Source organism: Carboxydocella sp. ULO1 (assembly GCF_002049255.1).
Taxonomy (GTDB): Bacteria; Bacillota.
On the sequence record NZ_BDLQ01000007.1, the window covers coordinates 1 to 55,085 of the forward strand.

The 55,085-nt window shown below is 50.6% G+C and carries 71 protein-coding genes and 1 pseudogene; 70 read left to right on the top strand and 2 right to left on the bottom strand.

Translation table 11 applies throughout. The features are described 5' to 3' along the window. The 65 genes and pseudogenes from tuf to ULO1_RS01010 form a co-directional block, all read left to right on the top strand. A pseudogene (tuf, locus tag ULO1_RS00690) lies at positions 1 to 138 on the top strand (elongation factor Tu); the annotation flags it as partial. 240 nt (positions 139 to 378) lie between these two features. Further along, positions 379 to 687, top strand: coding sequence for a 30S ribosomal protein S10 (gene rpsJ, locus ULO1_RS00695; protein ID WP_078666533.1), 309 nt, complete (start codon positions 379 to 381; stop codon positions 685 to 687). Between the two features lie 56 nt (positions 688 to 743). After that, complete coding sequence (rplC, locus tag ULO1_RS00700) at positions 744 to 1,370, top strand: 50S ribosomal protein L3 (protein WP_078666532.1); 627 nt, start codon at positions 744 to 746, stop codon at positions 1,368 to 1,370. Between the two features lie 30 nt (positions 1,371 to 1,400). Continuing rightward, positions 1,401 to 2,021, top strand: a complete 621-nt coding sequence (gene rplD / locus ULO1_RS00705; RefSeq protein WP_078666531.1) for a 50S ribosomal protein L4 — start codon at positions 1,401 to 1,403, stop codon at positions 2,019 to 2,021. Continuing rightward, positions 2,021 to 2,308, top strand: a complete 288-nt coding sequence (gene rplW / locus ULO1_RS00710) for a 50S ribosomal protein L23 (RefSeq protein ID WP_079906489.1) — start codon at positions 2,021 to 2,023, stop codon at positions 2,306 to 2,308. Before rplD ends, rplW begins: the two co-directional genes overlap by 1 nt. Before the next feature lie 26 nt (positions 2,309 to 2,334). Then, on the top strand, positions 2,335 to 3,162 hold the full coding sequence (rplB, locus tag ULO1_RS00715) for a 50S ribosomal protein L2 (RefSeq protein ID WP_078666529.1): 828 nt from the start codon (positions 2,335 to 2,337) through the stop codon (positions 3,160 to 3,162). A 37-nt stretch (positions 3,163 to 3,199) separates the two neighbouring features. After that, positions 3,200 to 3,478: a 30S ribosomal protein S19 gene (gene rpsS, locus ULO1_RS00720; protein WP_078666528.1), complete on the top strand. Its 279-nt coding sequence runs from the start codon at positions 3,200 to 3,202 to the stop codon at positions 3,476 to 3,478. A gap of 21 nt (positions 3,479 to 3,499) precedes the next feature. Continuing rightward, positions 3,500 to 3,841, top strand: coding sequence for a 50S ribosomal protein L22 (rplV, locus tag ULO1_RS00725; protein WP_078666527.1), 342 nt, complete (start codon positions 3,500 to 3,502; stop codon positions 3,839 to 3,841). A 2-nt stretch (positions 3,842 to 3,843) separates the two neighbouring features. Beyond that, on the top strand, positions 3,844 to 4,521 hold the full coding sequence (rpsC, locus tag ULO1_RS00730) for a 30S ribosomal protein S3 (protein WP_078666526.1): 678 nt from the start codon (positions 3,844 to 3,846) through the stop codon (positions 4,519 to 4,521). Next, on the top strand, positions 4,521 to 4,955 hold the full coding sequence (gene rplP / locus ULO1_RS00735; protein WP_078666525.1) for a 50S ribosomal protein L16: 435 nt from the start codon (positions 4,521 to 4,523) through the stop codon (positions 4,953 to 4,955). Before rpsC ends, rplP begins: the two co-directional genes overlap by 1 nt. Beyond that, positions 4,945 to 5,148, top strand: coding sequence for a 50S ribosomal protein L29 (rpmC, locus tag ULO1_RS00740; RefSeq protein ID WP_078666524.1), 204 nt, complete (start codon positions 4,945 to 4,947; stop codon positions 5,146 to 5,148). The genes rplP and rpmC overlap by 11 nt, the downstream gene beginning before the upstream one ends. 18 nt (positions 5,149 to 5,166) lie before the next feature. After that, complete coding sequence (rpsQ, locus tag ULO1_RS00745) at positions 5,167 to 5,427, top strand: 30S ribosomal protein S17 (protein ID WP_078666523.1); 261 nt, start codon at positions 5,167 to 5,169, stop codon at positions 5,425 to 5,427. A gap of 18 nt (positions 5,428 to 5,445) precedes the next feature. Beyond that, a complete protein-coding gene (gene rplN, locus ULO1_RS00750) occupies positions 5,446 to 5,814 on the top strand; it encodes a 50S ribosomal protein L14 (RefSeq protein WP_078666522.1) in 369 nt (122 codons plus the stop codon). A gap of 12 nt (positions 5,815 to 5,826) precedes the next feature. Further along, complete coding sequence (gene rplX / locus ULO1_RS00755) at positions 5,827 to 6,144, top strand: 50S ribosomal protein L24 (protein ID WP_078666521.1); 318 nt, start codon at positions 5,827 to 5,829, stop codon at positions 6,142 to 6,144. 28 nt (positions 6,145 to 6,172) lie between these two features. Then, positions 6,173 to 6,718 (top strand): 50S ribosomal protein L5, encoded by a 546-nt coding sequence (gene rplE, locus ULO1_RS00760; protein ID WP_078666520.1) that lies wholly within the window; start codon positions 6,173 to 6,175, stop codon positions 6,716 to 6,718. 12 nt (positions 6,719 to 6,730) lie between these two features. Further along, positions 6,731 to 6,916, top strand: coding sequence for a type Z 30S ribosomal protein S14 (locus ULO1_RS00765; RefSeq protein ID WP_078666519.1), 186 nt, complete (start codon positions 6,731 to 6,733; stop codon positions 6,914 to 6,916). Positions 6,917 to 6,942: 26 nt separating this feature from the next. Then, positions 6,943 to 7,341: a 30S ribosomal protein S8 gene (rpsH, locus tag ULO1_RS00770; protein WP_078666518.1), complete on the top strand. Its 399-nt coding sequence runs from the start codon at positions 6,943 to 6,945 to the stop codon at positions 7,339 to 7,341. 18 nt (positions 7,342 to 7,359) lie between these two features. Next, positions 7,360 to 7,911, top strand: coding sequence for a 50S ribosomal protein L6 (rplF, locus tag ULO1_RS00775; protein ID WP_078666517.1), 552 nt, complete (start codon positions 7,360 to 7,362; stop codon positions 7,909 to 7,911). 43 nt (positions 7,912 to 7,954) lie between these two features. Beyond that, positions 7,955 to 8,323: a 50S ribosomal protein L18 gene (gene rplR / locus ULO1_RS00780; protein ID WP_078666516.1), complete on the top strand. Its 369-nt coding sequence runs from the start codon at positions 7,955 to 7,957 to the stop codon at positions 8,321 to 8,323. 34 nt (positions 8,324 to 8,357) lie between these two features. Beyond that, positions 8,358 to 8,858 carry a 30S ribosomal protein S5 gene (gene rpsE, locus ULO1_RS00785; RefSeq protein ID WP_278307655.1) on the top strand — a complete coding sequence of 167 codons (501 nt, stop codon included), beginning with the start codon at positions 8,358 to 8,360 and terminating at the stop codon, positions 8,856 to 8,858. An 11-nt stretch (positions 8,859 to 8,869) separates the two neighbouring features. Beyond that, entirely contained in the window at positions 8,870 to 9,055 is a 186-nt protein-coding gene (gene rpmD, locus ULO1_RS00790) for a 50S ribosomal protein L30 (protein WP_078666514.1), read from the top strand. Between the two features lie 18 nt (positions 9,056 to 9,073). Further along, positions 9,074 to 9,517 (top strand): 50S ribosomal protein L15, encoded by a 444-nt coding sequence (gene rplO / locus ULO1_RS00795; RefSeq protein ID WP_079906486.1) that lies wholly within the window; start codon positions 9,074 to 9,076, stop codon positions 9,515 to 9,517. Between the two features lies 1 nt (position 9,518). Next, positions 9,519 to 10,781 (top strand): preprotein translocase subunit SecY, encoded by a 1,263-nt coding sequence (gene secY / locus ULO1_RS00800; protein WP_079906485.1) that lies wholly within the window; start codon positions 9,519 to 9,521, stop codon positions 10,779 to 10,781. 38 nt (positions 10,782 to 10,819) lie between these two features. After that, on the top strand, positions 10,820 to 11,569 hold the full coding sequence (map, locus tag ULO1_RS00805) for a type I methionyl aminopeptidase (protein ID WP_278307642.1): 750 nt from the start codon (positions 10,820 to 10,822) through the stop codon (positions 11,567 to 11,569). Positions 11,570 to 11,596: 27 nt separating this feature from the next. After that, entirely contained in the window at positions 11,597 to 11,881 is a 285-nt protein-coding gene (locus ULO1_RS00810; protein ID WP_078666511.1) for a KOW domain-containing RNA-binding protein, read from the top strand. 29 nt (positions 11,882 to 11,910) lie between these two features. After that, positions 11,911 to 12,129, top strand: a complete 219-nt coding sequence (gene infA, locus ULO1_RS00815; RefSeq protein WP_078666510.1) for a translation initiation factor IF-1 — start codon at positions 11,911 to 11,913, stop codon at positions 12,127 to 12,129. 24 nt (positions 12,130 to 12,153) lie between these two features. After that, positions 12,154 to 12,267, top strand: coding sequence for a 50S ribosomal protein L36 (gene rpmJ / locus ULO1_RS00820; protein WP_078666509.1), 114 nt, complete (start codon positions 12,154 to 12,156; stop codon positions 12,265 to 12,267). A gap of 23 nt (positions 12,268 to 12,290) precedes the next feature. Next, a complete protein-coding gene (gene rpsM / locus ULO1_RS00825) occupies positions 12,291 to 12,659 on the top strand; it encodes a 30S ribosomal protein S13 (RefSeq protein WP_078666508.1) in 369 nt (122 codons plus the stop codon). An 18-nt stretch (positions 12,660 to 12,677) separates the two neighbouring features. After that, entirely contained in the window at positions 12,678 to 13,067 is a 390-nt protein-coding gene (gene rpsK / locus ULO1_RS00830) for a 30S ribosomal protein S11 (RefSeq protein WP_078666507.1), read from the top strand. A 16-nt stretch (positions 13,068 to 13,083) separates the two neighbouring features. Continuing rightward, positions 13,084 to 13,710: a 30S ribosomal protein S4 gene (rpsD, locus tag ULO1_RS00835; RefSeq protein ID WP_078666506.1), complete on the top strand. Its 627-nt coding sequence runs from the start codon at positions 13,084 to 13,086 to the stop codon at positions 13,708 to 13,710. Positions 13,711 to 13,766: 56 nt separating this feature from the next. After that, entirely contained in the window at positions 13,767 to 14,711 is a 945-nt protein-coding gene (locus ULO1_RS00840; protein WP_078666505.1) for a DNA-directed RNA polymerase subunit alpha, read from the top strand. Positions 14,712 to 14,730: 19 nt separating this feature from the next. Further along, positions 14,731 to 15,069 (top strand): 50S ribosomal protein L17, encoded by a 339-nt coding sequence (gene rplQ, locus ULO1_RS00845; RefSeq protein ID WP_078666504.1) that lies wholly within the window; start codon positions 14,731 to 14,733, stop codon positions 15,067 to 15,069. An 85-nt stretch (positions 15,070 to 15,154) separates the two neighbouring features. Beyond that, positions 15,155 to 15,898: a tRNA pseudouridine(38-40) synthase TruA gene (gene truA / locus ULO1_RS00850; protein ID WP_079932712.1), complete on the top strand. Its 744-nt coding sequence runs from the start codon at positions 15,155 to 15,157 to the stop codon at positions 15,896 to 15,898. 114 nt (positions 15,899 to 16,012) lie between these two features. Further along, positions 16,013 to 16,447, top strand: a complete 435-nt coding sequence (rplM, locus tag ULO1_RS00855) for a 50S ribosomal protein L13 (protein ID WP_079906483.1) — start codon at positions 16,013 to 16,015, stop codon at positions 16,445 to 16,447. Between the two features lie 21 nt (positions 16,448 to 16,468). Continuing rightward, positions 16,469 to 16,867 (top strand): 30S ribosomal protein S9, encoded by a 399-nt coding sequence (rpsI, locus tag ULO1_RS00860; protein ID WP_078666706.1) that lies wholly within the window; start codon positions 16,469 to 16,471, stop codon positions 16,865 to 16,867. Between the two features lie 185 nt (positions 16,868 to 17,052). After that, positions 17,053 to 17,781: a hypothetical protein gene (locus tag ULO1_RS00865; RefSeq protein WP_079906482.1), complete on the top strand. Its 729-nt coding sequence runs from the start codon at positions 17,053 to 17,055 to the stop codon at positions 17,779 to 17,781. An 8-nt stretch (positions 17,782 to 17,789) separates the two neighbouring features. Beyond that, on the top strand, positions 17,790 to 18,104 hold the full coding sequence (locus ULO1_RS00870) for a hypothetical protein (protein ID WP_078665922.1): 315 nt from the start codon (positions 17,790 to 17,792) through the stop codon (positions 18,102 to 18,104). Continuing rightward, positions 18,088 to 18,513, top strand: a complete 426-nt coding sequence (locus tag ULO1_RS00875) for a PIN domain-containing protein (protein ID WP_079932714.1) — start codon at positions 18,088 to 18,090, stop codon at positions 18,511 to 18,513. Before ULO1_RS00870 ends, ULO1_RS00875 begins: the two co-directional genes overlap by 17 nt. A gap of 102 nt (positions 18,514 to 18,615) precedes the next feature. Then, positions 18,616 to 19,350, top strand: coding sequence for an N-acetylmuramoyl-L-alanine amidase CwlD (gene cwlD / locus ULO1_RS00880; RefSeq protein WP_079932717.1), 735 nt, complete (start codon positions 18,616 to 18,618; stop codon positions 19,348 to 19,350). Positions 19,351 to 19,356: 6 nt separating this feature from the next. Further along, positions 19,357 to 20,766 carry an AmmeMemoRadiSam system protein A gene (amrA, locus tag ULO1_RS00885; RefSeq protein ID WP_079932719.1) on the top strand — a complete coding sequence of 470 codons (1,410 nt, stop codon included), beginning with the start codon at positions 19,357 to 19,359 and terminating at the stop codon, positions 20,764 to 20,766. 14 nt (positions 20,767 to 20,780) lie between these two features. Next, positions 20,781 to 21,635: an AmmeMemoRadiSam system radical SAM enzyme gene (amrS, locus tag ULO1_RS00890; RefSeq protein WP_079932721.1), complete on the top strand. Its 855-nt coding sequence runs from the start codon at positions 20,781 to 20,783 to the stop codon at positions 21,633 to 21,635. A gap of 65 nt (positions 21,636 to 21,700) precedes the next feature. Then, complete coding sequence (locus ULO1_RS00895; RefSeq protein ID WP_079932724.1) at positions 21,701 to 22,174, top strand: chemotaxis protein CheX; 474 nt, start codon at positions 21,701 to 21,703, stop codon at positions 22,172 to 22,174. Then, positions 22,168 to 23,349 (top strand): M20 family metallopeptidase, encoded by a 1,182-nt coding sequence (locus ULO1_RS00900; protein WP_200803493.1) that lies wholly within the window; start codon positions 22,168 to 22,170, stop codon positions 23,347 to 23,349. Before ULO1_RS00895 ends, ULO1_RS00900 begins: the two co-directional genes overlap by 7 nt. A 35-nt stretch (positions 23,350 to 23,384) precedes the next feature. After that, complete coding sequence (locus ULO1_RS00905; RefSeq protein ID WP_079907134.1) at positions 23,385 to 23,687, top strand: alpha/beta-type small acid-soluble spore protein; 303 nt, start codon at positions 23,385 to 23,387, stop codon at positions 23,685 to 23,687. A 37-nt stretch (positions 23,688 to 23,724) separates the two neighbouring features. Beyond that, the gene (locus ULO1_RS00910; protein WP_078665930.1) at positions 23,725 to 24,558 is read left to right on the top strand and encodes a hypothetical protein; all 834 of its coding nucleotides are present in this window, start codon (positions 23,725 to 23,727) and stop codon (positions 24,556 to 24,558) included. 88 nt (positions 24,559 to 24,646) lie between these two features. Then, positions 24,647 to 25,393, top strand: a complete 747-nt coding sequence (locus ULO1_RS00915; RefSeq protein WP_078665931.1) for a polysaccharide deacetylase family protein — start codon at positions 24,647 to 24,649, stop codon at positions 25,391 to 25,393. Next, a complete protein-coding gene (locus ULO1_RS00920; RefSeq protein ID WP_079932727.1) occupies positions 25,384 to 26,247 on the top strand; it encodes a DMT family transporter in 864 nt (287 codons plus the stop codon). Before ULO1_RS00915 ends, ULO1_RS00920 begins: the two co-directional genes overlap by 10 nt. Before the next feature lie 103 nt (positions 26,248 to 26,350). Beyond that, positions 26,351 to 27,388 carry an N-acetyl-gamma-glutamyl-phosphate reductase gene (argC, locus tag ULO1_RS00925; RefSeq protein WP_079932730.1) on the top strand — a complete coding sequence of 346 codons (1,038 nt, stop codon included), beginning with the start codon at positions 26,351 to 26,353 and terminating at the stop codon, positions 27,386 to 27,388. 15 nt (positions 27,389 to 27,403) lie between these two features. Next, positions 27,404 to 28,633 (top strand): bifunctional glutamate N-acetyltransferase/amino-acid acetyltransferase ArgJ, encoded by a 1,230-nt coding sequence (argJ, locus tag ULO1_RS00930; RefSeq protein ID WP_079907137.1) that lies wholly within the window; start codon positions 27,404 to 27,406, stop codon positions 28,631 to 28,633. A gap of 12 nt (positions 28,634 to 28,645) precedes the next feature. After that, positions 28,646 to 29,509 carry an acetylglutamate kinase gene (argB, locus tag ULO1_RS00935; RefSeq protein ID WP_078665935.1) on the top strand — a complete coding sequence of 288 codons (864 nt, stop codon included), beginning with the start codon at positions 28,646 to 28,648 and terminating at the stop codon, positions 29,507 to 29,509. A gap of 12 nt (positions 29,510 to 29,521) precedes the next feature. Then, a complete protein-coding gene (locus ULO1_RS00940) occupies positions 29,522 to 30,688 on the top strand; it encodes an acetylornithine transaminase (RefSeq protein WP_079907139.1) in 1,167 nt (388 codons plus the stop codon). Positions 30,689 to 30,930: 242 nt separating this feature from the next. Further along, positions 30,931 to 31,704 (top strand): LamB/YcsF family protein, encoded by a 774-nt coding sequence (locus tag ULO1_RS00945; RefSeq protein ID WP_078665937.1) that lies wholly within the window; start codon positions 30,931 to 30,933, stop codon positions 31,702 to 31,704. A gap of 25 nt (positions 31,705 to 31,729) precedes the next feature. Next, positions 31,730 to 32,950: an NRAMP family divalent metal transporter gene (locus ULO1_RS00950; RefSeq protein ID WP_078665938.1), complete on the top strand. Its 1,221-nt coding sequence runs from the start codon at positions 31,730 to 31,732 to the stop codon at positions 32,948 to 32,950. A 58-nt stretch (positions 32,951 to 33,008) separates the two neighbouring features. Beyond that, positions 33,009 to 33,749 (top strand): 5-oxoprolinase subunit PxpB, encoded by a 741-nt coding sequence (gene pxpB, locus ULO1_RS00955; protein WP_079907141.1) that lies wholly within the window; start codon positions 33,009 to 33,011, stop codon positions 33,747 to 33,749. Position 33,750: 1 nt separating this feature from the next. Next, positions 33,751 to 34,800: a biotin-dependent carboxyltransferase family protein gene (locus tag ULO1_RS00960; RefSeq protein ID WP_079907143.1), complete on the top strand. Its 1,050-nt coding sequence runs from the start codon at positions 33,751 to 33,753 to the stop codon at positions 34,798 to 34,800. Between the two features lie 16 nt (positions 34,801 to 34,816). Further along, a complete protein-coding gene (locus ULO1_RS00965; protein ID WP_375804199.1) occupies positions 34,817 to 35,602 on the top strand; it encodes a putative hydro-lyase in 786 nt (261 codons plus the stop codon). 166 nt (positions 35,603 to 35,768) lie between these two features. Further along, the gene (carA, locus tag ULO1_RS00970) at positions 35,769 to 36,833 is read left to right on the top strand and encodes a glutamine-hydrolyzing carbamoyl-phosphate synthase small subunit (RefSeq protein ID WP_079932733.1); all 1,065 of its coding nucleotides are present in this window, start codon (positions 35,769 to 35,771) and stop codon (positions 36,831 to 36,833) included. A gap of 24 nt (positions 36,834 to 36,857) precedes the next feature. Next, positions 36,858 to 40,049, top strand: coding sequence for a carbamoyl-phosphate synthase large subunit (carB, locus tag ULO1_RS00975; protein ID WP_078665943.1), 3,192 nt, complete (start codon positions 36,858 to 36,860; stop codon positions 40,047 to 40,049). Between the two features lie 13 nt (positions 40,050 to 40,062). Next, entirely contained in the window at positions 40,063 to 41,016 is a 954-nt protein-coding gene (gene argF, locus ULO1_RS00980) for an ornithine carbamoyltransferase (RefSeq protein ID WP_079907147.1), read from the top strand. Between the two features lie 55 nt (positions 41,017 to 41,071). After that, entirely contained in the window at positions 41,072 to 41,872 is an 801-nt protein-coding gene (locus tag ULO1_RS00985) for a hypothetical protein (RefSeq protein ID WP_079932735.1), read from the top strand. A gap of 55 nt (positions 41,873 to 41,927) precedes the next feature. After that, positions 41,928 to 43,130 carry an argininosuccinate synthase gene (locus tag ULO1_RS00990; protein ID WP_079907150.1) on the top strand — a complete coding sequence of 401 codons (1,203 nt, stop codon included), beginning with the start codon at positions 41,928 to 41,930 and terminating at the stop codon, positions 43,128 to 43,130. Positions 43,131 to 43,211: 81 nt separating this feature from the next. Continuing rightward, positions 43,212 to 44,597 (top strand): argininosuccinate lyase, encoded by a 1,386-nt coding sequence (argH, locus tag ULO1_RS00995; protein WP_079932737.1) that lies wholly within the window; start codon positions 43,212 to 43,214, stop codon positions 44,595 to 44,597. 21 nt (positions 44,598 to 44,618) lie between these two features. Beyond that, positions 44,619 to 45,815 carry an aspartate kinase gene (gene dapG, locus ULO1_RS01000; RefSeq protein ID WP_079907151.1) on the top strand — a complete coding sequence of 399 codons (1,197 nt, stop codon included), beginning with the start codon at positions 44,619 to 44,621 and terminating at the stop codon, positions 45,813 to 45,815. Between the two features lie 109 nt (positions 45,816 to 45,924). Next, positions 45,925 to 47,424 carry a threonine synthase gene (gene thrC / locus ULO1_RS01005; RefSeq protein ID WP_079907153.1) on the top strand — a complete coding sequence of 500 codons (1,500 nt, stop codon included), beginning with the start codon at positions 45,925 to 45,927 and terminating at the stop codon, positions 47,422 to 47,424. A 15-nt stretch (positions 47,425 to 47,439) separates the two neighbouring features. After that, a complete protein-coding gene (locus ULO1_RS01010; protein WP_078665950.1) occupies positions 47,440 to 48,162 on the top strand; it encodes a demethylmenaquinone methyltransferase in 723 nt (240 codons plus the stop codon). Between the two features lie 40 nt (positions 48,163 to 48,202). Here ULO1_RS01010 and ULO1_RS01015 read toward each other — a convergent pair whose 3' ends face one another. Both ULO1_RS01015 and ULO1_RS01020 read right to left on the bottom strand, forming a co-directional pair. Beyond that, on the bottom strand, positions 48,203 to 48,928 hold the full coding sequence (locus tag ULO1_RS01015; RefSeq protein ID WP_078665951.1) for an SDR family oxidoreductase: 726 nt from the start codon (positions 48,926 to 48,928) through the stop codon (positions 48,203 to 48,205). 2 nt (positions 48,929 to 48,930) lie between these two features. Then, on the bottom strand, positions 48,931 to 49,584 hold the full coding sequence (locus ULO1_RS01020; RefSeq protein WP_079932740.1) for a YkgJ family cysteine cluster protein: 654 nt from the start codon (positions 49,582 to 49,584) through the stop codon (positions 48,931 to 48,933). A gap of 99 nt (positions 49,585 to 49,683) precedes the next feature. On the opposite strand from ULO1_RS01020, the gene gatC reads away from it, so the two are divergent. The 5 genes from gatC to ULO1_RS01045 all read left to right on the top strand — a co-directional run. Then, positions 49,684 to 49,965 carry an Asp-tRNA(Asn)/Glu-tRNA(Gln) amidotransferase subunit GatC gene (gene gatC, locus ULO1_RS01025; RefSeq protein ID WP_078665953.1) on the top strand — a complete coding sequence of 94 codons (282 nt, stop codon included), beginning with the start codon at positions 49,684 to 49,686 and terminating at the stop codon, positions 49,963 to 49,965. A 13-nt stretch (positions 49,966 to 49,978) separates the two neighbouring features. Further along, a complete protein-coding gene (gatA, locus tag ULO1_RS01030; RefSeq protein ID WP_079932742.1) occupies positions 49,979 to 51,436 on the top strand; it encodes an Asp-tRNA(Asn)/Glu-tRNA(Gln) amidotransferase subunit GatA in 1,458 nt (485 codons plus the stop codon). Positions 51,437 to 51,453: 17 nt separating this feature from the next. Next, entirely contained in the window at positions 51,454 to 52,908 is a 1,455-nt protein-coding gene (gatB, locus tag ULO1_RS01035; protein WP_078665955.1) for an Asp-tRNA(Asn)/Glu-tRNA(Gln) amidotransferase subunit GatB, read from the top strand. 137 nt (positions 52,909 to 53,045) lie between these two features. Then, positions 53,046 to 53,741 carry a copper amine oxidase N-terminal domain-containing protein gene (locus tag ULO1_RS01040; protein ID WP_079907159.1) on the top strand — a complete coding sequence of 232 codons (696 nt, stop codon included), beginning with the start codon at positions 53,046 to 53,048 and terminating at the stop codon, positions 53,739 to 53,741. An 89-nt stretch (positions 53,742 to 53,830) separates the two neighbouring features. Next, positions 53,831 to 55,085, top strand: a 1,255-nt coding sequence (locus tag ULO1_RS01045; protein WP_200806914.1) for a PQQ-binding-like beta-propeller repeat protein, incomplete at its 3' end; no start/stop codon positions are given.

Sequence of the window (55,085 nt, forward strand, 5' to 3'; positions counted from 1 at the left end):
ATGGTTATGCCTGGTGACAACGTTAAGATCGAAGTAGAACTGATCACCCCCATCGCTATTGAAGAAGGTCTGCGCTTCGCTATCCGCGAAGGTGGCCGGACTGTAGGCGCTGGCGTGGTATCAGCTATCAACGAATAATCTTAAAGCTATACTTTTGGGGACAGGTACTGCAGGCAAAAAAGTCTGCAGTATCTGTTTCTCTATAGAAATTTTCGCAAACCCCTTGTATTTCTGGGGTAAAATCAATATAATATATAATTGTTGGCAAATCGACAGGCGATGAGGTGAAAGGTTGCCTTGTCGGGCCACCTACCCGTCAAGGGGAATTTTCACTGAGAATGTCCGCAACGATCGGGCGAAAAAAGGAGGGGTAAATCAATGAGCAAACAGAAAATCAGAATCCGTTTGAAGGCCTATGACCACAAGATTTTGGACCAGTCTGCGGCTAAAATCGTGGAAACAGCCAAACGGACAGGGGCCAAGGTAGCTGGGCCGATTCCGTTGCCTACGGAAAAAGCCATCTACACCATCTTGCGGTCTCCGCATGTCAACAAGGACAGTCGGGAGCAATTTGAAATGCGGACCCACAAGCGGCTGATTGATATCGTAGAACCCGGTCCCAAAACAGTCGATGCTTTGATGCGACTGGATCTGCCTGCGGGCGTTGATATTGAAATTAAACTGTAAACACATTACGGCACGCCTGGGGGCGTGTTCAGAGAAATGCATAGGAGGTGGCAAAAATGGCGAAAGGTATCTTGGGTAGAAAAGTGGGGATGACTCAGCTTTTCACTGAAGATGGCAAATTGATCCCCGTAACTGTGATTGAGGCTGGCCCGTGCGTCGTAGTACAAAAGAAAACCGTAGAAACCGATGGTTACAATGCCATCCAGGTTGCTTTTGGTGATGTGAAGGAGACCCGGGTGAACAAGCCTCTGAAAGGGCATTTTGCCAAGGCGGGGGTTCAGCCCAAGCGCTACGTTCGCGAATTCCGCGTAGATAATGTCGATGAATATCAGGTAGGTCAGGAAATTTTCGCTGATATTTTTGCTGAAGGAGAAGCAGTGGATGTAACCGGTATTTCCAAGGGTAAAGGTTTTGCCGGTGCCATCAAACGGCACGGTTTTGCCCGCGGCCCAATGGCTCACGGTTCTAAGTACCACCGTCGCGTCGGTTCTCTGGGTGCTAAAGGCCCGGCTCGGGTATTTAAAGGCCGTCCTCTGCCGGGGCGTATGGGTGGAGAAAGGGTTACCGTACAAAACCTGCAAGTGGTAAAAGTTGACCGGGAACGCAACCTGCTGGTTATTAAAGGCAGTGTACCCGGCAACAAAAACAGCCTGCTGATCATCAAACCTAGCGTCAAAGCTTAAAGATAAACGGCAGGAAAGGAGGAAAAAGTGATGCCTAAAGTGGCACTGTACAATATCAACGGTGAACAGGTGGGCGAAATTGAGCTGAAAGATGAGATCTTCGGCATTGAGCCCAACAAGCATGTGCTGCATCAAGCAGTGGTGGCTCAGCTGGCCGCTGAACGGGCTGGCACCCATTCCACTAAGACCAGGGCTGAGGTCGCTGGCGGTGGCAAGAAGCCCTGGCGGCAAAAAGGTACCGGTCGGGCTCGTCACGGGAGCATTCGTTCTCCTATCTGGCGTGGGGGCGGTATCGTGTTTGGTCCCAAGCCGCGCAAGTATGGCTTTAAGTTGCCCAAGAAGGTAAGAAGACTGGCACTGAAGTCTGCGCTTTCCGCCAAGGTTCTGGCTAATGAGATTTTTGTACTGGACAATCTGAGCTTTGAGGCTCCTAAGACCAAGGAAATGGTGAAAGTCCTGAACAACCTGAAAGCCCAAAATGCTCTGGTGGTAACTGCTCAGCTGGATGAGAACGTCTTCAAATCTGCTCGCAACATTCCTGGGGTAAAACCGGTAACTGCCTCTGGCATTAATGTATATGACCTGCTCAAACACGGCAGTCTGGTTATCACCAAAGATGCAGTGGCTCGGGTCGAGGAGGTGCTAGCCTAATGCGGAGCTATCAAGATGTGCTGATTCGCCCCGTAGTATCGGAAAAGTCCATGGCTTTGCTGGCCGAAAATAAATATACTTTTCTGGTCAATCCTGCAGCTAACAAAATCGAAATCAAGCATGCTGTGGAAAAAGCCTTTGGTGTAAAAGTTGTAGATGTTTGGACCATGAACATCAAGGGTAAAACCAAGCGGGTAGGCCGTACTGTTGGCAAGACCCCTGACAAGAAAAAGGCGATAGTTAAACTGGCTGAAGGCCACAAGATCGAATTGTTCGAAGGTGTGTAAGACGCAAGGAAAGGGAGGGAACCATAATGGCGATCAAGTCCTTTAAACCCACCTCTCCGGGCCGCCGCTTTGTAACTGTCTCCACTTTTGAGGAGATTACTACTGATAAGCCGGAAAAATCCCTGCTGGAGCCTCTCAAGAAAAAGGCTGGCCGCAACAATCAGGGTCGGTTGACTGTGCGCCATCAAGGTGGCGGACATAAGCGGATGTACCGGATCATTGATTTCAAACGCAACAAAGATGGCATTCCTGGCCGCGTTGCTACTATCGAGTACGATCCGAACCGGAGTGCTCGCATTGCCCTGATCAACTATGCTGACGGGGAAAAACGCTATATCATCGCCCCTGTTGGTCTGAAAGTTGGCGATGTCATTTACTCCGGGCCGGAAGCGGATATTAAAGTGGGCAATGCTCTGCCGTTGCGCAATATTCCGGTAGGTACCACTGTCCACAATATCGAGCTCAAGCCGGGCCGTGGTGGCCAGCTGGCACGTTCTGCTGGTTCCTATGCTCAGCTGATGGCCAAGGAAGGCAAGTATGCCTTGCTGCGCATGCCTTCCGGTGAATTGCGGAAAGTACTGGCCGAGTGCCGGGCTACCATCGGTCAGGTAGGCAACCTGGATCATGAAAACATTACTATCGGTAAAGCTGGTCGGGCTCGCTGGCTGGGTATCAGACCTACCGTCCGCGGTGTGGTAATGAACCCTGTCGATCACCCGCATGGTGGTGGTGAAGGTCGTTCACCTATCGGGCGTAACCCGGTTACACCCTGGGGTAAACCGGCTCTGGGTGCTAAAACCCGGAAGAAGAACCATCCTACTGATAAGTTTATTGTGCGCCGTCGCAATAAATAACCTGCGAAAGACAGCGTGAAGGGAGGCAGATGCGAAGATGGGCAGAAGCCTGAAAAAAGGACCGTTTTGTGATGAGCACCTGCTGAAAAAAGTGCGGGCTTTAAATGAAAAAGGGGAAAAGCGGGTCATTAAGACCTGGTCCCGTCGTTCCACCATTTTCCCGGAAATGGTTGGGCATACTATTGCTGTGCATGATGGCAGAAAGCACGTGCCTGTGTATATTACTGAAGAAATGGTCGGACACAAGCTGGGTGAGTTTGCTCCTACCCGGACCTTCAAAGGGCACGCCGGGGAAAAGACAACTTCCAGGAAATAACGGACGAGAGGGGGTAATTCCATGGAAGCCAAAGCCGTGGCGAAGTATGTACGCATTTCGCCCCGTAAAGTTCGGCAGGTTATTAATGTTGTGCGGGGCAAGGATGTGCAAGAAGCTTTTGCTATCTTGCGATTCATGCCCAAAGCTGCTGCACGGGAAGTGCTAAAGGTATTGAAATCTGCTGTGGCTAATGCTGAACACAACTATGAAATGGACACTCAATCCCTTTATATAAGCAAAATCTTCGTTGACCAGGGACCAACCTTGAAACGGTATAATCCGCGGGCTATGGGTCGGGCCGATCTGATTCGGAAGCGTACTAGCCATATAACCGTGGTGGTCAGCGAGAAGAAGGAGGGATAACGGTGGGTCAGAAGGTACATCCCAAAGGACTGCGGATCGGGATCATTAAAGACTGGGATGCCAAGTGGTTTGCAACCCGGGATTTCGATAAACTGCTGGTGGAAGATGTTAAACTGCGTCGTTATGTAAAGAATCGGCTCTATGGTGCTGGTGTCTCCAAGGTCGAAATTGAGCGCAGTGCCAACAGGGTCAAGGTTACCATTCACACAGCCAAGCCGGGAATTGTTATCGGTCGTGGCGGTGCTGAAATTGAAAACCTGCGCAAGGACCTGGAAAAAATGACTGGTAAGCGGGTCAATGTAAATGTGCAGGAAATCAAAGTGCCGGAGCTGGATGCACAACTGGTTGCAGAAAATGTTGCCGCTCAGCTGGAAAAGCGGGTTGCTTTCCGTCGGGCAATGAAACAAGCTGTAAGCCGGGCGCTGCGTCTGGGTGCTGGCGGTATTAAAATCGCTTGCTCTGGTCGTCTGGCAGGTGCTGAAATTGCCCGGACTGAATGGTATAACGAAGGGAAAGTTCCCTTGCATACTCTCCGGGCTGACATCGATTATGGCTTTGCAGAAGCCAACACCACTTATGGCAAAATCGGTGTCAAAGTTTGGATTTACAAAGGCGAAGTTCTGCCTGAAGCCAAGCCGGCAGTAGCTGTTGCTGAGGCTGCTGAAGGAGGGGAGCAGTAATGCTGGTACCAAAAAGAGTAAAATGGAGAAGAGTACACCGGGGCCGGATGAAAGGCCGTGCTAAAGGCGGTACCGAGCTGGCATATGGTCAGTATGGGTTACAGGCTTTAGAGCCCGCCTGGATCACCAGCCGGCAAATTGAAGCGGCCCGGGTTGCTATGACTCGTTATATCCGCCGGGGCGGTAAAGTATGGATCAAAGTTTTCCCTGACAAGCCCATAACCGCCAAGCCTGCTGAAACTCGGATGGGTAGCGGTAAGGGTTCACCGGAGTACTGGGTAGCAGTCGTAAAACCCGGTCGCATCCTGTTTGAGCTCTCTGGCGTTCCTGAGGAAACTGCCCGGGAGGCCATGCGTTTGGCTGCCCACAAGCTTCCCATCAAAACCAAGTTCATAAAACGCGAAGAAATGGGTGGTGAAGCAAATGAAAGCTAACGAAATCCGTAACCTGAGCAATGAAGAGTTGACCCAGAAACTGGGCGACCTGAAAGATGAACTCTTTAAGCTGCGCTTTCAATTGGCCACAGGCCAGCTGGACAATCCCATGCGTATCCGGGAAGTCCGCAAAACCATCGCCCGTGTTAAGACCATTCTTCGCGAGCGGGAACTGAAAGCTACCCAGGCTTAAGGAAAGGAGGTTTCGCCTGTGGAAAGAAACAGCAGAAAGGTTCGGATCGGGACTGTTGTCAGTGACAAAATGGATAAAACCGTAGTAGTAGCTGTTGAATCCATGTTCCGTCATCCGTTGTACGGTAAGACTGTTAAGCAGACCAAGAAATTCAAGGCCCATGATGAAGAAAACGCCTGCCGCATTGGCGACAGAGTCAAAATAATGGAAACCCGGCCGCTGAGCAAGGATAAGCGCTGGCGGGTTGTCGAGATCCTGGAGCGGAAGGAACAACTGTAGGAAAGGAGGTCACCAGATATGATTCAGGTGCAGACAATCCTGAATGTGGCTGACAATACTGGGGCCAAGAAACTGATGTGCATCCGGGTAATGGGTGGTTCCAACCGCCGTTATGCCTCGGTTGGTGATATCATCATCTGTTCTGTTAAAGAAGCAACACCTGGCGGCGTGGTCAAGAAAGGTGATGTGGTCAAGGCCGTTGTGGTGCGGACCAATAAAGAAGTACGTCGTCCTGATGGTTCCTACATTAAGTTTGATGACAATGCCGCTGTAATCATCAAGGAAGACAAAAGCCCCCGGGGAACCCGGATTTTTGGACCTGTAGCTCGGGAGTTGCGGGATCGGGACTTTATGAAAATCATCTCCCTGGCTCCGGAAGTTCTCTAAGGAGGTGGCAGAATGTCCAGGGTACATGTAAAAAAAGGCGACACTGTAGTAGTTATTACCGGGAAGGATGCCGGTAAAAAAGGGAAAGTGCTGCAGGTAATCACCGACAAAAACCGCGTTGTTGTTGAAGGTGTGAATATTGTAAAACGCCACACCAAGCCCAATCAAGCAAATCCCCAGGGTGGGATTATCAGCAAGGAAGCTCCCATCCATGCTTCCAATGTCATGCTCTGGTGTGACAAATGTGGTAAAGGCGTTCGTTATGGCAAACTGATTAAAGACGGAGTAAAAGTTCGGGTTTGCAAAAAGTGTGGCACTAACCTCGAATAGAACTTGACCGGGAAAGGAGGTAGTAACCTTGGCACGACTCAGAGAGAAATACCAAGCCGAAGTAGCTCCTGCATTGATGCAGAAGTTTGGCTATAAAAACGTTATGCAAATTCCTAAACTGGAAAAAGTGGTAATCAATATCGGTCTGGGAGAAGCCATTCAAAATCCCAAGGCCATTGAGGCTGCTGTTAATGACCTGACCATGATTACCGGTCAAAAGCCCATCGTCACCCGGGCCAAAAAATCCATCGCCGGCTTTAAGCTGCGGGAAAACATGCCCATCGGTGTGAAAGTTACTCTGCGGGGCGACCGGATGTATCATTTCCTGGACAAACTGTTCCATGTAGCCCTGCCCCGGGTAAGGGACTTCCGCGGGGTATCTCCTACAGGTTTCGACGGCCGGGGCAATTATAACCTGGGCCTGAAGGAACAGCTGATCTTCCCTGAAATCGAGTATGACAAGGTCGATAAACTGCGTGGAATGAACGTAACCATCGTTACTAGCGCCAAAACTGATGAAGAAGCCCGTGAACTGCTCCGTTTGTTGGGCATGCCCTTCCGGGCCAGCAAGTAAGGAGGGAAGAACGTGGCTAAGAAATCGATGATTGCCAAACAACAGCGGAAGCCCAAATTTAAAGTCCAGGGTTATAACCGCTGCAAACTGTGTGGCCGTCCCCGGGCCTACATGCGGAAATTCGGCATTTGCCGGATCTGCTTCCGGGAGCTGGCATATCGAGGCGAAATTCCCGGCGTGAAAAAAGCCAGCTGGTAGGATAAACGGAAGGAGGTAGCTCAACCATGGTAATGACCGACCCCATTGCGGATTTTCTGACCCGGATCAGAAACGCGAATATGGTCTACCACGAAAAAGTGGAAGTACCTGCATCCAAGATGAAGACCTCTCTGGCCGAGATTCTGAAAAACGAAGGCTTCATCAAGGATTATGAATATATTGAAGATGGCAAGCAAGGGGTTTTGCGCATCTATCTGAAGTATGGTGCCAACAAGGAGAAAGTCATCTCCGGCCTCAAGCGAATTAGCAAACCCGGCCTTCGGGTTTATGCCAAGAAAGATGAAATTCCCCGGGTTCTCGGTGGACTCGGAATTGCCGTTATCTCCACTTCCAAAGGCTTGATGACCGATAAGCAAGCTCGCAAAGAAGGACTGGGCGGCGAAGTAATCTGCTACGTATGGTAAGAAGTAGGAGGTGTCATCATGTCCAGAATCGGTAAACAGCCGGTGGCTGTTCCCAATGGGGTGGAAGTCAAAATCGACGGCAATGTCGTAACTGTCAAAGGCCCCAAAGGGCAGCTGACCAAAACCTTTCACCAGGACATGAAAATCAGCCTGGTGGATAATCAAATTATCGTCGAGAGACCTTCTGATGAAAAACAACATCGTTCCCTGCATGGCCTGACCAGAACCCTGATCGCCAATATGGTTGAAGGGGTTACCAAAGGTTTCAGCAAAAACCTGGAGCTGGTAGGGGTTGGTTACCGGGCTCAGAAGCAGGGGCGTAAGCTGGTGCTGAGCCTTGGCTTTAGTCATCCGGTTGAAATCGAACCCGAACCAGGGATTGAGATAGAAGTGCCGGCAGCTACCAAGATTTCTGTAGTCGGTATCGATAAGGAAAAAGTCGGACAGCTGGCTGCTGTAATTCGCTCCATCCGTGAGCCTGAGCCGTATAAGGGCAAGGGTGTTAAGTATGAAGGGGAAGTTATCCGCCGCAAAGTCGGTAAAACCGGTGGTAAAGGTAAGAAGAAGTAAGCAGGTGGCCTAAACACCTGAACTGAAAGGAGTGAACTTACCTGTGTATAAGCGCATAGATCGGCGTGAGATTCGGCGCAAAAAACATCTGCGGGTTCGGAAAAAAGTAGTTGGGACTGCCGAAAGACCTCGTCTGGCAGTTTACCGCAGTTTGAATCATATCTATGCTCAAATCATCAATGATGAGACCGGTACAACTCTGGTAGCCGCGTCTACCGTTGAGCCGGCAATTCGCAGCCAGGTAAAATATGGCGGTAATGTAGAAGCCGCCAGGGTAGTAGGTAAGGCTGTGGCTGAGAAGGCCAGAGCAGCAGGTATCACCAAGGTTGTTTTCGACCGCGGTGGCTATCTATATCATGGCAGGGTAAAGGCCCTGGCTGATGCAGCTCGCGAAGCCGGACTGGAATTCTAAAGTACCTGCGTAAGGAGGGAAAGTAATGGCCAAGATCGAGAAAATCGATCCCAACAGCTTGGAACTGACCGAAAAGGTTGTGGCAATAAATCGGGTAGCCAAGGTTGTTAAAGGCGGTCGGCGTTTCAGCTTTAGCGCCCTGGTAGTCGTTGGTGACGGCAATGGCCATGTCGGTGCTGGTCTCGGCAAAGCCGGGGAAGTACCTGATGCCATTCGCAAAGGAATTGAAGATGCCAAGAAAAACATGATTCGCGTGCCACTTAAAGGCACCACCATTCCCCATGAAGTTGTCGGGAAGTTTGGCGCTGGCAAAGTCCTGCTCAAGCCCGCTTCCGAAGGTACCGGTGTTATTGCCGGAGGTGCTGTACGCGCTATTCTGGAACTGGCCGGTGTACATGACATCCTGGCCAAGTCTCTGGGCACTTCCAACCCCAACAACGTGGTACGGGCTACCATGGAAGGACTGAAAGCCCTCAAGACCGTTGAGGAAGTAGCCAGACTGCGGGGCAAAAATCCGGACGAAATTCTCGGTTAGGAGGGAGTACAGTGGCTCAACTGAAAATCACTCTGGTGAAGAGCCCAATTGGCTATGCTGAAGACCAGAAGGTCACTGTGCGGACCCTGGGACTCAGAAAGCTGCAACAGACTGTTATTCATAATGATACCCCTCAGATTCGGGGTATGGTGAAAAAAGTACAACACCTGCTCAAGGTTGAAGAAATTAGCGAATAGGACAGGGAGGTGTAAGTGATGAAGCTTCATGAGCTGCAACCGGCTCCTGGCTCTAAGTTCGAACCTGTCCGCAAAGGCCGGGGGATCGGATCGGGATTAGGTAAGACTGCCGGCCGCGGCCACAAAGGGCAAAAGGCCCGGAGTGGGGGTGGCGTGCGTCCTGGTTTCGAAGGCGGTCAAATGCCGCTGCAACAGCGCATACCCAAGCGTGGTTTCAACAATGCCCGCTTCCGCAAGGAAATCGTGGCCATCAATGTATCAGCTCTGAATATCTTCGAAAACGGAACGGAAGTTACCCCCGAACTGCTGGTCAAAGCCGGGGTCATCAAGTCCGTAAAGGATGGCGTCAAAATTCTAGGTAACGGGGAGTTGGAAAAGGCTTTGACAGTTAAGGTCAACGGCTTTAGCAAGTCTGCTGTGGAAAAGATTCAGGCAGCAGGCGGAAAAGCTGAGGTGATCTAAGATGCTGTCAACCCTGTCCAATGCCCTGCGGATTGGTGAGCTGCGGAAAAAGCTGCTTTATACCTTAATGATGCTGTTTGTTTTTCGGCTGGGTGTACACGTGCCTGTGCCAGGTATCGATGTAGCAGCTATTAGAAAATTGCTGGAAAGCCAGGCCTTTGTAGCCTTTTTCGATGTGATTTCCGGGGGTGCTTTTAAAAACTTCTCCATCTTTGCTATGAGTATCACCCCCTATATTAACGCCTCCATTATCATGCAATTGCTGACAGTGGTTATTCCCACTCTGGAGCAATGGGCTAAAGAAGGTATTGAGGGGCGGAAGCGCATAGTTGAATTCACCCGCTATCTGACGGTTGTGCTGGCTTTTATCCAGGCAACTGGTATCTATTTCGGGCTGGGTGCAGCTATTCCCAATAAAGGGATTGTAACCTATATCGTCTTTGTTACCAGTCTGACAGCCGGTACAGCCTTTTTGATGTGGCTGGGTGAACAGATCACGGAAAAGGGCATTGGCAATGGTATTTCCCTGCTTATTTTCGCAGGGATTGTTTCCCGCATTCCTTCTGCTCTTGCCAATATTCAAAAATTGCTGGCAGCAGGCAGTATCAATGTTTTGAATGTGCTGCTTCTAGTCGTAATCGGTGCACTGGTAATCGCCGGGATTGTATTCATTCAAGAAGGACAGCGGCGGGTCCCGGTACAGTATGCCAAACGGGTGGTTGGCCGGAAAGTTTATGGTGGGCAGAGTACCCATATTCCCATTAAGGTTAATCAGGCTGGCGTTATTCCGGTGATTTTCGCCTCTTCTTTGCTGATGTTTCCGGTTCAGATTGCACAGTACTTCCCCACCAACAGTTTTGCTCAATGGTTCATCAGGTGGTTTGGCTGGGGCACCTTCTTGAATACCATCTTTTTTGCTCTACTGATCATCGCATTTACGTTTTTCTATACGGCCATTACCTTTAACCCGGTAGATGTAGCGGACAACATGAAGAAGTATGGCGGCTTTATACCGGGAATTCGACCAGGCCGTCCCACCGCAGAGTTTCTCAATCGGATTATGATGAGACTGGCATTAGCAGGTGGGGTATTCCTGGCCTTGATTTCCATCCTGCCTAACTTCATGATGGCAATAACCAAAATCCAGAACGTCTATTTCGGAGGTACGGCCCTGCTTATCGTGATCGGGGTAGCCCTTGATACTATGAAGCAAATGGAAGCGCAGATGCTGATGCGCCATTACCAGGGATTCATGCGGGGGTAATGGCCGGTGGGCTGTCGTCCTGAACAGGAGGGAACGGGTTGGCCATTCACTTTAAAACCGAGAAGGAACTACAATTGATGCGGGAAGTCGGTCGGGTGGTGGCTATAACTCTGGCAGAGCTGGAACAGGCAGTTCGCCCGGGCATAACCACAGCGGAATTGGACCGGATAGCTGAAAATGTGATCCGAAAGCTGGGGGCAGTGCCCGCTTTCAAAGGTTATCATGGCTATCCGGCCACCATCTGCGCTTCAGTCAATGAAGAAGTTGTCCACGGCATTCCCGGTTTAAGAAAACTGGAAAATGGTGATATTATTAGTATTGATGTGGGTGCGGTACTTAATGGATTTTATGGTGACAGTGCCAGGACTTTTCCGGTAGGTGACATTTCTGCTGATGCCAGGCGGCTGCTGGCAGTTACTGAAGAATCCCTCTACCAGGGCATCAGTCAGGCGAAAGTCGGCAACCGGATTTCAGATATTTCCCACGCAGTACAAAAATATGTAGAAAGCCACGGATTTTCCGTGGTTCGGGACTATGTTGGCCATGGCATAGGTACTGCAATGCATGAAGAACCCCAGGTGCCCAATTTCGGTCCGCCAGGGCGAGGCCACAGGTTGCTGCCAGGGATGACTCTCGCGATTGAGCCGATGGTCAATATGGGTGAGTATCATGTCAAGACACTGGCGGATGGGTGGACAGTGGTGACCCTGGATGGTTCGCTGTCGGCTCATTTCGAACACACCATCGCCATCACAGCCGATGGCCCGGAAATATTGACTAAGGTTTAGGTGCCTTGTGGCATGGAGGTGCAATCCATGGCTGAGAAGGAATTGCAAATCGGTCAGCTGGTTTACTCCAGGGCTGGCCGGGATCAAGGCCGCCCCTTCCTGGTATGGGATTATCTGTCTGATACCATGGTGGCGGTGGTAGATGGGGATCTGCGCAAAGTGGAATCTCCAAAGAAAAAGAATATTAAACACTTGAAAGCCATGCCTGCTATTGCCGAGGAGATTGCCAGAAAAAAGCTGGCCGGCGTGCGCATCTTCAACCATGAAGTCCGCAAGGCTTTGAAGGACCTGGGAGCAATACCTGAGCAATGATTTGTGGGACACAAGGAGGGTAAAGACCTATGGCCAAATCAGATGTCATCGAGGTAGAGGGCACTGTAATTGAGCCCCTACCTAATGCCATGTTTACCGTGGAACTGGATAATGGACACCGGGTGCTGGCCCATGTGTCCGGCAAAATCCGTATGAATTTCATCCGGATCCTGCCCGGGGACCGGGTCACTGTGGAATTATCTCCTTATGACCTGACCAGAGGCCGGATTGTATATCGGTATAAGTAACCCGGGACAAAAGGAGGAATTGCCGTGAAGGTTAGACCATCTGTAAAACCTATCTGCGAAAAATGTAAAATTATCAAGCGCAAGGGCGCTGTTATGGTGATATGCGAAAATCCCAAACACAAACAGAAGCAAGGTTAAGGACATAGGAGGTGTAGCGAACTATGGCCCGTATTGCTGGTGTAGACCTGCCCCGGGAAAAGCGGGTAGAAGTGGCTCTGACCTATATTTTTGGTATTGGTCTTCCCACTTCCAAGAAGATTCTGGCCGAAACCGGAATTAACCCCGACACAAGGGTGCGGGATCTGACTGAAGATGAAGTTGCTCGTCTGCGGGAAGTTATTGATAAGAACTATAAAGTTGAGGGTGATCTGCGGCGGGAAATCGCTCTTAACATCAAGCGTCTGATTGAAATTGGCTGCTATCGGGGCATTCGTCATCGTCGTGGGCTGCCTGTCCGTGGTCAGCGGACTAAGACCAATGCCCGGACCCGCAAAGGTCCGCGGAAGACGGTAGCCGGCAAGAAGAAGTAATAAGGGGGGAATTTAAGCATGGCTCGGAGACCGCAAAGAACCAAGAAGCGGGAACGGAAAAATGTAGACAAGGGCGTAGCCCACATCCAGTCTACCTTCAATAACACCATCGTTACCATTACAGACCGGCAAGGTAACACTATTTCCTGGGCTTCTGCCGGAACCAGTGGCTTTAAGGGCTCCCGCAAGAGCACACCCTTTGCCGCTCAGCTGGCTGCGGAAAATGCCGCCCGGGAAGCGATCGAACATGGCATGAAGGAAATCGAAGTTTATGTTAAAGGACCGGGAGCCGGTCGGGAAGCAGCGATTCGGGCACTGCAAGCTGCTGGTCTGGAAGTTAGCCTGATTAAGGATGTAACTCCCATTCCCCACAACGGTTGCCGCCCGCCCAAGCGGCGTCGTGTTTAGGAGGTGCTGTTGAAACATGGCAAGATATACTGGTCCCAGCTGTCGTCTGTGCCGTCGGGAAGGTATCAAGCTCTACCTGAAAGGCGAACGATGCTATACTGGTAAGTGTGCAATTGACCGCCGGAGCTATGCCCCTGGTCAGCATGGTCAGGCTCGGAAAAAGTTGTCTGAATACGGTGTGCAGTTGCGGGAAAAGCAGCGGGCCAAGCGGATTTATGGTTTGCTGGAAACCCAGTTCCGCAACTATTTCGAAAAGGCAGACCGGATGCCTGGCATTACCGGTGAAAACCTGCTGCGGCTGCTGGAGCGGCGCCTGGACAACGTAGTCTATCGTCTGGGTTTTGCTTCCTCCCGGAACGAAGCCCGGCAGTTGGTACGGCATGGACATTTCACTGTTAACGGTCGTCGGGTAAACATCCCCTCCTTCCAGGTAAAAGTCGGGGATGTGATTGCCATCAATGAAAAGAGTACAGAGTCCCCGCGGTTCAAGGAATTAATCGAGCTGGCTCCTAACCGGGGTGTACCGGCATGGCTGGAGCGGGATCTCAATACTTTAAGCGGTAAAGTGGTTGCTCTTCCTGCTCGAGAAGACATCGACGTACCTGTTCAAGAGCACCTGATCGTCGAGTTGTACTCCAGATAATGGTTGGTTCTAACCCTCTGGTGGTCTGAATTCTCGAGAAGGAGGGTACAAATAGGATGCTGGAAATCGAAAAACCCACCATTGAATGTGTGGAACTGGCTGAGGACAACACCTATGGCAAATTCGTTGTCGAGCCGCTGGAGCGGGGTTATGGCGTAACCCTGGGCAACTCCCTGCGGCGGGTGCTGTTGTCTTCCTTACCGGGGGCGGCGGTAACCTCGGTCCGGATTGAAGGGGTACTGCACGAGTTTTCAACTATTCCCGGTGTAGTTGAGGATGTTACTGATATCATCCTCAACTTAAAAGGCCTCAGTTTAAAAATGCATACCGATGAGGAAAAGGTTCTGATCCTTGAAGCTGAAGGAGAGGGCGAAGTCAAGGCCGGAGACATCAAAGCTGATGCAGATGTGGAGATTTTGAATCCCGATCTGCATATAGCTACCTTAGATCACGGTCGTATCTATATGGAAATCACTGTGGCTAAAGGCCGCGGTTATGTTTCTGCAGACCGCAACAAAAAGCCGGACCATGAAATTGGGGTTATTCCCGTTGACTCAGCCTTTACTCCCGTACGGCGGGTGAAATATGCGATTGAAAACACCCGGGTCGGACAGATTACTGACTATGATAAGCTGACCATGGAAATTTGGACTGATGGCAGTATTCGTCCCGATGCTGCCCTCAGCTGGGCCGCTAAAATTCTGTCCGAGCATCTTTCCCTTTTCGTTGGTCTGACAGATGCCATTGGTGATGTCAAGATCATGGTCGAGAAGGAAGAAGAAGCCAAGGATCGGATTCTGGAAATGACTATCGAGGAACTGGACCTTTCGGTGCGTTCCTATAACTGTCTGAAGCGGGCCGGTATCAATACCGTTGAAGAACTGGTAAACCGGACCGAAGAAGATATGATGAAGGTACGCAACCTGGGCAAAAAGTCCCTGGAAGAGGTCATTAACAAGTTGCAAGAACTGGGCCTGTCCTTGAAGAAATCCGAAGAGTAGACTGAGGAGGGAAACTTAAATGGCATACAGAAAGCTGGGTCGGAACAGTGGCCACCGGCGTGCTCTGTTACGAAACATGGTAACCTCCTTGTTTAAGGAAGAGCGCATCGAGACTACTGCTCCTAAGGCCAAGGAAGTACGGAGCATTGCCGAAAAAATGGTTACCCTGGCCAAGCGGGGAGACCTGGCAGCCCGCCGTCAGGCTTTGGCATATATCCTGGATGAAACCGTAGTTAAAAAGCTGTTTGATGAAATTGGACCCAAATATGCCGAGCGCCAGGGCGGCTATACCCGCATTGTAAAAGTTGGCAATCGCCGCGGTGATGCTGCTGAGGTTGTAATACTCGAGCTGGTCTAAGTATGTTAGCAAGGGTCAGGATGGGTAACAGCCGCTGGCAGCTGCTCTCCTGACTTCTTGTTTTGATGAATTGAGGGGCTAAATTATGCGCAACCTCAAATTGATCCTGGAATATGATGGCACTAATTATCATGGCTTTCAAAGTCAGGCAACAGCGGGGCTACCTACTATTCAGGGTGAGCTGGAAAGAGTATTACAGCGCTGGACTGGTGAAGCCATCACGGTAATTGGCGCCAGCCGAACTGATGCCGGTGTCCATGCCCGGGGCCAGGTGGTTAACTTCCATACCAGCTGGCCGATACCAGTGGATAAAGTGCCTCTGGCTCTTAATTCTGGCGGGTTGCCGCCTGATATTGTTATCAAGCAGGCAGAGGAAGTGGAACCGGCTTTTCATGCCCAGTTCTGGGCCAAAAACAAAACCTACCGTTATACCATCTATAATAGTCGGATACCTTCAGCTTTCTGGCATCGTTATAGCTGGTATGTTCCTGTTTTGCTGGATAGCCAGGCGATGGCTGAGGCAGCCCGCTTTTTGCTCGGCACCCATGATTTTGCCGCTTTTCGGGCAGCAGGAGCTACCAGCAAGACAACGATTAGGACGATTAATCAAGTAGCAGTGGCTCAGGATGGTCCTTTACTCACTATCACCATTAACGGCAATGGTTTTCTGTACAATATGGTACGCATCATTGCTGGCACTCTGGTGGAAATTGGCAAAGGAAAACTAAACCCGGAGGTTATTACCCAAATCATTGCCAGCCGGGACCGTAACCAGGCCGGGCCCACGGCGCCCCCCCAGGGGCTGTGTTTACTGGAAGTTAACTATTGACATGACAACTTCTGCATATTACAATGATTTTATGACATGGTATGGAATACCCCTGCCCCGGAGGGTTTTTATACCACGATTTGCAGTTCTGTCAGGATGCAAGGAGGGAAAAACATGACCACCTATATGGCCAAACCCCAAGAGGTGCAGCGCAAGTGGTACATCTTGGATGCGACAGGAAAACCCCTGGGCCGCCTGGCTTCTGAAGCTGCCAGGTTGCTGCGGGGCAAGCATAAACCCATTTACACTCCCCATGTGGATACCGGTGACCATGTGATCATCATCAATGCCGAAAAGGTAGTCCTGACCGGGAAAAAACTGGATCAGAAAAAATGGCAGCGTCACTCCGGTTACCCGGGCGGATTTAAGTCCACTGACTACCGGACTCTGTTACAGACCAGACCGGAACTGGCTGTGCAGCTGGCTGTCAAAGGCATGCTGCCCCATAACCGGCTGGGTGACAAAATGTTGAAAAAGCTCCGCGTCTATCGGGGCAGTCAACATCCCCACCAGGCTCAACAGCCTGAGCTGTGGGTAGGTCAAGAGTAACAGAGGAAGGAGGTAGTAATAGTGGCTCAAGTAGTTCAATACTGGGGTACCGGAAGACGGAAAAATGCAGTTGCTCGTGTACGTCTGATTCCCGGTGGCACTGGCAGGATTCTGGTTAATAACCGGGAACTGGGTGAATATTTCGGGAAAAAGACTCTGGAAATGATCGTAAAGCAGCCTCTGGAAATCACCAATACTCTGGGCAAATTTGATGTCCTGGTTAAAGTTCATGGTGGTGGGATTTCCGGCCAGGCTGGCGCTGTGCGTCATGGCATCGCTCGTGCTCTGACTAAAGCAGATGAAGAATTGCGGCCTGCTCTGAAGCGGGCTGGTTTCCTCACTCGTGACCCGCGCATGAAGGAGCGCCGCAAGTATGGCTTGAAAAAGGCCCGCAAAGCTCCTCAATACTCCAAGCGTTAATTTCATATTGTCTGAATCTAATCCCTGCGACTACCTGTTTTTCCGGGTTAGGCGCAGGGATTTTTTAGAAAGTACATAAGTTTACGTAGGATATTGCATTGCAATAAAAGATTGTACATAATACTTGTAAGAGTATAATGCAAATGTGTGTCATGAGGAAAATAATATTTTTGGGGGTCCGTGAAGTGAAAAATAAATTGATTAATACGAGTTTTAGTGTTGTATTTCCCCGTCAGGCCCACATTCGTAGAAAAGCGTACGAATTAGAGGATAGACTAAAAAATTTATATTTGCAACCTGAGATCTTACCAGTTCCTGATGAAATTGACCCGGAAATGCCACGAATAATATTCAGCTCGCATCATGGTTATAGCCAATTGATTGTTTCGCAGGTAAACATTCAACTGACTGCATTCTATTCCCCGGACTGGCAAGAAAATATGGAATTAGGTAAAAAATATTTTATGGAACGCAGTTCTTTAATTTTTAACTTACTTGACTTAATTGGAGATATTAAACCTTATTTTTGCGGTATTACGAATAGAGCCCAAATTAACATAGACACTATAAGTGATAAGGTTGTTTTAAAACAGATAGCAAATACTTTTTTGAAAGAGTTATCTGATAATACAAGCGATATAGAAGTTAAAAATACCAAAATAGTAGATAATCGCTTTTATAGTAACATAATTGTACGTAATTTTCGCACATGGGAACACAATGACCATCAGGAAGTTATACGCCTTTCGAATAAAGGTGCGCTGAAGCGTGGTATTGAAGTAATTTGTGATTTTAATGACAGGTATGCATTCAATGAAATTGAAAATTATTTTTCCGATAAATCAATACTTAATGAAATTATCGAACGAGGTTTCACAGAGCTAAATAGTGTTCTTGCGCAATTTAGGGAGTGAGAAAGAGTATGTCTAATGCGTTTGTGTGTGGGGCGGCCGCAATTGCTACGTCAATTATTTTGACAACTAGCCATTCTAGCATTGAATATAATAAATTTAATTGTGTTCATAAGTTTGTAAAAGATGGTATAATAAAAAAAACATCTGCATCACGATCGGTGCAACTTCCTTATGAAGTTCAAACATGGAGAGAACTTCGCTGTGCAAAGATAAAAGCAATTCAAGGAAAATATGCTTTTGTACCGACTAGTAGCGAGGAATTTATCAGAAGTAAGTGGGAGGAAATAGAAAAAGAAGGGGATACGGATGGCGGTTGTTTTTGATGCTTGTGCCATTATTGCCTGGCTACGTGACGAACCTGGTGCAGACATGATTAGTGAGATTATTAAAAATGAAGATTGCTGCTATTTACATGCGATTAATGCTTATGAAGTATATCACGACTTTCTACGAGTTACAGGTAAAGAAGAAATTGCAAGTAATGCAATTGAGGATATTAAATCTGTAGTAGAGGTTATCGAAAATATGGAAACGCAACTATGGAAGACTGCTGCGGATGTAAAAATAAATATAAAAAAAATCTCTATTCCTGATTGCTTCGCAATTGCGTTAGCAAAACGCATAAATGCTCCTGTGGTAACGGCAGATCATAAAGAGTTTATTCCAGTAAAAGAGAAAAAAATATGTGAAGTTATTTTTTTTCGGGATCCTGGTGTGCACTTAAAAAAATAATTTAAGCAATAATAGTTTAAAAGTACTTCGCTCAGCTCAGCCAGCTGAGCGGTTTTATTTTTTCTTCCACGGGCATAATGTTTGAGGGGGAGGTGGGAACAAATGCGGATAATCTATTTTCGCTGGCGTTCACTGGTGAGTGTACTGGCACTTCTGTTGATAGCCACTGGTATGGGGCTGTATCTAGGGGAGAAAAATAGGCAAGAGGAAATACTGGTTATGGCGCCATTACTGGCTGGAAAAATGATAATACTGGACCCGGGCCATGGCGGGTATGACCCCGGAGCCAAAGGGAAAAATGGCGGGGTTGAAAAGGAGATAACCCTGGCGGTGAGTCAGCGACTGGCACTGGCGCTGGCTCAGTCCGGGGCAGGAGTCCTGATGACCAGAAACGGTGATTATGACCTGGCCCCTGAGGATGTGGATTCTCTCAGCTTGAGAAAACAGCTGGATTTAAAGAAAAGGGTCGAAATTGCTGAATCCGCAAAAGCAGATCTGCTCCTCAGTATTCATGTTAATGCCTTTCCTTCAGAAAAATGGTATGGGGCCCAGACCTTCTATCAAGGGGGGGATGCCAGGAGCAAACAGCTGGCAGAAGCAATTCAGAGTGAACTGCAACGAATAACCGGTACCCGACGGGTGGCAAAAACTGCTGATATTTTTACCAACCGGGTGTCATCAATGCCATCAGTTACCGTGGAAATTGGCTTTATATCCAATCCGCAAGAGGAAAAACTAATGATGGACCCGGATTACCAGAATAAAGTAGCCTGGGCTATTTACTGTGGCATTTTGCAATATTATACTAAAATTAACCAGACTGAGGTACAGAGGTGAATAAAGTTGAACAATATTGTTTATGTTGGGCTCAGCCCTCATCCCCCTATTATCATTCCGGCCATAGGTAAGGAAGAGCTGACTAAAGTAGAGGCTACCGTAACAGGTATGAAAAAATGGGCTGATGAGGTGCGTAGGGCTGAACCGGATGCGATTGTACTCATTTCCCCCCATGGGACAGTTTTCAGTGATGCTATTACTATTCGCAAGGGGGAAAGAGTACAGGGAAATCTGGCGGATTTTGGTGCTCCGCAAGTCAAGGCAGACTGGCCGGTAGATTTGAATTTACTGGAGGCTATTGGCCTGATGGCATACCGGGAGCAGGTGAATGTCGTTTCTCTGGACCGGGAGGAAATGCAGCGGCTAGGTGCTAAATGGGAACTGGACCACGGTGCAATCGTTCCTCTGTGGTACTTGCAGGAAGCGGGGCTGGACTGCGCTCTGGTTTCAGTTAACATGGGTCTACTGGCGGTAGAGGAACTGTACGCCTTTGGGCTGGCGGTGCAACGGGCGGCAGGATTGCTGGGCCGCAGGGTTGCGGTAATTGCCAGTGGGGATTTATCCCATCGACTGACACCAGATGCTCCTTCTGGCTTTGCCCCTGAGGGCAAAGAATTTGACCGGCGCATTAAAGAGAATCTGGAGTTATTACAAATTGAGGAAATTCTGCGTTTGCCTGAAGAGCTGGTGGAAAAGGCAGGGGAGTGTGGCTTGCGGCCCTTAATTATGGCTTTGGGAGCGCTGGATGGCCTGGATGCTCAGTGTGAGATTTTCAGCTATGAAGGCCCCTTTGGAGTAGGATATCTAGTCTGTGGTTTTAAGCCTCAGGGACCCAATCCGGAGCGGGAACTGCTGGAAAAATTGATTGACCGCAGGGAAGAGGAAATTGCTGCCCGTCGGGCCCGGGAAAGCTATCCGGTAAAGCTGGCTCGCCGTTCTCTGGAATACTATCTGAGAAATGGAGAGATTCTGGACAAACCCAAAGATTTGCCTCCAGAACTGGAAAAGGCTGCTGGTGTGTTTGTTTCCATAAAGAAACATGGACAGCTGCGTGGCTGCATTGGCACAACCGAGCCTACCCAGCCTACTATTGCCGAGGAGATTATTCATAATGCCATTGCGGCAGGAACCAGGGACCCCCGGTTCTGGCCGGTAGAGGAAGAGGAATTGAGTCAATTGCTATATTCCGTAGATATTCTTAACCCGGCAGAACGGGTTAATTCCCTGGCCGATCTGGATCCCCGCCAGTATGGTGTGATAGTCCGCAAAGGCCGAAGTAGCGGCCTGCTTTTGCCTGATTTGCCAGGGGTGGACACAGTAGAAGAACAGCTGCGGATTGCCAAGCAAAAAGCAGGCATTAACCCGATGGATCAGGATGTAGAGATCTGGCGCTTTACTGTAACCCGCTACCTGTAGTGGAGGGATATAGTATGAAAGAGGCTCAGTACTGGCAGAGGGAAGGGGAAAAAATCCGCTGCCAGTTATGTCCTCATTACTGTCTTGTGGCAGATGGACAAAAAGGTAGATGCGGAGTGAGAGAGAACAGAGGGAACAAGCTTTATGCCCTCAATTATGGACAAATTGGGGCCCTGGCCCTGGACCCTGTCGAGAAAAAACCCCTTTTTCGCTTTAAACCGGGTAGCATGATTTTGTCAGTAGGAACAACGGGCTGTAACCTGGATTGCGCCTTTTGCCAGAACTGGGAACTGGTAAGCGGCAGGGGAGGCAGGGAGGAAATCAGTCCGGAAGAACTGGTGGCCCTGGCAGAAAACTACCGGCCAGTCGGGAATATTGGTCTGGCTTATACCTATTCCGAGCCCTTGATGTGGTTTGAGTTTGTCCTGGCTACGGCCAAATTGGCCCGGGGGAAAGGATTGGCAAATGTGCTGGTCAGCAATGGCTATATCAATGAAGCTCCCTGGCGGGAGCTGTTGCCCTGGCTGGATGCAGCTAACATTGATATTAAAGGAGAGAAAGAGTTCTACCGTAAGCTGTGTAAAGCCCGCCCGGAACCGGTGTGGCGTGCAGTAGAACTGGCGGTAGAGGCGGGGGTTCATGTGGAAATAACCTGTCTTTTGGTTACTGATGAAAACGACAGCCCGGAGCAGATCGAGGCGCTGGCAAGAAAGCTGGCAGATCTATCTTCTAAAATCCCACTTCATCTATCCCGCTATTTTCCCCGGCGCAGTTTAACAGCACCACCCACTCCGTTGGAGAGAATGTATGAGGCGCAAGCTATCGCCTCGCGCTATTTAAAATATGTTTATTTAGGTAACTTGCCCTGAGCAGCAGGAAAGAGGGGCGGCAGTGTCGAAATAGCCAGTAGTTTGCCTGAAAGGACGGGAGAGACTTGCAAGCGGAGTTGATTAATCCTTTTATTATAGCTGCCAGAGAGGTTTTGCAACAGGAAATAGGCAGTGATGTACAGATAGGCCAGCTTAGTCTGGACAATCATCTCTTAACAAGCAGGGAAGTTAAGGTCAATATTGCCATGACCGGAGATGTAGAAGGCCTGATTTTTTATGGTCTGGACCAGCATCAGGCTTGCCAGCTGGCCAGCCTGATGCTGGGGGAGCCTATAGGTGAATTTAATAAAATAGTGTATAGTGCGGTGGCAGAAATGGGAAATGTGATTTCCGGCATAGCCACCCGGGAACTGGAAAGGGCAGGTTATACTACTGATATCAGTACCCCTGTCGTGCTGGTAGGAGAACAGGCCAAAATCAATTTGGTGGGCTTAACCTATCTGGTGGTGCAGCTAACTACTGCCGTTGGGCCCTTAACTTTGTTAGTAGCTTTGCGAGGAGTGAAAAATAATTGCTAAAGGATACCGGGGAAAGAATTTGTACATGGTTGCAGGAAAATCTTAGTACCTGGCAGGACTTAAGCCTGGCTATTCACCGCCATCCAGAACTGGGCTACCAGGAGTACTTTGCCTGTAAATTGTTAACTGAGGCATTGGCTGCTGGTGGCTTTACCGTACAAAAAGGCATAGGTGAGATGGAAACCGCCTTTTGGGCCGAATGCCAGGGCAAGGGGACCGGGCCAACCCTGGCTTTGCTGGCGGAATATGATGCTTTGCCGGAACTGGGCCATGCCTGTGGCCATAATATAATCGGGGTAGCAGCAGTAGCAGCAGGTCTTGCTCTGGCCCGCTTTCGGTCAGAGTGGTCGGGACGGATCGCAGTAATAGGCACGCCGGCGGAAGAAACCGGGGGCGGAAAGGTGATTCTGGTACAGAAGGGTTATTTTCAGGCCGTGGATTTTGCTATGATGATTCATCCGGCTGACCATTTTTGTGCCCAGGTTACATCAACGGCGATGGATGCGATTGAATATGTTTTTTACGGCAAACCAGCCCATGCTGCGGCCAGTCCCCAGGAAGGAATCAGTGCCCTGGAAGGGGTTATTCAACTATTCAATAATATTAATGCACTGCGTCCCTATTTACCCGATGGGGTAAGGATCAATGGCATTATCACAGAAGGGGGTATAGCTCCCAATATTGTTCCGGAACGGGCAGTGGCGCGGTTTTATATTCGAGCCAAACAGAGAAACTACCTCAATACCCTGGTGGAGAAGGTACATAACTGCGCCCGGGGAGCAGCCCTGGCTACTGGCTGCAAGGTGGAATGGCATAATTTTGAATTATCCTATGACGAGATGTGTACTAACCAGACCATGGCCCGTATTTTTGAGCAAAAGTTACGCTATCTGGGAGTGGAACAGATACGTTCTGGACGGGAAGGCATGGGTTCCCTGGATATGGGCAATGTCAGTCAGGTAGTACCGGCTATTCATCCCTATGTAGCCATAGGGTCACTGGGGCTAACAGCTCATACCCAGGAATTTGCTCAGGCGGCGGGTGGACCGGGGGGCTTAAATGGATTGCTGCTGGGCGCACAGGCAATGGCTTTAACAGCACTGGAAATCTTAAACAAGCCTGCCTTGCAAAAACAGATTCGTAGTGAGTTTGAAAACCGGGGTTCCTGCTCATAATAAAATTGACCAAGTTCCGAAAGGAGGCTGGTTAAATGGCACGCCGAAAACGCAAGGACCCGGTTACCGAAGCGGCCCTCAAACAATTGAAGTTTGAAGTGGCTCAGGAGTTGGGAATTCCTCTGAATGAGGAGGATAACGGGGACCTGACTACCAGACAGGTAGGGAAAATCGGCGGTACCATGGTTAAACGGCTGATTGAACTTGGTCAGCGGGCGCTGGTGGCAGAATATGAGGCGCGGCAGCGGCGGTCGCAAATGCGGCTGGTTCATGCCCAGCGGCGGCCTCAACTGGCTGCACAGGCCCTGGGGGTGCAGCGGCTCCGGGCGATTCGCTAGGGGTGCGCTCCCCTTTCTACTGCAGAGGAGGGAAAAGATGGCTACTATCCTTAATTTGCTCTGGCTGGTTTTTATGATTATGGCACTGGTGCCCATGTTCAATCAGCGGCGCCTGGAGTTGCAGCGTGTGCGTTTAATGCGGGAAATTGAGTTAAAAAGGGGTTCTCGTTTGATCACCCTTATTCATCGTCAGGAATCCATTAACCTGCTGGGCATACCGATTTCACGTTTTATCAATATTGAGGACTCAGAGCAAGTTTTGCGGGCGATCCGGCTTACACCCGAAGATATGCCCATTGACCTGGTTCTGCACACACCAGGGGGCTTAGTACTGGCCTCAGAGCAAATTGCTTCTGCTTTAAGCAGGCACAAAGCCAAAGTAACAGTATTTATTCCCCATTATGCCATGTCAGGGGGGACGATGCTGGCATTATCGGCAGACGAAATCGTGATGGATGAAAATGCGGTCCTGGGCCCGGTGGATCCCCAGATCGGTCAGTACCCGGCTGCCTCTGTTATTAAAGTAGTAGAGGAAAAAGGGAAGGAACATTGTAAAGACGAGACCCTAATTCTGGCCGATATTGCCAGAAAGGCAATGAATCAGGTGGAGACCAAGCTCAAGGAAATTCTGGCCGATAAGTTTCAGCCTGAGCGGGCAGCGGAACTAGCGAAAATTTTCAGTGAAGGTCGCTGGACTCATGATTATCCTATTTCTTATGAACAGTTACGGGAACTGGGGTTACCAGTCTCCACGGCCATGCCCCGGGAAATTTATGAACTGATGGAGTACTATCCTCAACCGCCTCAGCGTCGTCCTTCTGTACAGTACATTCCCCTGCCATACTTTGAAGACACCCGTAAAACCAGGTAATTCGACATTCCAGCAAAAAACAATGGCCAGCCAGTACTAGCAAGGCTATAATTAACATAGACGGATAACCAGAAGGGCGGAGATAGCCATGAAAAGACGCTACTGGATGGTTTTAACTTTTTTGCTGGTTTACCTGGTCTGGCGGGTCTTGCAACCCCAGCTGATGCAGGCTATGGCCAGTGCCCATCTGCTGGGAAGGATAGTGATTTCTGCCCATACCCAGGGGGAGAAGCTGGTTGCTCTGACCTTTGATGATGGCCCTGATCCCCGTTTTACTCCGCAAATACTGGACATCCTTCAGCAATATCGCGTTCCTGCTACTTTTTTTGTCATTGGTCAGGCGGCACAGGATCACCGGGACCTGCTGGAACGGGAAATAGCTGAAGGACATGAGATTGCCAACCATACTTTTAGCCATCAGGATATGGTGGCGATGAATGAGCAACAAATTGCTCTGGAAATAGATATGACCAATTCTCTGCTGGAGCGTATCACCGGTAAAGTGCCGGACTACTTTCGGCCGCCCCGGGGACGGTTTGACTGGCGGCTGATCGAAGCCTGTGAGCTCAGAGGACTGAGGATTGTTCTCTGGACAGTGGGCATTGAAAATCACACGACCAGAACACCTGAGGCAATGGCAGACCGGGTAGTGGCTAAAGTTTATCCCGGGGCGATTATCCTGGGGCATGATGGCCGTCTGAACCGAATCAAAACGGTGCAGGCTTTGCCGCTCATTATCACCAGACTGCGGGCCCAGGGCTATCGCTTTGTTACTTTGAGTCAGTTGCTAGATACTGAGAAAGAGATAAGAAATGGGGAGGAGTTATGGCGTTAGCAGGTTTGATTATCGCTACTCTGGCTATATCGTCAGCCGGGCTCTGGGCTAAACTGGCAACGGCCCATGGCCTGGTTATCGCTTTTTATCGGGTCTTTTTTGCTGTAATACTTTACCTGCCGCTGATGGTAAAGCACTGGCGGGAGCATAACGGAGAGATAAAGCCAAAGTTTTGGTTTTGGCCGGTACTGGCCGGAATTTTTTTAGCCCTGCACTGGAGTACCTGGTTGCAATCATTTAAATATACCTCGGTGGCAATGGCTACGGTACTGGTGGCTACCCATCCGATTTTTGTTCTCCTGGGGGGCCGACTCTGGCTGGGGGAGAGATTACCGTCCGGGAGCTGGTCTGGCATCTTTTTGGCTATTCTGGCTACTGCCGGTTTGAGCTGGCAGCAGATGCAAGGAACTGGCGGGGATTTACGGGGGGAAATGCTGGCTTTGTTTTCAGCGGTTATGGTATCAGCTTATTTTTTGATCGGGAGGAAATGTCGCCAGTACCTGACAGCACTGAATTACAGCTTTTTAGTTTATAGTGCCTGTGCCCTGTTTCTGGCTCTGGCCATTCTCTTTTCCCCTTATTCCTTTACCGGCTATTCCCGGCAGGACTGGCTGGCGTTCCTGGCGCTGGCTCTTTTTCCTACCCTGCTAGGACATAGCCTTTTGATGTGGGCGCTAAAATTTTTGCCAGCAGGACTGGTTTCCCTTACCGCCCTGAGTGAACCGGTGGGAGCTACTCTGTTAGCGGCTCTGTTTTTACATGAGGTTCCTTCCCTTGAACAGGGGATATGGCTGGGCTTGTTATTGCTGGGGATTGCCTGGACAGTGTTTGCCAGCAGGCAAAAGATGGTATAGCATTATTGCGGAAATGGCTCCGGCAATAACCGGAGTCCTTTTTTCTTGCATTATTATGCAGAAATGATGTATAATTATAACATGTTATACAGGGGGGATCGGTGTGGTAAAAGTTGGTATTGTTGGTGCCACCGGTTATACTGGCGCAGAACTGATCAGAATCCTTCAGGGTCACCCGGAGGTAAAAATAGAGGTTTTAACCAGTCAAAGTTATGCAGGTCAGGAAATTGCCCAGGTGTTTCCTCAGCTTTCACCCTTAGAGCTACCGGTACTGATCGAGCAGGAACAGGACAAACTAACTGAGGTGGACGTGGCTTTTTTGGCCCTGCCCCATGGGGTTTCCATGCCCATTGCCGCCCGTTTGCTGTCAGCCGGGGTGAAGGTGATTGATTTAGGTGCAGACTTTCGCTTAAAAGATGCCGTGGCCTATCAAACCTGGTATGGGCTGGAACATTCATACCCGCAGTTGCTGGCTGAAGCAGTCTATGGCTTGCCGGAACTGAAACGGGAGCAGATAGCGGCTGCCCGGCTGGTGGCCAATCCCGGCTGTTATCCCACCAGCATTTTGCTGGCCCTGGCACCGGCACTGAAACATGGTCTGCTCCATCTCGATACCATAATCGCCGATAGCAAGTCCGGCGTATCCGGGGCTGGCCGGGGTGTGAGCCTGGGAGTGCACTTCAGTGAAGTTAACGAAAACTTTAAAGCCTATAATGTCGGGCAGCACCGGCATACGGCGGAAATCGAGCAGGAACTGGCGGTCCTGGCGGGAAAACCCCTGACCATCACTTTTACCCCCCATCTAGTACCCATGACACGGGGGATTTTGAGCACTGTCTATGCTAAGTTACGACAGAATCTGGAGGAAGAAGAGATCAGGACTATCTACCGGGACTTTTACCGGGGAGAACCTTTTGTTAAGGTACTGGAGGCAGGTCAGTATCCCCAGACCAAGTGGTGTGCGGGAAGCAATCGGATCTTTATTGGTTTGAAAAAGGATGCCCGCACCGGTCGTTTAATTCTGGTCTCTGCCATTGACAATCTGGTCAAAGGGGCCAGCGGGCAGGCAGTACAAAATATGAATATCCTGTTTGGTTTGCCGGAAACCATGGGCTTAGAAGAAACAGGGTTGTGGCCATAGAAAGGGGAAAGGAAAATGCGGGATTGTCCAGGAGGAGTATGCGCACCCCGGGGCTATCAGGCGGCCGGGGTAGCGGCAGGGATAAAAAAGCGGGATAGTGACAAAAAAGATGTGGCAGTGATCATCAGTCAGGCACCGGCTATAGTAGCCGGGGTGTTCACCACCAATAAAGTGCAGGCGGCACCTGTCCTGTGGTCAAAGGAAGTGGTTAACCGTGGCCAGGCGCGGGTCATTGTCGCCAACAGCGGTAATGCCAATGCCTGTACCGGGGAACAGGGGCTAGCGGATGCTAGAGCGATGGCAACTCAGGTAGCGGCTCTGAGTGGTGGGGAAATAACTGCTGAAGAGGTGATTGTAGCCTCTACTGGAGTAATCGGGGTGCCTTTACCCATGGATGTAGTTGAAAGCGGGATCACCCGGGCCTGGGCTCAACTCAACCCGGAGGGCAGTGGTGACGCTGCTGCAGCTATTATGACCACTGATACCTTTGCCAAGGAAACGGCAGTGGAAATAGAAATTGCCGGTCAACCGGTGCGTGTAGGGGGGATTGCCAAAGGGTCGGGGATGATTCATCCCAATATGGCAACCATGCTGGCCTTTATCACCACTGATGCCCGGGTGGATGGGGCAGCCTGGCAAGCTTTGCTCAAGGAAGCGGTGGACCAGACCTTCAATATGGTTACCGTCGATGGCGATACCAGTACCAATGACATGGTAGTTGCCCTGGCCAATGGCCTGGCCGGGCCTGAGTCGGCCCTGGCCCCGGGGCAGCCGGGCTGGGAAGAGCTGACTCTGGCAGTAACGGAAGTTTGTCGCCGCCTGGCCATCGCTATTGCCCGCGATGGGGAAGGGGCTACCAGATTGCTGACTGTTGAGGTAACAGGGGCAATTTCCCTGGCGGCAGCCCGGCTGGCGGCCAGAACGATTGCCGGTTCCAGTCTGGTGAAAAGCGCTATCTTCGGCGCTGATGCCAACTGGGGACGGATTATGGCCGCTCTGGGTTATTCCGGTGCGGAATTTGACCCCCAGGCAGTTTCCATTAGTTTCCGGGCCGGGGAAAAGAGTTTACTGGTATTCCAGGAAGGTGCACCGGTGCCTTTTGCGGAAGAGGAAGCCCGGGCTCTGCTGGCAGAAAAAGAAGTGACCATCGAAGTAGATCTGGCGCAGGGGAGAGAAAGGGCCACCGCCTGGGGCTGTGACTTAACCTATGATTATGTCAGGATCAATGCTGATTATCGGACCTAAGGGGGGAGCGGGATGTTCAATATTATCGATAAAGCAGCTGTGCTGGTGGAAGCCTTGCCTTATATCCAGAAGTTCCATGGCAAAATCCTGGTTATCAAATACGGAGGCCATGCCATGGTTAACCAGGAGCTGAAAGAGGCGCTGATCAAGGATATTATTTTGATGAAACTGGTGGGCATGCATCCCGTCCTGGTTCACGGGGGCGGACCGGATATAACCACCATGTTGCAAAGGCTGGGAGTTGAATCCCGGTTTGTGGGAGGGCAACGGGTTACTGATGATCAGACCATGGAAGTAGTGGAAATGGTGCTGGGTGGCAAGCTGAACAAGGAACTGGTGGCCCTGATCAATAAAAACGGGGGCAAAGCTGTGGGCCTAACGGGCCAGGATGCTAACCTGTTGCGGGCTGTACCCAGAAAAGGGCCTCAGGGCGAAGATCTGGGCCGGGTGGGAGAAGTGGTCCAGGTGCAGCCAGAACTGGTGCTGAATTTGATCAGCCAGGGCTATATTCCGGTAATCGCCCCTATTGCTGTGGATAGTGATGGCAAAAGCTATAACGTCAATGCCGACTATGTGGCCGGGCAGCTGGCCGGGGCCCTGCGGGCAGATAAGTTTATTTTGCTCACCGATGTGCCCGGCATATTGCGGAATGTCAATGACCGTTCCAGTTTGCTGTCAGAAGTAACCCTGAGCCAGGTGGAGGAACTGCAAGCAGAAGGGATTATCAAGGGTGGCATGCTGCCCAAGGTGGAATGCTGCGCCGCTGCCATCCGGGCCGGAGTGGAACGGGCCCATATTATCGATGGACGCATCCCGCACGGCATATTACTGGAAATCTTCACAGATGGAGGAATCGGCACGATGGTGTCGGCTTGAGGGGGGAGAGAGATGAACAAAACCGACGAGCTGATAGCTTTAGGCAAACAATATGTGATGAACACCTATGGAAGGCTCAATCTGGTACTGGCCCAGGGGCAGGGAGCCAGGGTTTGGGATCTAGAGGGCAAGGAATACCTGGACTTTCTAGCGGGAATTGCCGTTAATGCCCTGGGGCACAGTCACCCGGCAGTAGTGGAGGCCATCAAGAAACAGGCAGAAAAGCTGATCCACTGCTCCAATCTTTACTGGATTGAGCCCCAGATTCGGCTGGCCCAGCTCCTGGTGGAAAACTCCTGCGGGGATAAGGTCTTTTTCTGCAATTCCGGGGCCGAAGCCAATGAAGGGGCGATCAAGCTGGCCCGTAAATATGCCAAACTGCATTATGGGCCGGAAAAATATGAAATCATCACAGCTATTAATTCTTTCCACGGCCGGACCCTGGCGGCGATAACAGCCACCGGCCAGCCCAAATACCAGAAGGGTTTTGAGCCGCTAGTGCCTGGTTTCAAGCATGTTCCTTATAATGACCTGCAGGCACTGGCAGAGGCTATTGGCCCGCAAACCTGTGCCATCATGCTGGAGCCCATTCAAGGGGAAGGAGGCGTAGTAACTCCTGATCCCGCTTATTTGTCCGGGGTAGCGCAACTTTGCCGGGAACATGGTCTGCTGCTGATTCTGGATGAGGTACAAACCGGCATTGGACGCACCGGTAAACTTTTTGCCTATGAGCATTTCGGCATCGAGCCAGATATTTTTACATTAGCCAAAGGGCTGGGGGGCGGGGTGCCCATCGGGGCCATTGTGGCCAAAGAAGAAGTGGCAGCGGCTTTTCAGCCCGGGGATCATGCTTCTACCTTTGGCGGCAACCCCCTGGTCTGCGCTGCGGCCTTGGCGACCTTGAACATCATCCTGGAGGAAGGTTTTTTGGCCCAGGTTCAGGTCAAAGGAGAGTATCTGCGCTCCTTGCTGGCTGAGATGGGCCCGGTACGGGGCAAAGGGCTGATGCTGGGTCTGGAGTTGCCGGGACCGGGGGCGGAAGTAGTGGCTCGATGCCAGGAACGGGGGCTGTTGATAAACTGTACTGCCGGGAATGTGCTCCGGTTTGTACCGCCGTTGATTGTCAACGAAGCGGAAATACAGGAAGCTGTCCGCATTTTGAGGGATTGTATGAAGTAAATAAGCTATACCCCCAGGCCAGATCACTGATGTTGGCCTGCTTTTTTTCTGTAGCCCGAACCAGTCCGGAGGCGGCACCGGCTTGCAGTAAATATTCGGCAAGGGATTGGGCAAAGGGAGCAAACTCCTGATCGCCAAACTGTTTCTGGGGAAAGGAATTTAATAATTCAACATAGAATATATTTTTTTCAAAATGGACTAGTGGTCTAATCACAAGGCCAAAGTCTTTAGGGGGAGGGTAAATGAAGTACAGGGTAGATTTAAACAGTGATCTGGGAGAAAGTTTTGGTGTGTATAAACTGGGTATGGATAAGGAGTTGCTGGAAATCATTACTTCTGCCAACATAGCCTGCGGTATGCACGCCGGAGATCCCCGGGTTATGTCCGCTACTGTAAAAATGGCTGTCCAGAACGGGACTGCTATTGGAGCGCATCCCGGATATCCTGATTTACAGGGGTTTGGCAGGCGCAACCTTGCCATGAGTCCGGAGGAAGTGAAAGACTATGTTATTTATCAGATAGGGGCTCTGGAAGCTTTTGCCCGGACTATGGGTACGACCCTGCAGCATGTTAAGGTCCATGGCGCTTTGTATAATATGGCTGCCAGGGATTACAAGCTGGCTTTAGCCATAGCCGAAGCTGTGAAAGCTGTAAACCCGGATCTAATTTTACTGGCACTGGCTAATTCGGAGATGGTTAGAGCAGCTAAAGACATAGGCTTGAAAGTAGCTGAAGAAGTTTTTGCTGACCGGGCTTATAACCCCGATGGCACTTTAGTAGCCAGAGGTACGCCTGGAGCCATGATTCACGAAAAAGCCGTGGCTATTCCCAGGGTGGTTCGGATGGTCACGGAAGGCAAAGTCACAGCTATCAATGGCGAAGATATTGACATCAAAGCTGACAGCATTTGTGTTCACGGGGATAATCCGGAAGCCCTTGCTTTCGTGAAAGAAATTCGGACAGCACTGGAAGAAGCCGGTGTTTCCGTTGAACCCTTGGCTAATTTCATAATCTAATAAAGACAAGAAGGGGGAAAGTTTGATGGCAGATTTCGAAATCAAGACTAAAACAGGAACAGCAGGGAAGGCTAGTTTAGGGGCGCTCCTGGGGGCGGCCTTCCTGATGGCTACTTCAGCCATCGGACCTGGGTTTGTGACTCAGACGGCCGTTTTTACCCAGCAGTACATGGCTAATTTTGCTTTCATTATCTTAGCTTCAGTTATTCTGGATATTGGAGCCCAGATGAATGTTTGGCGCGTTATCGCTATATCGGGTATGCGCGGCCAGGATGTAGCCAATAAGGTACTGCCGGGTTTGGGTTATTTTGTTGCTTTCCTGGTGGCTTTAGGTGGGTTGGCTTTCAATATCGGTAATATTGCAGGTGCCGGTATGGGGATGAATGTAATGTTTGGCATTACTCCTGCTATGGGGGCCATTATTTCCGCAATGATCGCTATTTTTATCTTTTTATCCAAAGAAATGGGCAAGGCCATGGATGCATTTGCCAAGGTTTTAGGCGGTCTAATGATTCTTTTAACCTTATATGTAGCCATTATAACCAGGCCACCTGTAGGTGAAGCCTTGCTTCGTACTTTTGTTCCAACTGAAGTGCCTCTCTTACCCATTATCACCTTATTGGGTGGCACAGTGGGTGGATACATTACTTTTGCCGGTGGTCATCGCCTTATTGATGCAGGTATTACCGGTATTGAAAATTTGCGTGAAGTTACCAGGGGTTCTGTGACAGGTATCATTATTGCATCTGTCATGCGGGTGGTTCTTTTCCTTGCTGTTTTGGGGGTAGTTGCTGCAGGGCACAAGCTGGATCCGGCCAATCCGCCTGCATCAGCTTTCCAGTTAGCTGCAGGAAATATCGGCTATAAGCTGTTTGGTGTTGTTTTCTGGTCGGCAGCTATTACCTCTGTGGTGGGGGCAGCTTATACTTCCGTATCTTTCCTTCGCTCGCTGGCTAGCACCTTTGAGAATAATTACAAGTGGTGGATTATCGCCTTTATTGTAGCTTCTACGGTAATTTTTGTAACTATTGGTAAGCCAGTCAAGCTCTTGATTCTGGCCGGTGCTTTAAACGGTCTCATTCTTCCCATTACTTTGGGAACCATGCTCATCGCTTCCAAACGGAAAGATATTGTAGGGGAATACAAACAGCCTACCTGGTTGATGCTCTTCGGAATTCTTGTTGTTATTGTAGCTATATATGCAGGAGTTCTTTCTCTAAAAGGCATCACAGATTTATTTAAATAAAAGCTGAAAAGGGAGGCTTTGCCTCCCCTTCTTAATCACCATTAGCGGGGGTGATTTCATGTATGATAAGGCCAGGTTTCTTCCTGCTGGGGATAAAGGGGTGGTGGTAGAGTTTGGCAATTCTATCAGTAAGGAAATCAACAAAAAAATTCGTAGCTTGATGTTAGCTATAGAACAGGCTGAATTACCGGGCATAATGGAACTCATACCTACCTACCGCTCTTTACTGGTGCTTTATGAACCCTTGGCCTGGAAATATGGTGATTTAATCCTTCAACTTGAAAAAATCGAAGCCAATCTAGGTTCATTAAAACTTCCCGAGCCCCAGGTTATTTTATTGCCTGTGGTATATGGCGGGGAATATGGACCTGATTTAAACTTTGTCTCTGAACATGCGAAATTGACTCCGGAAGAGGTTATTAAAATTCACACGGGGACAGATTATTTAATTTATATGCTTGGATTTACTCCCGGATTTCCATACCTGGGTGGCATGGATGAACGCATAGCTACACCGCGGCTTCAGACACCTCGCACAAAAATTCCTGCTGGTTCTGTAGGTATCGCAGGAAGCCAAACAGGGGTTTATCCTATCGAAAGTCCAGGCGGCTGGCAAATAATTGGCCGTACTCCTGTCAAACTTTTCGACCCTGCCAGGGAAAAACCCGTTCTCTTACAAGCAGGAAATTATGTGCGTTTTTATCAAATAACTCCCGAAGAATACCAGGAAATAGCCCAACTGGTTGAGAAGGGCCAGTACATTGTTAAATCCGAGAATTATAGTGAGAAGGAGGTTTGACATGAGTTTTATCAGGGTTATAAAACCAGGCCTCCTGACAACGATACAGGACCGTGGACGGTTCGGTTATCAACAGTGGGGTATTCCTGTGGCCGGAGCCATGGATGAATACGCTTTGCGTATAGCCAATCTTTTGGTAGGTAATCCGGAAGGTGAGGCATGTTTGGAAATTACTCTCCTGGGACCCACCCTGGAATTCCAGGCTGAAGGCGTAATTGCCCTGACAGGGGCTGATCTGGGAGCCAGGTTAAATGGCCAGGATCTTCCTCTCTGGCAGGCTTTACAAGTCCAAAAAGGCGACAAACTGGAATTTACGGGTGTGAAGGCAGGATGTCGTGCCTATTTAGCGGTAGCCGGAGGGTTTGAAGTTCCGGTAGTGATGGGCAGTAAGTCTACATATGTACGTGGACAGATAGGCGGTTTTGCAGGGAGGAGTTTACGTAAGGGAGATGAAATTGGCATAAGGGTTCCTCGGGTAGATTTAAGGAGATTGATCAATCGAACGGTACCCAGGGAGTACCGGTATGAATTTACCAATCCCATCCTGGTACGGGTTGTGCTGGGTCCCCAGGATGATGCCTTTACCGAGGACGGAATTAGAACCTTTTTGGAAGGGCAATACCAGGTAACTAACGAAGCTGACCGTATGGGGTATCGCCTGGATGGTCCCAAAATCCAGCATAAGACAAGTCCGGATATTATCTCTGATGGTATTGTCATGGGTTCTATCCAGGTCCCCGGGCATGGTTTGCCTATTATTATGATGGCTGACCGACAAACTACCGGGGGTTACACGAAAATCGCCACCGTTATTACCGCAGATTTAAACAAAATAGCCCAGGCTAAGCCGGGAGATGCAATCAGGTTTCAGGCTGTTTCTATTGAGGAAGCCCATGAGATTTACCGGGCCTATGAAGAAAAAATTCGCAACGTCAAGGATAAATTTATTTTTGCTCAAAAAGAGCCCTTCACAAGTAAGAAAGGGTTAAAGAGAACTATGCGTATATGGGTAAATGGTACGGAATATATAGTCGAAATAGAAAGATTATGAGAGGAGGAGAAAAATGCTGGAATTATTTCATGCTAAACCTGAGGAGGTCAGGGGAGCCATCCGCAAAGGGGAAATAAACAGACCGACAGCGGGGATGTGTGCAGGGTACGCTCAAGCTAACCTTGCTGTTTTACCGAAAGATTTAGCCTTTGAATTTTTGCTCTTTTGTCAAAGAAATCCTAAACCCTGTCCGGTCCTGGATGTTACAGAGGTGGGCTCTTTTGAGCCTGTTTTAACAGCCCCGGGTGCTGATTTGCGCACGGATATACCCAAATACCGTATTTATAAGTATGGCCAACTAGTTGATGAGACTAGTGATATTTTAAATTATTGGCGAGAAGATCTTGTTGCTTTTCTTTTAGGTTGCAGTTTTACCTTTGAGAGTGGATTGCTTCAAGGGGGGATTCCGGTCCGTCATATTGAAGAAGGCAGGAATGTACCCATGTATATTACCAATATACCCTGCAAACCTGCAGGAAGGTTCAGTGGCCCCATGGTAGTAAGTATGCGTCCTATACCTTATCAACAGGTAGTAAAGGCAGTACAAATAACAAGTCGTTATCCAGCTGTTCATGGTGCACCTGTTCATATCGGAGACCCTGTTCTGATCGGAATAAAAGATTTAGATAAACCGGATTTTGGAGACCCTGTCACCATTAAACCAGGGGAAGTACCGGTATTCTGGGCTTGTGGTGTTACCCCACAAGCTGTGGCTATGCAGTCGAAACCACCTTTCATGATTACCCATGCTCCCGGGCACATGTTTATAACTGATGTGCTCAATGAGGACCTGACTGTATAGAGAGATGCCTCATAACAAGACACGTGAAACCATCACGTGTCTTGTTTTACTTTGAAGCGGGGTATTTGAGGGATGAAATCAGACAAAAATCCCCTATTAACCATTGCATTATTATGCAGAAATATTGTATAATTATAAACGAATTAGCTGGTGAGGGGGATTAGCAGTGAAAGGATATTTAGTCCTGGCCGATGGTACAGTCTACGAAGGCACCGCCTTTGGTGCCGTAGGGGAGGCTATCGGCGAGGTGGTTTTCAATACAGGCATGACGGGTTATCAGGAGATATTGACTGACCCGTCCTATTGCGGGCAGATAGTGACCATGACCTATCCATTGATCGGTAACTATGGCATCAATCAGGATGACTTCGAGGCCTCCCGCAGTTATGTCCGGGGGTTTATCGTGCGGGAAACCTGCACCTACCCCAGCAACTGGCGGGCTAAGGAGACGCTGGATGCCTATCTGTATCGCCATCGTATTATTGGTCTGGCAGGCATAGATACCAGGGCGCTGACCAAAAAATTGCGGCAGCATGGGGTGATGCAGGGGCTGATCACCACTTTGCCGGGGACAGTGGCAGAGATGGTGGCCAAAATCAAGCAGGCGCCGCCGGTGTTTGGGCCCCAGCTGGTGCAGACGGTGACTACACCCGAGCCTTATACCATCCCCGGGCCCGGCCCCAGGGTAGTGGTCATGGATTTTGGCGCCAAAGCCAATATTCTGCGCAGCCTGAATAAACTGGGGCTGGAACTGGTAGTGGTCCCGGCGCATGCCACGGCCGATGAAATTATGGCTTACCGGCCGGCCGGGTTGATGCTGTCCAACGGACCGGGGGATCCAACGGATGTGCCCCTGGCCATCAATACAGTGCGCCAACTCCTGGGCGAACTGCCCATTTTCGGGATTTGTCTCGGCCATCAGATCATCGGCCTGGCTTTAGGCGGCAGCACTTATAAGCTAAAATTCGGACACCGGGGCGCCAACCATCCCGTGCAGGATTTACACAGCGGGCGAGTATATATCACCTCCCAGAATCACGGGTTTGCCCTGGCAGCCAATTCACTGCAGCAGCTGCCGGTGGAAATCACCCATCTCAACCTCAATGATGGTACAGTGGAAGGGTTAAGGCATAAGGAATTGCCGGTTTTCTCGGTGCAATACCATCCGGAAGCTGCACCGGGACCGGAAGATAATGAATATCTGTTCCAGCAGTTTTTGCAGTTACTTTAAACCAGGAAACAAAGGGGGAGGAGCATGCCCAAAAGACAGGATATTAAAAAAGTGCTGGTAATCGGTTCCGGGCCCATTATCATCGGCCAGGCGGCGGAATTCGATTATGCCGGTACCCAGGCTTGCAAGGCTTTGAAAGAAGAAGGGCTGGAGGTAGTGCTGGTCAATTCCAACCCGGCGACCATTATGACCGATGCCAATATGGCGGATAAAATTTATATCGAGCCATTACAGTGGCAGACGGTGGCTCAAATCATAGAAAAAGAACGGCCTGATGGACTGTTACCTACCCTGGGTGGACAGACTGGCCTGAATATAGCTGTTGAACTGGCGGAGAAAGGGATTTTGCAGCAATATGGTGTCGCCCTGCTGGGAACTCCCCTGGAGGCGATCAAGCGGGCTGAGGATAGGGAATTATTCCGGGCCTTAATGCTGGAGATCGGTGAACCTATTCCTCCCAGTACCATCGTAGAAACAGTAGATGCTGCCCTGGCCTTTGCCGAGGAGATTGGCTATCCGGTGATCGTCCGTCCCGCTTATACCCTGGGAGGATCCGGGGGCGGAATTGCCCATAATGCCAGGGAACTGGCGCAAATCGCTGATAAGGGCTTGAAGTACAGTGCTATCGGGCAGATTCTGCTGGAAAAAAGCGTGGCCGGCTGGAAGGAAATCGAGTATGAGGTAATGCGGGATAGTGCCGATAACTGCATTACCATTTGTAATATGGAAAACATCGACCCGGTGGGAATTCATACCGGGGATTCCATTGTTATCGCGCCTTCCCAGACTTTAAGTGACCGCGAGTATCAGATGCTACGCACTGCCGCACTGAAGATAATCAGGGCCTTAAAAATTGAGGGTGGATGTAATGTCCAATTCGCCTTAAATCCTCACAGTTTTGAATATATAGTAATCGAGGTTAATCCCCGGGTGAGCCGCAGCTCGGCCCTGGCGTCAAAAGCGACTGGTTATCCCATTGCCAAGATGGCGGCCAAAATTGCCATTGGCCTGACCCTGGCTGAGTTGACTAACCCGGTTACTGGTAAAACCAGTGCCTGCTTTGAACCGGCCCTGGACTACTGTGTAGTCAAGATTCCCCGCTGGCCGTTCGATAAATTTCCCACGGCTGACCGGCGACTGGGAACTCAGATGAAGGCTACCGGGGAAGTGATGGCCATTGAACGCAGCTTTGAGGCCGCTTTACAAAAGGCAATCCGCAGTCTGGAAATCGGTTTGGACAGTTTGCAATTGCCCAAACTGGGTGCTCTTTCCGATATGGCCATCGAACACCGGCTGCAAGAAGCCGATGATGAAAGGCTGTTTGTGGTGGCAGAGGCTTTTCGCCGCCATTTTACCGTGAAAGAGGTTTATCAGCTTACGAAAATCGATCCCTGGTTCCTGGAAAAGATTCGCGGTCTGGTGGAACTGGAAAGGCAAATCAAAAAAACGCCCTGGGGTCAGGTAACTTCGGAATTTTTACAGTTGGTCAAAAGCAAAGGTTTCAGTGATCGGGCCCTGGCTCGCTGGTGGGGAGTAGAAGAACGTGAAGTGCGGGATCGGCGGGCAGAGTGGGGCATTCGCCCGGTTTATAAGCTGGTGGATACCTGTGCTGCTGAGTTTGAAGCAGCTACTCCCTACTATTATTCTTCTTATGAGCAGGAGGATGAAGTAGAAGTCAGTACCAGACCGAAAGTGGTGGTGCTGGGCTCGGGGCCGATCCGCATCGGTCAGGGGATTGAGTTTGATTATTGTTCAGTCCATTCTGTCTGGGGTTTGCAGGAACTGGGTTATGAAACCATTATTATCAATAATAACCCCGAAACAGTGAGTACGGATTTTGATACGGCGGATAAATTATATTTTGAACCTCTGACAGTGGAAGATGTTCTGCATGTAATTGAAAAAGAACAGCCTCTGGGAGTGATTGTACAATTCGGCGGCCAAACTGCCATTAATCTGGCAGCCAAACTGGAGGCGGCCGGAGTGAAAATCCTGGGTACGTCCGTGCAGTCCATTGACCTGGCAGAAGACCGGGAAAAATTCGCTGCCCTGTTAGCTAAACTGGGAATTCCCCAGACGGAAGGCAAGGCGGTCTTCTCGGTTACAGAAGGGGTGGAATGGGCCCGGCAGCTGGGTTATCCCCTGGTAGTGCGTCCTTCCTATGTTCTGGGCGGCCGCAATATGGAGATTGTCCAAAAAGAAGAGGAGCTGGTCCACTATTTAACCACAGCAGTGGAAATCACCCCCGAACATCCGGTGCTGATTGACCGCTATCTGCTGGGGCGGGAAGTCGAGGTAGATGCCATCGGTGATGGTAAGGATATATTTATTCCTGGCATTATGGCCCATGTGGAGAGGGCGGGGGTGCATTCCGGGGACTCCATGGCGGTTTATCCGGCTCAGGGTTTAAGCCGGGAAGAGGAAGAACTGCTGGTGGATTATACCTTGCGGATCGGTCGGGCCTTGCAGGTATGTGGTCTTATCAATATTCAGTATGTGATCAGCAACGGTCAGGTTTATGTGCTGGAAGTCAACCCACGGGCGTCCCGGACGGTGCCGGTGTTGAGTAAAGTGACGGCAGTGCCCATGGTGGCGGTAGCTACCAAAGCCATGCTGGGAGAGAGCCTGACCAAACAGGGGTATTATCATGGCCTCAAGCCCCCCTCTCCCTGGATTACTGTCAAAGCCCCTGTTTTTTCCTTCGAGAAACTGGGCGGGGTGGAAATCTCCCTGGGCCCGGAAATGAAGTCCACCGGTGAGGTAATGGGCACAGCGGCGGAGTATCCTGCTGCCTTGCTGAAAGCCATGCAGGCCGCCAATATCAAGTTGCCTGCGGGCGGAACGGTGTTCTGGTCGGTAGCGGATTGGGACAAGGAGGAAGCGGCCCGGCTGGCTGCTCGCTTTGCTGCTTATGGCTTCCAGCTGGCAGCTGCAGGAGATACCTGGCGCTATTTCGCGGAACGGGGATTACAGGTAACGGAACTTGAAGAAGACCTGACAGCGATCAGAACTGGTCGCATTCAGCTGGTAATCAATACACCTACCCAGGGGAAAAATCCGGGGCGGCGGGGCTTCCAGCTGCGCCGCACGGCAGCAGAATATAGAATTCCGTGCTTAACTTCTCTGGATACGGCCAATGCGGTATTGCAGGTGCTGGAGTACCTGGCTGCCGGCGGCACGGCTGAACCCCTGGAACTGGCGGTATATACAGGTTAAGGAGGCATAAACAATGGCATTAGCATTAAATGAAATTCAAAAAGCCATGCAGGGGCGGGATTTTCTCTGCATGTCTGACTATACCAGAGAAGAGTTGAAGGAAATGATTGCTCTGGCTCTGCACCTGAAAAAAGAACAGAAAATGGGGGTATCCCACCCCATTTTACAGGGCAAAACCCTGGCCATGATTTTCCGCAAATCTTCGACCCGGACCAGGGTGTCCTTTGAAGTGGGCATGTATCAGTTAGGAGGCTATCCCCTCTTTTTGAGCAGCAATGATATTCAGCTGGGACGGGGGGAACCGATTGCTGATACTGCGCGGGTGCTGTCCCGCATGGTGGATGGCATCATGATCCGTACCTTTGCCCAGGCCGAGGTGGAGGAGCTGGCTCAGTTTGCCGATGTGCCGGTAATCAACGGCTTGACCGATCTGCTGCATCCCTGCCAGGTGCTGGCTGACCTGATGACCATCCAGGAATACAAAGGCAAGCTGGTTGGACTGAAGCTGGCCTATGTGGGGGATGGCAACAATATGGCCCATTCCCTGCTGATTGGTGGGGCCAAGATGGGGATGAAGGTAGCGGTGGCCAGCCCGGAAGGCTATCTGCCTCAGGCGGAAATTGTGGCTAAAGCTCAGGCCTTTGCCGCTGAAAGCGGTGGGGAAATTCTGGTTACTACTGATCCGGTGGAAGCAGTAACGGATGCCGATGTGGTCTATACTGATGTCTGGGCTTCCATGGGGCAGGAAGCAGAAGCCGAGGAGCGGGCCCGGATCTTCCAACCCTATCAGGTCAATGAGGAACTGGTAGCCAAAGCCAGGGCAGATTATCTCTTCCTGCACTGTCTGCCGGCCCACCGCGGGGAGGAAGTAACCGCCGGGGTAATCGATGGTCCCAATTCAGTGGTGTTTGATGAGGCAGAAAACCGGCTGCATGCCCAAAAGGCTCTGCTGGCCCTGTTGTTGTAGAACAGGCTTCCTCTCGCCCTGTCCAAATGATATAATGGGGACAAGGGGGGGGAGGATGGTGAAAAATAGAAATCCTAAACTGATCTGGTGGAACAGGATAGTTAACGCAGCTTTACTGGTAGTTATGCTGATTTCAGCCTATAGTTTATTCTTTCCGACAAGGGATCCCAATTATTTTAGTGGATCTGCCTTGCTGAAACAGGTGGAGCAATATGCCCGATCAGGCTTGGATAAAAAGGCACTGGAACAGGCCAATACCCTGGATTATACCAATATCTATACCATCGGCTTTGGCCAGGCTAACCTGCTTTCCCTGTGGCCACCCGGGACTGAGACCGTCAGGATGCTGGCCAAAGAACTACTACAACTTGAACCCGCGGATGATGCAGATTTCCGGCCCGAGTTTGCTGTACGCATCGGTTATGTGGAAGAAAAAGGTGATAATACGCGGCTTACCGGCTTTTATTATGACCGCCGCGGCCTGGTCAAAAGCGGTAATCAGGTTTACCGCCTGTCAGCGGCCGGACAGCAGTTGCTTAACCAGGAGCTAGATGGCTGGGTGGCATTAACGGAGGTTAGAAATGGGTTTTATTTAGCTGCTTGCCGGCGAAACTGGTCTGCTCTAGAGCGTTTTGCCGCACCGGCGGTAATAGAGGCAGTCCGGAAAGGTAAAATTCCCGCTGGGGAACCGGTGGAAATTGGATATAAGTTTAATGAGGTACAACATTCAGGAAAGAACCAATTTGTAGAGGCAAATATAGAGGATACTATAACTTTAAAAAACGGGCGTAAATTTGCTGCCAGGTTGACTTATAAGATAATTAACGGGCGCTGGCAAATTACCGGGTTGAATTAAAATACAGAAAAGGGTATAATATTTCCTGAGTTTTTATAAAAAGGAGACGGTTGGCGTGAAAAAAGTGGTGCTGGCATATTCGGGGGGATTGGATACTTCCATCATTATCCCCTGGTTAAAAGAAAATTACGGTTATGAAGTAATTGCCATGGTTGCCGATTTGGGGCAAGGGGAGGAACTGGCTCCCCTGGAGGAAAAGGCCATTAAATCCGGGGCCAGCAAGATTTATATTGAAGACTTGAAAAAGGAATTTGTTGAAGATTTCATCTGGCCTACTCTGAAAGCAGGGGCCGTTTATGAAGGCAAATATTTGCTGGGTACTTCCTTTGCCCGCCCCTTGATTGCCAAGCGGCTGGTGGAAATTGCTCGCCAGGAAGGGGCGGAAGCGGTGGCTCACGGAGCTACCGGCAAAGGCAATGACCAGGTACGGTTTGAACTGACCGTAAAAGCCCTGGCCCCTGATTTGAAGATCATTGCTCCCTGGCGCCTGTGGGATATCCGCTCCCGGGAAGATGCCATTGATTATGCCCAGGCCCGGGGTATTCCCGTACCGGTGACCAAGGCCCGGCCCTATTCCATGGACCGTAACCTCTGGCATTTGAGCCATGAAGGGGCTGATCTGGAGGATCCCTGGAATGAACCGCAAAAGGATGTATTGATGCTGATTACCCCGCCGGAAGAAGCTCCGGACCAGCCGACCTATGTGGAGCTGGAATTTGAACAGGGCATTCCGGTGAAGCTGAACGGTGAAGCTCTGGATGGGGTCAGCCTGATTGAGAAACTGAATGAAATCGCCGGTGCCAATGGTGTGGGTGTGGTAGACATGGTGGAAAATCGCCTGGTGGGGATGAAATCCCGGGGAGTTTATGAGACTCCGGCCGGCACTGTCCTCTATGCTGCCCACCGGGAATTAGAACTGCTCTGCCTGGACCGGGCCACTTTGCATTATAAGGACCTGGTAGCCCAGCGCTATGCTGAACTGGTATACGATGGGGTCTGGTATCATCCCCTGCGGGAAGCCATTGATGCTTTTGTCAATGTGACTCAGAAGACGGTGACCGGTACCGTACGGTTAAAGCTGTACAAAGGCAGTTGCACACCGGCAGGAGCCAGGTCGCCCTATTCCCTCTATCACCAGGAGCTGTCCACCTTTGGTCGGGACGAAATCTACAACCAGAAGGATGCGGAAGGCTTTATCAATCTCTTCGGCCTACCCCTGCTGGTACGGGCGATGATGGAGGAAAAAAATCGCAAATAGCGCAAGCAGCCGCCAGGCTCTGGCCATCGGGCCAGGCCTGGCTTCGTACTATCCAGCTAATTAACGAAGGAGGAGACAGAGGTGGGTAAACTCTGGGGTGGCCGCTTTGCCAAAACCACAGATAAACTGGTGGAGGATTTTCACTCTTCCATTCATTTTGATCAGCGCCTCTATCGCCAGGATATCCTGGGCAGTATTGCTCATGCCACCATGCTGGGCGAACAGGGGATTATCACTCCGGCTGAGGCGGACCAGATTATAGCTGGCCTGAAAGAGCTGCTGGCGGAGATTGAGGCCGGGAAAGTCCAATTTGATGTAGCTGCGGAAGATATCCATATGAATATAGAAAAGCTGCTGACTGAAAAAATCGGAGCAGTGGGGAAAAAGCTCCACACCGCCCGCAGCCGCAATGACCAGGTGGCCCTGGATATTCGCCTGTATCTGCGGGAGGAGATCGGACAAGTCAAACACCTGTTGCTGGAATTGATTGAAACCTTGCTGGAACTGGCCCAGCAACATACGGAGACGGTGATGCCCGGCTATACCCATTTACAACGGGCTCAGCCTATTACCCTGGCCCATCACTTGCTGGCCTATATTGCCATGTTCCAGCGGGATGTGGAAAGGCTGCAGGATGTCCTGAAGCGGGTAAATGTCTGTCCCCTGGGATCGGGGGCGCTGGCCGGCACCACTTTTCCCCTGAACCGGGAAAGGGTAGCTGAGTTACTGGATTTTCCGGCCATTACCATGAACTCTCTGGATGCCGTCAGTGACCGGGATTTTGCCATTGAATTCTGTGCTGCTGCTTCCCTGCTGATGATGCATCTCAGCCGTTTCAGTGAGGAAATCATCCTCTGGTCCAGCAGTGAGTTTGCTTTTATTGAACTGGATGATGCTTTCAGTACCGGCAGTTCCATTATGCCGCAAAAGAAAAATCCTGATGTAGCAGAACTGGTGCGGGGCAAGACCGGTCGGGTTTATGGTGACTTGATGGCCTTGCTGACAGTGATGAAGGGGTTGCCTCTGGCCTATAACAAGGATATGCAAGAGGATGAGGAAGCGCTCTTTGATGCCATCGATACGGTTAAGGGTTGTTTGCTGGTCTTTACTCCCATGCTGGCAACAATGAAGGTACGGGAAGATAATATGCGCAAGGCTGCTCAGGGTGGCTTCACCAATGCCACCGATCTGGCAGATTATCTGGCCAAAAAAGGGGTGCCTTTCCGGGAAGCCCATGAAATTGTGGGTAAAGCAGTGCTTTATTGTGTAGAGCAGGGCAAGGCCCTGGAGGAAGTAACACTGGAAGAATACCGGCAAATGTCACCGGTGTTTGCAGAAGACCTTTATGAGGCTATCAGTATTGATTACTGTGTCCAGGCCCGGCAGGTACCGGGAGGACCGGCGCCGGCAGCTGTCCGGATCGCATTGCAGCAAGTGGAAAAATGGCTGGCGGCCAGTAGACAATAGAGCTTGTGGGGAGGGAGTATGGTGAAAATCATTGTGCAGAAATTCGGCGGTACATCGGTAGCAGATGGGGAAGGCAGGGCCCGGGCTATTGAGCGCATTCTGGCCGCCAAAGCAGAAGGCTATCAGCCGGTGGTAGTGGTTTCAGCTATGGGGCGCAAGGGGGCTCCCTATGCTACTGACACCTTGATTAGCCTGGTGAAAGAAATTAATCCAGAGGTTAATCCCCGGGAGCTGGATTTGCTCATTTCCTGCGGAGAGATTATCTCTACAGTAGTTATGGCTCATACCCTCAATAGCATGGGCCACCCGGCCATTGCTTTAACTGGCGGCCAGGCCGGGATCAAGACTGATGCCAATTTTGGCAATGCCCAGATTTTAGAGGTTGACCCCATGCCCATCCTGCGCCAGGTAATGGATGATAAAATTGTGGTGGTTGCGGGCTTTCAGGGGATAGCTCCTGATGGCAGCATAACAACCCTGGGCCGGGGCGGCAGTGACACTACCGCTACCGCACTGGGGGCAGCCTTACAGGCTGAAGTGGTGGAAATCTATACCGACGTGGATGGGGTAATGACCGTTGATCCCCGGGTGGAGCCGGAAGCCAAGATTCTGGATGAAATTTCCTATCGGGAAGTGTGCGAAATGGCCTATCAGGGGGCGAAAGTTATTCATCCGCGGGCCGTTGAAGTGGCCATGAGCCGCCAGGTACCCATTCGCATTAAAAATACCTTTTCTGATGCCAAAGGTACCCTCATTTCCCAGTCTGCTGCTGAACGGGTCATTACCGGGATTGCCCACCTTACCGGGCTCAGCCAGGTCCGGGTTCTTTCCAGCCGGGATGGTCAGCAAAACTGGCAGCTGGTGCGAGTCAAGCTGTTCCGGGTGCTGGCGGAAAAGGGCATCAGTGTGGATGTAATCTCTGTTCTGCCCGATGGGGTATACTTTACGGTGTCTCAGGCCGATGGTTTTAAAGCCTGTCAATACCTGCATGAAGCAGGATTCGCCTGTGAACTGGTGGAAAACTGTGCCAAGGTATCGGTTATCGGTGCCGGGATGCAAGGGGTTCCAGGGGTAATGGCGGAAATCATGGAAACCCTCTATAGTGCCGGAATAGATATCCTGCAAACTTCGGACTCGGATATCACTATTTCCTTCCTGGTACCGGAAAGTCAATTGAAAGAAGCGGTTCATGTTTTGCACCGCAAGTTAGGCTGGTAAGAGAGCAGGGTTCGCCCTGCTTTTTTCCTCATCAGGCAGGAAAACTGATGATGAGGGCGAATAGTATAAGATTATGCCGTTAAGGTAAAGTAGGGAAAGGGGAAGGTTTATGCAGTATATCAGCACCAGGAATAATTTCCGGCCGGTCAGCGCTGCAGAAGCCATCAATCTGGGCATGGTGCCTGCTGGAGGCTTGTTTGTGCCGGAAAGTTTTCCGCAATTCAGCAGGGAAGAGTTGACGGAACTGGTGGAAAGTTCGTACCAGGAGCTGGGAGCAGCCATCCTGGAGCGCTATCTGACCGATTATAGTCGGGAAGAAATTCGCACTTGTTTACAACGGGCCTATAATGCCAGCAGTTTCGCTCATCCGGAAATGGCCCCGGTGGTTTCACTGGCGGAAGACATCCACATCCTGGAACTCTGGCATGGGCCCACGGCAGCCTTCAAGGATATGGCCCTGCAGCTGCTGCCCCATTTGCTGGTGACAGCCAGACACAAACTGGGAGCGTCCAGGGAACTGGTAATTCTGGTGGCCACTTCCGGAGATACCGGCAAAGCCGCTCTGGAAGGGTTCAAGGATGTTCCCGGTATTCGCATTATGGTCTTCTATCCTCAGGGGGGAGTAAGTCAGGTCCAGGAACGGCAGATGCTCACCACCGGTGGACAGAATACCCGCGTAGTTGCTGTAACTGGCAATTTTGATGATTGCCAGAATGGGGTCAAGGCCATTTTTGCTGACGCAAGTTTGCGGAACTATCTGGCTGACAGGGGCTTTGAGCTTTCATCAGCCAATTCCATCAACTGGGGGCGCCTGGTACCGCAGATTATCTATTATTTCAGTGCCTACTTGCAGCTGGTGCGACGGGGCCGAATTGTGCTGGGCGACGAGGTCAATGTGGTGGTACCCACCGGAAACTTCGGCAATATCCTGGCGGCCTGGTATGCCAGAAGGATGGGGCTGCCGCTGGGCAAGCTGATCTGCGCCTCCAATGAAAATAATGTACTGACTGATTTTTTCCGAAACGGTACCTATGACCGGCGCCGCCAGTTCAAACTGACCAACAGCCCTTCGATGGATATCCTTATTTCCAGTAACCTGGAACGTTTTCTCTATGACTTAACTGGAGGGGATGGGGAGAAAATCACCCTCTGGTTTAATCAGCTGGCAGAAACGGGGCATTATACGGTGGATGAGCAGACCCGCCAGGCCATAGCGGAAGTACTCTGGGCCGGCTGGTGTGACCAGGAAGATACACTGAAGACCATTGCTGAAGTGTTTGACCGTTATCACTATACCCTGGATACCCATACGGCCGTTGCCTACAAAGTTTACCAGGATTTTCTTCAGGCCAGTGGTGATAAGCGGCCTGCGGTAATTGCCGCTACTGCCAGTCCCTTTAAATTTGTCAGCAGTGTGCTGTCCGCTCTGGTCAGCGCCGGGGACAGAGAGGGGCTGGATGAATTTGAACAGCTGAATATGCTCAGCCGCATTAGCGGCCTGCCCCTCCATCCCGGTTTGGCTGGCCTTAAGGAAAAAGAGGTGCGCCATAACTGGCAGGCTGGCAAGATGGAGCTGAAATCCCAGCTGCTTTGCTGGCTGGGTTTATAGGAGGAAAAGAAAACGATGTCTTTACCCAGTAAGGAACAGAAAGAAAGCTATGTACGGGAAATGTTCAATGCTATTGCCCGCCGCTATGATTTGATGAATACCCTGATGACCTTTGGGCTGGACCGGCGCTGGCGCCGCTTTGCCGTAGCCCGTTCCGGTATGGGACCTGGAAAACAGGCTCTGGATATTTGCTGTGGTACCGGCATGCTGGCCATGGCCCTGGCAGAAGCCGGTGGTCCTACAGGCAGGGTGGTTGGTCTGGATTTTTCGGAAAATATGCTGGCTGTAGCCCGGGAAAACCTGCGCCATTTTCCCCTGCAGGAGAATATCACCTTGATTCAGGGCAATGCCATGGCCCTGCCCTTTGCCGACAATAGCTTTGATTGTGTAACTGTGGGCTGGGGCCTGAGGAATGTACCTGACCTGGACCAGGTCTTGCGGGAAATGACCCGGGTGGTAAAGCCCGGGGGCATGGTGGTCAGCCTGGATATGGCTAAACCCAGTGCTCCGGTTTTTAAGGAACTCTACTGGTTTTATTTCGAGAAACTGGTCCCGCTGATGGGAAAATTCTGGGCCGGAAGGGCCAGTGCCTACAGCTATCTGCATGACTCGGCCAGGGTTTTCCCCCATCAGGCTGAGCTGGCCCGGCGCTTTGCTGCTGCCGGTCTGGTGGATTGTCGCTACCATGATTTGACCGGCGGCGTGGTAGCGGTAGTGGAAGGACGGAAACCCCGGTAAAAAAGCTCCTGCCCTGGTTGGGAGGGCAGGAGTTTTTACTTTAAAGATAAATCATTTTTCTGGTCATACCACCATCGATAATGAAGTTTTGCCCGGTAATAAACCCGCTTTCGTCGGAAAGCAAAAACCAGGCCAGGGCAGCTACATCTTCAGCTTTGCCCACCCGGCCGACTGGATGTTGCTGATGGTCACTGCTGGTTAGAGCTTCTGGATTATTTACTTCAATCCAGCCAGGGCTGATGCAGTTAACCCTCACTTCCGGGCCCAGGCTCATGGCCAGGGCGTGGGTTAAGGCATAGATGCCCCCTTTGGAGGCAGAATAGGCTTCTGTATTGGGTTCGGACATGAAGGCCCGGGTAGAGCAGAGGTTGACAATTGCCCCCTGCCGTTCTCTGAGGTGGGGGGCAGCATATTTAGTGCACAGGAAAGTTCCTGTCAGGTTAACGGTTATGACCCGTTCCCATTCAGCTAAAGTCAATTCAGCCAATGGCTTGTTACATGATATGGCTGCATTATTGACCAGATAATCTATGCCCCCAAAATAAGCGACGGTAGCCTGTATTGCTTCCCTTACCTGGGGTTCTGAGGCGATATCGACCAGGAAGAATTTAATTTTGCCATGATGCTGCAGTTCCGCTTCTGTTTCCTTTCCGGCCTGTTCAGCGATATCCCAGATAGCGACCTGAATTTGTTGCTGAAGTAGTTTAAGGGCAATAGCTTTACCAATACCATGGGCGCCACCGGTAATAATAGCTGTTTTCTTCATGGTTATCTCCTTTCTAGAAACTGACTTAAAATCACTTCGCCATAATCCTTTTTCTCAGCAAAAGGCCCCGGATCCCAGTCAGACAGCCTGATCCGGGGCTGCCAGCCTTCGTGAAAGTAAAGTTCGGCTCCGCAGGCTTGTGTAGCCAGCAGCCACTGCCGGACCAGTTCATCTTCTCCCAGATTGACGATAGTATTGCGCAGCCTGGTAAAGTTTTTGCCCGCCGGGGAACAGAGATAGGTTTGACAAACCAGCGGCCGGGCCTGATAAACCCGGCAGGTGCCGGTAGTTTGATCCAGAAAGATACAGGCGCCCTGTTCGTCTCTAGCCAGACTGATATCCACCGCCCTGCCCTGGACATAAATGTAAGCATGGCTGTTGAGAAAAGAGAGCAGCTGGGCAGGAGCAGGGTACTGGCCATGGAGATGGCGGTATAATACAAGAACGTCAATATAGGTTAGCGGGATTCGCTCATAACAACAGAGGTCACAGCCTTTACATTGCCGCACAGGGGCTCTGGTCCGCCGGGACGGACCATTTTCGATGAATTCATTAATCGCCTGTAAATAGTCTGCTATCGTGGCAGAAGGGTCCAGGATGCGCAGGTCATAGCCCTGGTTGCCTTTGATTTCTGCTGGAAAAATTTCAACTTTCATTGCTGGCCTCCAATCCCTGTTGATTTGCCCATTTTCCCGAATTTTGCTATAATGAAATTTATGAATTGCCGAGAAAATGCCAATAAGGAAGGTGAAACCATGATCACCAAACAGGATGTCGAACACGTCGCCATGCTGGCCCGTTTGGAGCTGACTGAAGAAGAAAAAGAGATGTTTACCCAGCAGCTCAATGCTATTTTAGAATATGCTGACCAGTTGAAGCAACTGGATACCAGTGAGATTCCTCCCACTGCCCACGCTATTCCCATGCAAAATGTCTTCCGGGATGATGAGGTCAAGCCCGGTTTAAGCAATGAGGAGGCTGTGGCTGCTGCGCCGGAAGCAGAAGATGGCTTCTTTAAAGTGCCGAAAATAGTCTAAGGAGGGACAGGCATTGAGTTTACATACATTGACGGTGGAACAGGCCAGTCAAATGCTGGTCAGGAAAGAAATCAGCAGTGTGGAGCTGACCCGGGCCATCCTGGACAGGATTGAGCAGGTGGACAATCAGGTCCAGGCCTTTGTCACTGTTACCAGAGAACAGGCTCTGGCCCAGGCGGAGGAAATTGACCGCAGACGGCAACAGGGGGAAGAACTGGGACCGCTGGCCGGGATTCCCTTTGCTCTCAAGGACAATATGTGTACCAGAGGGATTCGCACTACCTGCTCGTCTAAAATATTACATAATTTCATTCCCCCCTACAATGCCACAGTCTGGGACAGGCTGCAGGCAGCCGGGGCGGTTCTGGTGGGCAAAACCAACCTGGATGAGTTCGCTATGGGTTCATCCACGGAGAATTCAGGCTTTTTCCCTACCCATAACCCCTATGACCTGGAGCGGGTGCCCGGAGGGTCTTCCGGGGGTTCGGCTGCAGCAGTGGCAGCCGGGGAGGCGCTGTTTTCCCTGGGTTCCGATACCGGGGGCTCTATTCGCCAGCCGGCGGCTTTTTGCGGGCTGGTAGGATTAAAGCCCACTTATGGCCTGGTTTCCCGCTATGGCCTGATCGCTTTTGCTTCCAGTCTGGATCAGATCGGTCCTTTTGCCCGTACGGTACGGGATTGTGCCCTGATTACTCAGACCATTGCTGGCCACGACCCCAAAGACTCCACTTCGGCAGGCTTGCCTGTGCCTGACTATCTGCAGGCTTTAGAAGGCGGGGTCAAAGGGCTGAAAGTAGGGGTACCGAGGGAATATTACCAGGTAGAAGGTATTCAGCCGGAAATTCGGGCCGCAGTGGAGAAGACCATCAAGGCTCTTGAAGATCTGGGGGCAGAGGTAGGGGAATGTTCTTTGCCCCATACCAGGTATGCTCTGGCAACCTATTACCTGATTGCCCCGGCGGAAGCCAGCTCCAACCTGGCCCGTTATGATGGCGTGCAATACGGCCTCAGGGTTGAAGGGGAAGACATCGTGGAGATGTACAAAAAGACCCGCAGTCAGGGATTTGGCCCGGAAGTCAAGCGTCGCATCATGCTGGGGACTTATGCATTGAGTTCCGGCTACTATGATGCCTATTATCTCAAAGCTTTAAAGGTACGGACCTTAATTAAACAGGATTTTGACCAGGCGTTTGCCCGGTTTGATGTATTGCTTTCACCTACTACTCCGACGGTAGCTTTCAAATTCGGGGAAAAGGCTGCCGATCCCATCTCCATGTATCTGTCCGATATCTTTACCATGTCCTCCAACCTGGCAGGGATTCCGGCCATCAGCATACCGGTAGGGCTGACAGATGGCTTGCCAGTGGGGGTGCAATTTATGGGCAAGGCCTTTGACGAAGCCACCCTGTTCCGGGTCAGCTATGCAGTGGAACAGGCCTTGTTGCCGGCCCCATTGTATCCCCAACTGTAATTGCGGAGGTGTGGAAGATGCCATTAAAGGATTACGAGATCGTCATCGGTCTGGAGGTTCACGTTGAACTGAAAACTAAATCCAAGATCTTTTGCAGCTGCCCTACCGAATTCGGCGGGAGCCAGAATACGCATGTCTGCCCTGTTTGCCTGGGTTTGCCAGGGGTTTTGCCTGTCCTGAACCGGCGAGTAGTGGAATATGCCATTAAGGCTGGTTTGGCCTTGAACTGCGAAATCGCTGAATTCAGCAAGTTCGACCGCAAAAACTATTTTTATCCTGACTTGCCCAAGGCCTATCAGATTTCCCAGTACGATTTGCCCATAGCCAAAAACGGCTATCTGGAAATCGAAGTAAATGGCGAAACCAAACGAATCGGTATCACCCGTATCCACATGGAAGAGGATGCTGGCAAGCTGGTGCACCAGGGTGCTGCCAATATCAGCGGGGCTGATTATTCTCTGGTGGATTATAACCGGACGGGAGTGCCGCTGATTGAGATCGTCTCCGAACCGGATTTGCGCTCACCGGAAGAGGCGCGCCTGTATCTGGAAAAACTGAAGGCGATTATCCAGTATACCGAGATTTCCGATTGCAAGATGGAAGAGGGCTCTTTGCGCTGTGATGCCAACGTTTCCTTACGGCCTATTGGCAGCAAGGAATTTGGCACCAAAACGGAGCTGAAGAATATGAACTCCTTTAAGGCCCTGCAACGGGCCCTGGAGTATGAAGTGGAACGCCAGGCTGCCATCCTGGATGAAGGGGGCAGAATCGTTCAGGAAACCCGGACCTGGGATGAAAACCGGGGGGTAACCCTGAGCATGCGCTCCAAGGAAGAAGCCCATGATTACCGCTACTTCCCGGAGCCGGACCTGGTTCCGCTTGTAATCGACCGGGCCTGGGTGGAGGAAATACGCCGTTCCTTGCCGGAACTGCCGGACGCCCGGCAGCAGCGTTATATTCAGGAACTGGGCCTGCCCGCTTATGATGCCGGCGTGATCACCGCTTCCAAAGCGATGGCCGACTATTTTGAGGCCTGTCTGCAGTACCATCACGATGCCAAGGCCATCAGCAACTGGCTGATGGGGGAATTCTCCCGCCTGCTGAATGCGGAGGGGATGGAAATCCAGCAGTCCAGGATTAAGCCACAGCAGCTGGCCCAGCTTTTGAAGCTGCAGGAGAACGGTACTATCAGTGTCAAGATTGCCAAGACGGTGTTTGAAGAAATGTTTGCTACTGGCCGGGAACCGGAGGAAATCATCAAGGAGAAAGGGCTGGTGCAAATCAGTGACGAGGGGGCCCTGGCGGCCATTGTGGCTAAAGTAGTTGAGGCCAATCCCCAGTCGGTAGCGGACTACAAGGCCGGGAAAGAAAGAGCTATCGGCTTCCTGGTCGGTCAGGTGATGAAGGAAACCAGAGGCAAGGCCAATCCCCAGCTGGTGAACAAATTGCTGGTGGAGTATTTGAACAAATAACGAAAAGTTCGGGCTGTCGACAAAGTTTCGGCAGCCTATTTTGTTGGTTTTTGTCGCCTTGTATACAGGATTTGGCAGCAGGAAATCAGGGAGAGGAGGGGAATATGTCATAAAAAACCAGCAAGGGGGAGTTGTTTGTGAAAAAAGTCCTTATCTCTTTTTTATTTGTGGTGTTTTTATTGCCAGCGACGATGGTCTGGGCCTGGGAGGACCATATCATCCTGGGGCGTACCTATGATGGGGAGGTGGATACCACCCATACCATTCCCGGCTATACCCTGGAGCAAATGCTGAAGTTTCTTTACTATGAGGCTAGCAATGTCGAGGAGATCCTGGCTATTGATGGAGTGCCCATCAGCAAAACAGCATGGAAGAAGTACGGGGGAAAAATCAATCCGAAGGTGAAAAAGCCCGACCCTATTGATACTACGCCGAGGGATCCGAGTATACCGATAGAAGTTAGTTTTTCCAACGGACATGTATTGTTTTTTCTGGATCAAAAGCCGGTGATGTACAAGAACAGGGTGATGGTACCTTTAAGAAGGCTGGCAGAGGCTTTCCGGGCTAACCTGGAATGGGATGGCCGGGAGCAAAAAATTACACTGCAGAGGGATAATACGATGATAATAGTTAAGATTGGTTCCAACAAGATGATTATTAATGGGGAAGAGAAAACGATGGATGTAGCGCCATATATTCTGAACAAAAGAACGATGGTTCCGGTCAGGTTTATCAGTGAGGCATTTGGCCATAAAATTTACTGGGACGGAAATGCAATGGCCGTAATTATTTATGTTGATACAGATTTCGAACCTGGAGGATATAGTCAATGAGAAAAAGATTTATTTACCATTTTTTGTTCATTTTCATATTTTTTAATGCAGCTAGTGCGAATCTCAATATAGATCACGAAGATTCTATTATGTTCGGTAATAAAGAAAATAGAAAACGAATATTTTATGATCCCACCTTTCCGCCTATTACCACCCAGTGGCAGGTGCAGCTGGCGCCAGCGGGTAAACCCGGGGAACCACCTATCCTGGGCCAGCCGGTTATTCTCAGCCAGGAGCAAAAAATCTACATCAAAGCCGGCCAGGAAATCCTGGCCTTAAACCTTAACAGCGGCCAGATCCTCCAGCGCAAGCAGATTGAAACCGCAGCTACCTTTCCTTCCATCTCCTCACCCACCTACAGGCAGGGCCGCCTCTTCTTTGGCACCAGGGCTAGTGGCATCTACGCCCTCAATAGCAGCCTGGCCCAGACCCTCTGGCATCTGCCCCTGACCGCTAAAGTTTCCTCCTCACCCCTGCTGGTGGACAACCTGGTCATCCTCGGGGCCACCAATCAACGCACTTACCTTATAGACCAGCTCCAGGGGACTCAAATAGGCAGCTCACCCATCTTACAGCAAGGGGAAATCACCTCTTCCCCTTGTCTGTTTGGCAATGCTTTTGCTATCGGTGTGGATGGAACGGCTCTAAATGGCTCGGTCCAGGCCTATGACCTGCAGGGACGGCTGCTCTGGACCTATAACACCAAAACCGGGGTACCGGCTTCTATAGCCACTGATGGCAATTATCTTTATTTTTCCGATAAAAAAGGCCGCTTCTATGCCTTAAATGCTCGTACCGGCAGAAGGCAGTGGTTGAATGAAAGTTTCTTTAAACCGGCCAATTTCATCAACAACTCCCCCGCCCTTTATCAAAACCGCCTCTATTTCGTTATTAACCAGTACAACGGCCAAAAAGCCAGAGTAGTTTGTCTCAACAGCACCAATGGCCTTCCCCTTGCCGGCTGGCTTCAGCGGGACCTGGCGGCGGATAGCTGGGTTTCGCCTATCATCTGGTCAGCTGCCAATTTGCTGCTGGTAGCAGATGATAGCGGTACTGTCTATGGCCTGGATCTCACAACCGGCCAGGAGCGGCCCTGGTATTATGACCGGCAACAGGGCAAGACCGTCAGCCGGGTTAACCTGGGAGCTCCGGTTACAGGGGAAATGGCTTTAGCAGGGGGATATTTGCTGGTAGCCACCCTGGATGGTAAGTTACACGCTTTCGGTAACCAGGGCCTGCAAAACCTGATGGTCTCCGGTTTAACCAGCAGCAGCCAGGAGATAGAGAAAGGCAAGACCTATCAGACCCGGCTGCTGGTCAGTGCCCGCGATGTTAGCCGGCCGC

Coding starts and splice junctions, on each gene's coding strand:
- infA (WP_078666510.1), top strand. CDS start 11,911: ATGGCCAAATCAGATGTCATCGAGGTAGAGGGCACTGTAATTGAGCCC.
- rpsH (WP_078666518.1), top strand. CDS start 6,943: ATGGTAATGACCGACCCCATTGCGGATTTTCTGACCCGGATCAGAAAC.
- rplO (WP_079906486.1), top strand. CDS start 9,074: ATGAAGCTTCATGAGCTGCAACCGGCTCCTGGCTCTAAGTTCGAACCT.
- rplQ (WP_078666504.1), top strand. CDS start 14,731: ATGGCATACAGAAAGCTGGGTCGGAACAGTGGCCACCGGCGTGCTCTG.
- ULO1_RS00840 (WP_078666505.1), top strand. CDS start 13,767: ATGCTGGAAATCGAAAAACCCACCATTGAATGTGTGGAACTGGCTGAG.
- gatB (WP_078665955.1), top strand. CDS start 51,454: ATGCCATTAAAGGATTACGAGATCGTCATCGGTCTGGAGGTTCACGTT.
- rplM (WP_079906483.1), top strand. CDS start 16,013: ATGACCACCTATATGGCCAAACCCCAAGAGGTGCAGCGCAAGTGGTAC.
- ULO1_RS00985 (WP_079932735.1), top strand. CDS start 41,072: ATGGTGAAAAATAGAAATCCTAAACTGATCTGGTGGAACAGGATAGTT.
- rpsS (WP_078666528.1), top strand. CDS start 3,200: ATGGGCAGAAGCCTGAAAAAAGGACCGTTTTGTGATGAGCACCTGCTG.
- rplC (WP_078666532.1), top strand. CDS start 744: ATGGCGAAAGGTATCTTGGGTAGAAAAGTGGGGATGACTCAGCTTTTC.
- amrS (WP_079932721.1), top strand. CDS start 20,781: ATGAAAGAGGCTCAGTACTGGCAGAGGGAAGGGGAAAAAATCCGCTGC.
- thrC (WP_079907153.1), top strand. CDS start 45,925: ATGCAGTATATCAGCACCAGGAATAATTTCCGGCCGGTCAGCGCTGCA.
- ULO1_RS01015 (WP_078665951.1), bottom strand. CDS start 48,928: ATGAAGAAAACAGCTATTATTACCGGTGGCGCCCATGGTATTGGTAAA.
- ULO1_RS00870 (WP_078665922.1), top strand. CDS start 17,790: ATGTCTAATGCGTTTGTGTGTGGGGCGGCCGCAATTGCTACGTCAATT.
- ULO1_RS00960 (WP_079907143.1), top strand. CDS start 33,751: ATGAGTTTTATCAGGGTTATAAAACCAGGCCTCCTGACAACGATACAG.
- rpsD (WP_078666506.1), top strand. CDS start 13,084: ATGGCAAGATATACTGGTCCCAGCTGTCGTCTGTGCCGTCGGGAAGGT.
- rpsJ (WP_078666533.1), top strand. CDS start 379: ATGAGCAAACAGAAAATCAGAATCCGTTTGAAGGCCTATGACCACAAG.
- argF (WP_079907147.1), top strand. CDS start 40,063: ATGGCATTAGCATTAAATGAAATTCAAAAAGCCATGCAGGGGCGGGAT.
- carB (WP_078665943.1), top strand. CDS start 36,858: ATGCCCAAAAGACAGGATATTAAAAAAGTGCTGGTAATCGGTTCCGGG.
- argJ (WP_079907137.1), top strand. CDS start 27,404: ATGCGGGATTGTCCAGGAGGAGTATGCGCACCCCGGGGCTATCAGGCG.
- argB (WP_078665935.1), top strand. CDS start 28,646: ATGTTCAATATTATCGATAAAGCAGCTGTGCTGGTGGAAGCCTTGCCT.
- cwlD (WP_079932717.1), top strand. CDS start 18,616: ATGCGGATAATCTATTTTCGCTGGCGTTCACTGGTGAGTGTACTGGCA.
- rplW (WP_079906489.1), top strand. CDS start 2,021: ATGCGGAGCTATCAAGATGTGCTGATTCGCCCCGTAGTATCGGAAAAG.
- rplP (WP_078666525.1), top strand. CDS start 4,521: ATGCTGGTACCAAAAAGAGTAAAATGGAGAAGAGTACACCGGGGCCGG.
- pxpB (WP_079907141.1), top strand. CDS start 33,009: ATGTATGATAAGGCCAGGTTTCTTCCTGCTGGGGATAAAGGGGTGGTG.
- ULO1_RS00905 (WP_079907134.1), top strand. CDS start 23,385: ATGGCACGCCGAAAACGCAAGGACCCGGTTACCGAAGCGGCCCTCAAA.
- rplX (WP_078666521.1), top strand. CDS start 5,827: ATGTCCAGGGTACATGTAAAAAAAGGCGACACTGTAGTAGTTATTACC.
- ULO1_RS01010 (WP_078665950.1), top strand. CDS start 47,440: ATGTCTTTACCCAGTAAGGAACAGAAAGAAAGCTATGTACGGGAAATG.
- ULO1_RS00950 (WP_078665938.1), top strand. CDS start 31,730: ATGGCAGATTTCGAAATCAAGACTAAAACAGGAACAGCAGGGAAGGCT.
- rpmC (WP_078666524.1), top strand. CDS start 4,945: ATGAAAGCTAACGAAATCCGTAACCTGAGCAATGAAGAGTTGACCCAG.
- ULO1_RS00915 (WP_078665931.1), top strand. CDS start 24,647: ATGAAAAGACGCTACTGGATGGTTTTAACTTTTTTGCTGGTTTACCTG.
- rplF (WP_078666517.1), top strand. CDS start 7,360: ATGTCCAGAATCGGTAAACAGCCGGTGGCTGTTCCCAATGGGGTGGAA.
- rplB (WP_078666529.1), top strand. CDS start 2,335: ATGGCGATCAAGTCCTTTAAACCCACCTCTCCGGGCCGCCGCTTTGTA.
- ULO1_RS00810 (WP_078666511.1), top strand. CDS start 11,597: ATGGCTGAGAAGGAATTGCAAATCGGTCAGCTGGTTTACTCCAGGGCT.
- gatC (WP_078665953.1), top strand. CDS start 49,684: ATGATCACCAAACAGGATGTCGAACACGTCGCCATGCTGGCCCGTTTG.
- rplN (WP_078666522.1), top strand. CDS start 5,446: ATGATTCAGGTGCAGACAATCCTGAATGTGGCTGACAATACTGGGGCC.
- ULO1_RS01020 (WP_079932740.1), bottom strand. CDS start 49,584: ATGAAAGTTGAAATTTTTCCAGCAGAAATCAAAGGCAACCAGGGCTAT.
- ULO1_RS00910 (WP_078665930.1), top strand. CDS start 23,725: ATGGCTACTATCCTTAATTTGCTCTGGCTGGTTTTTATGATTATGGCA.
- rplV (WP_078666527.1), top strand. CDS start 3,500: ATGGAAGCCAAAGCCGTGGCGAAGTATGTACGCATTTCGCCCCGTAAA.
- ULO1_RS00920 (WP_079932727.1), top strand. CDS start 25,384: ATGGCGTTAGCAGGTTTGATTATCGCTACTCTGGCTATATCGTCAGCC.
- truA (WP_079932712.1), top strand. CDS start 15,155: ATGCGCAACCTCAAATTGATCCTGGAATATGATGGCACTAATTATCAT.
- secY (WP_079906485.1), top strand. CDS start 9,519: ATGCTGTCAACCCTGTCCAATGCCCTGCGGATTGGTGAGCTGCGGAAA.
- rplD (WP_078666531.1), top strand. CDS start 1,401: ATGCCTAAAGTGGCACTGTACAATATCAACGGTGAACAGGTGGGCGAA.
- rpsM (WP_078666508.1), top strand. CDS start 12,291: ATGGCCCGTATTGCTGGTGTAGACCTGCCCCGGGAAAAGCGGGTAGAA.
- rpsK (WP_078666507.1), top strand. CDS start 12,678: ATGGCTCGGAGACCGCAAAGAACCAAGAAGCGGGAACGGAAAAATGTA.
- ULO1_RS00940 (WP_079907139.1), top strand. CDS start 29,522: ATGAACAAAACCGACGAGCTGATAGCTTTAGGCAAACAATATGTGATG.
- ULO1_RS00875 (WP_079932714.1), top strand. CDS start 18,088: ATGGCGGTTGTTTTTGATGCTTGTGCCATTATTGCCTGGCTACGTGAC.
- ULO1_RS00945 (WP_078665937.1), top strand. CDS start 30,931: ATGAAGTACAGGGTAGATTTAAACAGTGATCTGGGAGAAAGTTTTGGT.